At 70.6% G+C, this 56,586-nt stretch carries 50 protein-coding genes and 3 pseudogenes (1 of these 53 only partly in view); 28 read left to right on the top strand and 25 right to left on the bottom strand.

The features are described 5' to 3' along the window. Positions 1-672, bottom strand: the 5' portion of a protein-coding gene (locus ABEB28_RS08500; RefSeq protein ID WP_345727426.1) for an FAS1-like dehydratase domain-containing protein. The gene continues 471 nt to the left of window position 1, outside the view; 672 of the gene's 1,143 nt are visible here — the first part of the coding sequence; the start codon lies at positions 670-672; the stop codon falls past the left edge of the window. Between the two features lie 181 nt (positions 673-853). Here ABEB28_RS08500 and ABEB28_RS08495 point away from each other — a divergent pair, with 181 nt between their 5' ends. Both ABEB28_RS08495 and ABEB28_RS08490 read left to right on the top strand, forming a co-directional pair. Continuing rightward, on the top strand, positions 854-2,236 hold the full coding sequence (locus ABEB28_RS08495) for an aromatic ring-hydroxylating oxygenase subunit alpha (RefSeq protein ID WP_345727425.1): 1,383 nt from the start codon (positions 854-856) through the stop codon (positions 2,234-2,236). Between the two features lie 16 nt (positions 2,237-2,252). Further along, on the top strand, positions 2,253-4,076 hold the full coding sequence (locus tag ABEB28_RS08490) for a flavin-containing monooxygenase (protein ID WP_345727652.1): 1,824 nt from the start codon (positions 2,253-2,255) through the stop codon (positions 4,074-4,076). Here the strand turns inward: ABEB28_RS08490 and ABEB28_RS08485 are convergent. The 4 genes from ABEB28_RS08485 to ABEB28_RS08470 all read right to left on the bottom strand — a co-directional run bounded on the left by ABEB28_RS08485 (position 4,068) and on the right by ABEB28_RS08470 (position 8,284). Further along, entirely contained in the window at positions 4,068-5,381 is a 1,314-nt protein-coding gene (locus tag ABEB28_RS08485; RefSeq protein WP_345727424.1) for a TetR/AcrR family transcriptional regulator, read from the bottom strand. The genes ABEB28_RS08490 and ABEB28_RS08485 overlap by 9 nt on opposite strands. A 55-nt stretch (positions 5,382-5,436) precedes the next feature. Then, entirely contained in the window at positions 5,437-6,630 is a 1,194-nt protein-coding gene (locus ABEB28_RS08480; protein ID WP_345727423.1) for an Nramp family divalent metal transporter, read from the bottom strand. 173 nt (positions 6,631-6,803) lie between these two features. Next, on the bottom strand, positions 6,804-7,004 hold the full coding sequence (locus tag ABEB28_RS08475; protein WP_345727422.1) for a ferredoxin: 201 nt from the start codon (positions 7,002-7,004) through the stop codon (positions 6,804-6,806). After that, entirely contained in the window at positions 7,001-8,284 is a 1,284-nt protein-coding gene (locus ABEB28_RS08470; protein WP_345727421.1) for an NADH-ubiquinone oxidoreductase-F iron-sulfur binding region domain-containing protein, read from the bottom strand. Before ABEB28_RS08470 ends, ABEB28_RS08475 begins: the two co-directional genes overlap by 4 nt. Positions 8,285-8,339: 55 nt before the next feature. Between ABEB28_RS08470 and ABEB28_RS08465 the strand changes: the two genes are divergently transcribed. Then, positions 8,340-8,807 carry a hypothetical protein gene (locus ABEB28_RS08465; protein WP_345727420.1) on the top strand — a complete coding sequence of 156 codons (468 nt, stop codon included), beginning with the start codon at positions 8,340-8,342 and terminating at the stop codon, positions 8,805-8,807. Here the strand turns inward: ABEB28_RS08465 and ABEB28_RS08460 are convergent. The 8 genes from ABEB28_RS08460 to ABEB28_RS08425 all read right to left on the bottom strand — a co-directional run bounded on the left by ABEB28_RS08460 (position 8,791) and on the right by ABEB28_RS08425 (position 16,944). Next, a complete protein-coding gene (locus ABEB28_RS08460) occupies positions 8,791-9,657 on the bottom strand; it encodes an alpha/beta fold hydrolase (RefSeq protein WP_345727419.1) in 867 nt (288 codons plus the stop codon). The two genes, ABEB28_RS08465 and ABEB28_RS08460, sit on opposite strands and share 17 nt — an antisense overlap. Before the next feature lie 10 nt (positions 9,658-9,667). Further along, positions 9,668-10,084 (bottom strand): Rieske (2Fe-2S) protein, encoded by a 417-nt coding sequence (locus tag ABEB28_RS08455; RefSeq protein ID WP_345727651.1) that lies wholly within the window; start codon positions 10,082-10,084, stop codon positions 9,668-9,670. A gap of 10 nt (positions 10,085-10,094) precedes the next feature. Continuing rightward, complete coding sequence (locus ABEB28_RS08450; RefSeq protein ID WP_345727418.1) at positions 10,095-11,231, bottom strand: amidohydrolase family protein; 1,137 nt, start codon at positions 11,229-11,231, stop codon at positions 10,095-10,097. Beyond that, positions 11,228-12,346: an amidohydrolase family protein gene (locus tag ABEB28_RS08445; protein WP_345727417.1), complete on the bottom strand. Its 1,119-nt coding sequence runs from the start codon at positions 12,344-12,346 to the stop codon at positions 11,228-11,230. Before ABEB28_RS08445 ends, ABEB28_RS08450 begins: the two co-directional genes overlap by 4 nt. Before the next feature lie 104 nt (positions 12,347-12,450). After that, a complete protein-coding gene (locus ABEB28_RS08440; protein WP_345727416.1) occupies positions 12,451-12,768 on the bottom strand; it encodes a 2Fe-2S iron-sulfur cluster-binding protein in 318 nt (105 codons plus the stop codon). Positions 12,769-12,772: 4 nt separating this feature from the next. Beyond that, the gene (locus ABEB28_RS08435) at positions 12,773-14,182 is read right to left on the bottom strand and encodes an aromatic ring-hydroxylating oxygenase subunit alpha (RefSeq protein WP_345727415.1); all 1,410 of its coding nucleotides are present in this window, start codon (positions 14,180-14,182) and stop codon (positions 12,773-12,775) included. Between the two features lie 1,347 nt (positions 14,183-15,529). Then, positions 15,530-16,297, bottom strand: coding sequence for an SDR family NAD(P)-dependent oxidoreductase (locus tag ABEB28_RS08430; protein ID WP_345727414.1), 768 nt, complete (start codon positions 16,295-16,297; stop codon positions 15,530-15,532). Beyond that, positions 16,294-16,944 (bottom strand): TetR/AcrR family transcriptional regulator, encoded by a 651-nt coding sequence (locus tag ABEB28_RS08425; RefSeq protein ID WP_345727413.1) that lies wholly within the window; start codon positions 16,942-16,944, stop codon positions 16,294-16,296. The genes ABEB28_RS08430 and ABEB28_RS08425 overlap by 4 nt, the downstream gene beginning before the upstream one ends. Positions 16,945-16,994: 50 nt before the next feature. Between ABEB28_RS08425 and ABEB28_RS08420 the strand changes: the two genes are divergently transcribed. From ABEB28_RS08420 to ABEB28_RS08405, 4 genes are read left to right on the top strand one after another with little or no spacing between them, the layout of a single operon-like run. Beyond that, positions 16,995-18,299 carry an acyl-CoA dehydrogenase family protein gene (locus tag ABEB28_RS08420; RefSeq protein WP_345727412.1) on the top strand — a complete coding sequence of 435 codons (1,305 nt, stop codon included), beginning with the start codon at positions 16,995-16,997 and terminating at the stop codon, positions 18,297-18,299. Beyond that, positions 18,296-19,321 (top strand): phosphotransferase family protein, encoded by a 1,026-nt coding sequence (locus ABEB28_RS08415; RefSeq protein ID WP_345727411.1) that lies wholly within the window; start codon positions 18,296-18,298, stop codon positions 19,319-19,321. The genes ABEB28_RS08420 and ABEB28_RS08415 overlap by 4 nt, the downstream gene beginning before the upstream one ends. Further along, positions 19,318-19,761: a VOC family protein gene (locus ABEB28_RS08410; protein ID WP_345727410.1), complete on the top strand. Its 444-nt coding sequence runs from the start codon at positions 19,318-19,320 to the stop codon at positions 19,759-19,761. The genes ABEB28_RS08415 and ABEB28_RS08410 overlap by 4 nt, the downstream gene beginning before the upstream one ends. A 52-nt stretch (positions 19,762-19,813) precedes the next feature. Beyond that, positions 19,814-20,926, top strand: coding sequence for an NAD(P)H-dependent amine dehydrogenase family protein (locus tag ABEB28_RS08405; RefSeq protein ID WP_345727409.1), 1,113 nt, complete (start codon positions 19,814-19,816; stop codon positions 20,924-20,926). A 27-nt stretch (positions 20,927-20,953) separates the two neighbouring features. Here ABEB28_RS08405 and ABEB28_RS08400 read toward each other — a convergent pair whose 3' ends face one another. From ABEB28_RS08400 to ABEB28_RS43065, 3 genes and pseudogenes are all read right to left on the bottom strand, one after another. Next, entirely contained in the window at positions 20,954-21,226 is a 273-nt protein-coding gene (locus ABEB28_RS08400) for a hypothetical protein (protein WP_345727408.1), read from the bottom strand. 191 nt (positions 21,227-21,417) lie between these two features. Beyond that, positions 21,418-21,774, bottom strand: a pseudogene (locus ABEB28_RS08395) (SDR family NAD(P)-dependent oxidoreductase); the annotation flags it as partial. Continuing rightward, positions 21,771-22,956 (bottom strand): annotated as a pseudogene (locus ABEB28_RS43065) (thiolase C-terminal domain-containing protein). The pseudogenes ABEB28_RS43065 and ABEB28_RS08395, both read right to left, overlap by 4 nt. A 24-nt stretch (positions 22,957-22,980) precedes the next feature. Here ABEB28_RS43065 and ABEB28_RS08385 point away from each other — a divergent pair. Then, positions 22,981-23,778: a CoA transferase gene (locus ABEB28_RS08385; RefSeq protein ID WP_376981112.1), complete on the top strand. Its 798-nt coding sequence runs from the start codon at positions 22,981-22,983 to the stop codon at positions 23,776-23,778. An 8-nt stretch (positions 23,779-23,786) separates the two neighbouring features. Here the strand turns inward: ABEB28_RS08385 and ABEB28_RS08380 are convergent, their stop codons facing one another. Both ABEB28_RS08380 and ABEB28_RS08375 read right to left on the bottom strand, forming a co-directional pair. Then, a complete protein-coding gene (locus ABEB28_RS08380; RefSeq protein WP_345727405.1) occupies positions 23,787-26,141 on the bottom strand; it encodes a tetratricopeptide repeat protein in 2,355 nt (784 codons plus the stop codon). A gap of 60 nt (positions 26,142-26,201) precedes the next feature. Beyond that, a pseudogene (locus ABEB28_RS08375) lies at positions 26,202-26,482 on the bottom strand (aldehyde dehydrogenase family protein). On the opposite strand from ABEB28_RS08375, the gene ABEB28_RS08370 reads away from it, so the two are divergent. Further along, on the top strand, positions 26,400-26,828 hold the full coding sequence (locus ABEB28_RS08370) for a nuclear transport factor 2 family protein (RefSeq protein ID WP_345727650.1): 429 nt from the start codon (positions 26,400-26,402) through the stop codon (positions 26,826-26,828). The pseudogene ABEB28_RS08375 and the gene ABEB28_RS08370 overlap by 83 nt on opposite strands. Before the next feature lie 49 nt (positions 26,829-26,877). Here the strand turns inward: ABEB28_RS08370 and ABEB28_RS08365 are convergent, their stop codons facing one another. From ABEB28_RS08365 to acuI, 3 genes are read right to left on the bottom strand one after another with little or no spacing between them, the layout of a single operon-like run. Beyond that, positions 26,878-28,551 carry a class I adenylate-forming enzyme family protein gene (locus ABEB28_RS08365; protein ID WP_345727404.1) on the bottom strand — a complete coding sequence of 558 codons (1,674 nt, stop codon included), beginning with the start codon at positions 28,549-28,551 and terminating at the stop codon, positions 26,878-26,880. Next, complete coding sequence (locus ABEB28_RS08360) at positions 28,548-29,729, bottom strand: FAS1-like dehydratase domain-containing protein (protein ID WP_345727403.1); 1,182 nt, start codon at positions 29,727-29,729, stop codon at positions 28,548-28,550. Before ABEB28_RS08360 ends, ABEB28_RS08365 begins: the two co-directional genes overlap by 4 nt. A gap of 10 nt (positions 29,730-29,739) precedes the next feature. After that, positions 29,740-30,723 (bottom strand): acrylyl-CoA reductase (NADPH), encoded by a 984-nt coding sequence (gene acuI, locus ABEB28_RS08355; protein WP_345727402.1) that lies wholly within the window; start codon positions 30,721-30,723, stop codon positions 29,740-29,742. 135 nt (positions 30,724-30,858) lie between these two features. Between acuI and ABEB28_RS08350 the strand changes: the two genes are divergently transcribed. From ABEB28_RS08350 to ABEB28_RS08300, 11 genes are all read left to right on the top strand, one after another. Continuing rightward, positions 30,859-32,460, top strand: a complete 1,602-nt coding sequence (locus ABEB28_RS08350) for an SMP-30/gluconolactonase/LRE family protein (RefSeq protein WP_345727401.1) — start codon at positions 30,859-30,861, stop codon at positions 32,458-32,460. After that, complete coding sequence (locus ABEB28_RS08345) at positions 32,457-33,296, top strand: SDR family NAD(P)-dependent oxidoreductase (protein ID WP_345727400.1); 840 nt, start codon at positions 32,457-32,459, stop codon at positions 33,294-33,296. The genes ABEB28_RS08350 and ABEB28_RS08345 overlap by 4 nt, the downstream gene beginning before the upstream one ends. Positions 33,297-33,313: 17 nt before the next feature. Then, positions 33,314-34,675 carry an aromatic ring-hydroxylating oxygenase subunit alpha gene (locus ABEB28_RS08340; protein WP_345727399.1) on the top strand — a complete coding sequence of 454 codons (1,362 nt, stop codon included), beginning with the start codon at positions 33,314-33,316 and terminating at the stop codon, positions 34,673-34,675. Between the two features lie 106 nt (positions 34,676-34,781). Continuing rightward, the gene (locus tag ABEB28_RS08335; RefSeq protein WP_345727398.1) at positions 34,782-35,693 is read left to right on the top strand and encodes an SDR family NAD(P)-dependent oxidoreductase; all 912 of its coding nucleotides are present in this window, start codon (positions 34,782-34,784) and stop codon (positions 35,691-35,693) included. Continuing rightward, on the top strand, positions 35,690-37,396 hold the full coding sequence (locus ABEB28_RS08330) for a thiamine pyrophosphate-binding protein (RefSeq protein WP_345727397.1): 1,707 nt from the start codon (positions 35,690-35,692) through the stop codon (positions 37,394-37,396). Before ABEB28_RS08335 ends, ABEB28_RS08330 begins: the two co-directional genes overlap by 4 nt. Positions 37,397-37,403: 7 nt before the next feature. Continuing rightward, on the top strand, positions 37,404-38,819 hold the full coding sequence (locus ABEB28_RS08325) for an aldehyde dehydrogenase family protein (protein WP_345727396.1): 1,416 nt from the start codon (positions 37,404-37,406) through the stop codon (positions 38,817-38,819). 194 nt (positions 38,820-39,013) lie between these two features. Next, on the top strand, positions 39,014-40,306 hold the full coding sequence (locus ABEB28_RS08320; protein ID WP_345727395.1) for a cytochrome P450: 1,293 nt from the start codon (positions 39,014-39,016) through the stop codon (positions 40,304-40,306). Further along, positions 40,303-40,491, top strand: coding sequence for a ferredoxin (locus tag ABEB28_RS08315; protein WP_345727394.1), 189 nt, complete (start codon positions 40,303-40,305; stop codon positions 40,489-40,491). The genes ABEB28_RS08320 and ABEB28_RS08315 overlap by 4 nt, the downstream gene beginning before the upstream one ends. Positions 40,492-40,566: 75 nt before the next feature. Further along, positions 40,567-41,394, top strand: coding sequence for a TauD/TfdA dioxygenase family protein (locus tag ABEB28_RS08310; RefSeq protein WP_345727393.1), 828 nt, complete (start codon positions 40,567-40,569; stop codon positions 41,392-41,394). Continuing rightward, positions 41,391-42,134 carry an SDR family NAD(P)-dependent oxidoreductase gene (locus ABEB28_RS08305; RefSeq protein ID WP_345727392.1) on the top strand — a complete coding sequence of 248 codons (744 nt, stop codon included), beginning with the start codon at positions 41,391-41,393 and terminating at the stop codon, positions 42,132-42,134. The genes ABEB28_RS08310 and ABEB28_RS08305 overlap by 4 nt, the downstream gene beginning before the upstream one ends. Further along, a complete protein-coding gene (locus tag ABEB28_RS08300; RefSeq protein WP_345727391.1) occupies positions 42,131-42,721 on the top strand; it encodes a carboxymuconolactone decarboxylase family protein in 591 nt (196 codons plus the stop codon). Before ABEB28_RS08305 ends, ABEB28_RS08300 begins: the two co-directional genes overlap by 4 nt. 104 nt (positions 42,722-42,825) lie before the next feature. On the opposite strand, the gene ABEB28_RS08295 is transcribed toward ABEB28_RS08300, so the two are convergent. Genes ABEB28_RS08295 through ABEB28_RS08280 form a run of 4 tightly spaced genes read right to left on the bottom strand, consistent with a single transcriptional unit; the run spans position 42,826 to position 47,183 of the window. Next, positions 42,826-43,590: an enoyl-CoA hydratase/isomerase family protein gene (locus tag ABEB28_RS08295; RefSeq protein ID WP_345727390.1), complete on the bottom strand. Its 765-nt coding sequence runs from the start codon at positions 43,588-43,590 to the stop codon at positions 42,826-42,828. Continuing rightward, positions 43,590-44,840: an acetyl-CoA hydrolase/transferase family protein gene (locus ABEB28_RS08290; protein ID WP_345727389.1), complete on the bottom strand. Its 1,251-nt coding sequence runs from the start codon at positions 44,838-44,840 to the stop codon at positions 43,590-43,592. The genes ABEB28_RS08295 and ABEB28_RS08290 overlap by 1 nt, the downstream gene beginning before the upstream one ends. Next, positions 44,840-46,018: an acyl-CoA dehydrogenase family protein gene (locus tag ABEB28_RS08285; protein ID WP_345727388.1), complete on the bottom strand. Its 1,179-nt coding sequence runs from the start codon at positions 46,016-46,018 to the stop codon at positions 44,840-44,842. The genes ABEB28_RS08290 and ABEB28_RS08285 overlap by 1 nt, the downstream gene beginning before the upstream one ends. A gap of 4 nt (positions 46,019-46,022) precedes the next feature. Further along, positions 46,023-47,183 carry a CaiB/BaiF CoA transferase family protein gene (locus ABEB28_RS08280; RefSeq protein ID WP_345727649.1) on the bottom strand — a complete coding sequence of 387 codons (1,161 nt, stop codon included), beginning with the start codon at positions 47,181-47,183 and terminating at the stop codon, positions 46,023-46,025. Between the two features lie 87 nt (positions 47,184-47,270). Here ABEB28_RS08280 and ABEB28_RS08275 point away from each other — a divergent pair, with 87 nt between their 5' ends. From ABEB28_RS08275 to ABEB28_RS08240, 8 genes are all read left to right on the top strand, one after another. Next, a complete protein-coding gene (locus tag ABEB28_RS08275; protein WP_345727387.1) occupies positions 47,271-48,764 on the top strand; it encodes a class I adenylate-forming enzyme family protein in 1,494 nt (497 codons plus the stop codon). A gap of 78 nt (positions 48,765-48,842) precedes the next feature. Beyond that, complete coding sequence (locus tag ABEB28_RS08270) at positions 48,843-49,601, top strand: FadR/GntR family transcriptional regulator (protein ID WP_345727386.1); 759 nt, start codon at positions 48,843-48,845, stop codon at positions 49,599-49,601. 149 nt (positions 49,602-49,750) lie between these two features. Further along, positions 49,751-50,497 carry an SDR family NAD(P)-dependent oxidoreductase gene (locus ABEB28_RS08265; protein ID WP_345727648.1) on the top strand — a complete coding sequence of 249 codons (747 nt, stop codon included), beginning with the start codon at positions 49,751-49,753 and terminating at the stop codon, positions 50,495-50,497. A gap of 39 nt (positions 50,498-50,536) precedes the next feature. After that, a complete protein-coding gene (locus ABEB28_RS08260; RefSeq protein WP_345727385.1) occupies positions 50,537-51,685 on the top strand; it encodes an acyl-CoA dehydrogenase family protein in 1,149 nt (382 codons plus the stop codon). Continuing rightward, on the top strand, positions 51,682-52,653 hold the full coding sequence (locus ABEB28_RS08255) for an acyl-CoA dehydrogenase family protein (RefSeq protein ID WP_345727384.1): 972 nt from the start codon (positions 51,682-51,684) through the stop codon (positions 52,651-52,653). The genes ABEB28_RS08260 and ABEB28_RS08255 overlap by 4 nt, the downstream gene beginning before the upstream one ends. Positions 52,654-52,667: 14 nt before the next feature. Next, complete coding sequence (locus tag ABEB28_RS08250) at positions 52,668-53,450, top strand: enoyl-CoA hydratase/isomerase family protein (RefSeq protein WP_345727383.1); 783 nt, start codon at positions 52,668-52,670, stop codon at positions 53,448-53,450. Further along, on the top strand, positions 53,447-54,649 hold the full coding sequence (locus tag ABEB28_RS08245; RefSeq protein WP_345727382.1) for an acyl-CoA dehydrogenase family protein: 1,203 nt from the start codon (positions 53,447-53,449) through the stop codon (positions 54,647-54,649). Before ABEB28_RS08250 ends, ABEB28_RS08245 begins: the two co-directional genes overlap by 4 nt. After that, positions 54,646-55,773 carry an acyl-CoA dehydrogenase family protein gene (locus ABEB28_RS08240; RefSeq protein WP_345727381.1) on the top strand — a complete coding sequence of 376 codons (1,128 nt, stop codon included), beginning with the start codon at positions 54,646-54,648 and terminating at the stop codon, positions 55,771-55,773. Before ABEB28_RS08245 ends, ABEB28_RS08240 begins: the two co-directional genes overlap by 4 nt. The last annotated feature ends 813 nt before the right edge of the window (positions 55,774-56,586 follow it).

Raw genomic sequence — 56,586 nt, 5'->3', positions numbered from 1 at the left:
GTAGGGCCCCTTCGTCACCGGAGGGAGGGGGTCGCCCACCGAGACGTCCTCGACGTAGCGCGGGGTCGCGCCCCGGCGGCGTGCCTCCTCGTCGCGGTACCGCTGGGCGATCTCCGCGATTTGGTCCGGCGTCCACTCGACCCGGATCTCCTCGTACTTCTTGTTTTCTCTCGCGCTGTCCCGCTCGGTCCGGAAGCAGTAGGAGTGGCCGGTGCAGACCAGCTCGCCGTCCGGGTCACGGAACGGAACGCGGTAGATCTGCTGCCAGGAGCGCCCGGCGAACCGGCTCGGTCGTTCGATCAGCTCCGCGAGCGTCGCCTCACCGGTGAGCTGGTCGCCGACGCGGAGCGGCCGGGTGAATTCGAACGTGGCGCCGGCGTACATGGCATGGATGCCCGGCAGGCCGCTGACGTACCCGCTGAAGACCTTGTCCATGGCCAGCAGCGCCGACGGCGGAGCGAGCTGCGGTCGGTCGTGGGCCGCGGCGTAGGCGGGGTCCGTCCAGAGCGGATTGCGGTCGCCGATGCCCAGTGCGTAGTGCCGGATCGCGTCCGGGGTCAGCTGGCTGATGTGCGGCCGGTCGCTGCGGACCGGCTTGCCGATCATGTCGCGCAGGTCCTGCACCTGCTGGGCGTTGATGCTCGGGAACTCACGCGTGGTTTCAGTAGTCATCCTCGGTCCCGTCGTTCGCTTATACGAACGTCAGTTCGCGGATACGGACGTTAGGCAAGCCCGGCTCCGAGTGTCAAGGAGAGGTCTTCGGAATCGGTTCACCTCTTTCGCTATCAGGGCAATCCTTGCAATGATTGTAAATCCAGTGGATGTTCGCTCCCCGCACGGGTTGGAGAAAGTCATGACCGAGACCGTCGAAAACCCGACGGATACCGCCGCGCCGCTCCTCGACGAGCCGTACGTCATCCCGGTGGAGGCCTATTACTCCCGGGAGTACGCGCAAGCGGAGAAGGAGAGGCTCTGGTCGAAGGTGTGGCTGAACGTCGCCCGCGTCTCCGAGCTGCCGAAGTTCGGCGATTTCCTGACGTACGCCATCGCCGACGACGAGTTCATCGTCATCCGCACCGGTGAGGACACGTTCAAGGCCTACTCGAACGTGTGCTCGCACCGCGGGCGCCCGCTCATCGACACCGAGCCCGGCGAGCACGACGCCCGTGGCCGCCGTCGGCAGTTCGTCTGCGGGTTCCACGGGTGGCGGTACGACACCGAGGGTGCGTGCACGTACGTCACCGAAGCCGAGGACTGGGGGCCCGGCGGGCCGGATCTGGACTCGTACCGGCTGCCCCAGGTGCAGGTCGACACGTGGGGCGGCTGGATCTGGCTCACGATGAACCCGAACGCCGAGCCGTTACGCGAGTACCTCGAGCCGATGGCGAGCCTGCTCGAACCGTTCCAGCTGGAGAACATGCGGTGCCGGTGGCGCCGCTGGCTGGAGTTCGACTGCAACTGGAAAGTCGCGCTCGAGGCGTTCATGGAGACCTACCACGTGCCGGTGACGCACCCGGAGTTCCGCGTCTTCGGCAGCTTCCTCGGCTGGTCGCGGGCGATGGGCACGCACAGCCACATCGGGTACGACGCGCCCAAGGGCATGGAGGAGAACCAGGCCAAGGTCCGCATCGCCCAGGGCACCGAGGACCCGCGCATCTCCACCGCCAAGATGCAGAACTTCACCTGGGAAGCGGTGAACACCAACACCACGCAGACCCTGGTGGACGCCGCGAACCGGCTGGTCGACGAGCTGCCGGAGGGCACGCCGCCGGACGTCGTGCTCAAGCACTGGCTGTCCTCGGCCCGGCGCGACGACGAGGCGCGCGGCGTGATCTGGCCGTCGCCGACCCCGGAGCAGACCGCCGCGAGCGGCACCGCCTGGCAGGTGTTCCCGAACTTCCAGATCGGCCACGGGCTGAACAACGCGCTCTGCTACAGCGCCCGGCCGCTGGGTGACGACCCGAACAAGTGCATCTTCGAGGCGGCGGTCTACGAGATCTTCCCGCCCGGCGAGGACCCCCAGGCGCCGTGGATCCACACCCCGGTCGACGACGAGTACTGGGAGACGCACATCGTCCTGCCGCAGGACTTCTCCAACATGGCCGCGATCCAGAAGGGCATGAAGCGGCACGGGTTCCAGGGCAACAAGCCGAACCCGTATCGGGAGCGCGGCATCGTCAACTTCCACCGCAACCTCGCCCGGTACGTCGGCACCGGCGCTCCCAAGCCCCTCTGAGGACGGTATGCAGAACTTGCAGAATTGCGCACCTACGGCGACCCCCGAGGTCGATCACGACGCGTTGAGAGAGAAGTACCGCGTCGAACGGGACAAGCGCCTCCGCCCGGAGGGCGGCGAGCAGTACCTGGTGACCGAGGGAGAGTTCGCCGAGTTCTACGAGGCGGACCCCTACACGCCGGTCGTGCCGCGGCTGCCGATCCACGAGGACGTCGAGGTCGTCGTCCTCGGCGGTGGCTTCTCCGGGCTGCTGGCCGCCGGCCGGATCAAGCAGGCCGGCGTGTCCGACGTCCGGATCGTCGAACTCGGCGGTGACTTCGGCGGCGCCTGGTACTGGAACCGGTACCCGGGCATCCAGATCGACACCGACGCCACGGCCTACCTTCCGCTCCTGGAAGAGGTCGGGTACCTCCCGACGCAGAAGTACGCGCTCGGCGACGAGGTCTTCGAACACTGCCAGCGGCTCGGGAAACACTTCGGGCTGTACGACAACGCGATCTTCCACACGCTGGTGCGCTCGCTGCGGTGGGACGAGGAGATCGAACGCTGGCGGGTCGGCACGAACCGGGACGACGACATCCGGGCGCGGTTCGTCGTGATGTGCCAGGGGCCGTTCCATCGCCCGAAGCTCCCCGGCATCCCCGGCATCGCCGACTTCAAGGGACACACGTTCCACACCGCGCGCTGGGACTACGAGTACACCGGCGGTGACATCCGCGGCGGTCTCGACGAGCTCGGCGACAAGCGGGTGGCGATCATCGGCACCGGGGCGAGCGGCGCCCAGTCGATCCCGCACCTGGCGGCCGGCGCCGAGCACCTCTACGTCTTCCAGCGCACGCCCTCGTACATCAACGAGCGGGGCAACGTCACGGTCACCCCGGAGTGGGCGGCGACGCTCGAGCCGGGGTGGCAGGAGGTGCGCCGCCGCAACTTCCACACCGCGGCGTTCGAGGCGTTCGCCCCCGGTCAGGCCGACCTGATCTGTGACGGCTGGACCGAGATCGCCCGCAACCTGCAGGCGCACCTCGACGCCACGAACGGCTGGGGCGCGCTGGCCGACCCGGCGAAGTTCATGGCGCTGCGGGAAGAGATCGACCACCGCTACACGCAGCGGCTGCGCGACCGGATCGCGTCGATCGTCAAGGATCCGGTGACGGCCGAGACGCTCAAGCCGTACTACAACTACCTGTGCAAGCGGCCGGTCTTCAACGACGAGTACCTGCCGACGTTCAACCGCCCCAACGTGACGCTCGTCGACGTGTCGGACACCAAGGGCGTCGAGCGGATCACCGCGAAGGGTGTCGTCGCCCACGGCGTGGAGCACGAGGTCGACTGCATCGTCTTCGCCAGCGGATTCGAGGCCACCACCGACCTCGACCGCAAGATGGGCGTCAAGCCGTTCGCCGGCCGCGACGGGCTGTCGCTCTACGACCACTGGGCCGACGGCTTCCAGACGCTGCACGGCATGACGAGCCACGGATTCCCCAACGCGTTCTTCGTCGGGTTCATCCAGGGTGGCATCACCGCGGCCGTCACCGCGGTGTTCGAGCAGCAGGCAGAGCACATCTCCTACGTGATCCGGGAGGCCCTGGCGCGGGGTGCGAAGACGGTGGAACCGTCGCAAGAGGCTCAGGCCGCGTGGGTGACGACGGTCCGGGAGACCGCGTTCGACAACTCCGCCTTCTCGCGCGCCTGCACCCCGGGGTACTTCAACGGCGAGGGCGAACCACGGCTCCGGTCTCAGTTCGGCGAGCCGTACGGGCCGGGCTTCTACGCGATGGACGACCTGCTCAAGGCGTGGCGGGAGCGCGGCGACTTGGAGGGACTCTCCCTAGGCTGATCGAGCAGCAGGGGCGAGAGCCCCGCGGAGGACCGTGGCGCGGGCGTGTGCGAGCACACCCCGCGTCGTGGTCCGTCCGACGACGCTCGGCGGCACCCAGATCAGGTCGCGGACGCACGGCGTCAGCTCGTCCAACGAGGTGACGTGCCCCGCGATCTGGTCCGTGCGGATCTCCTCGCGGTCCAGGCCGATCCCGACGATGGCCCGGACGATGCGGGTGCGCTCCCGCAGCGAGTCCGAGAGCGTGCTCGTCTCCGGCGGGTACGACCGGAACCACGCCTGCTGGATCTCGAACTCCTGGCTGAACCGCTCCCGGGCGTTGATGTTGAGCCAGGTCAGCGCGTCCAGCCTCTCGATCGCCGTGGCAGGCGCCCCGGCCACGGCTTCGTAGCCGGCGGACAGCCGGGTGTAGAACGTGTTCATGATCGAGGCGAGCAGCGCCTCCTTGCCGTCGACCAGCCGGTACACGGTTCCGGTGCCCATGCCGGCGGCCGAGGCGATGTCCCGGATCGTCGTCGCCTCGTAACCCCGGCGGGCGAACTCCACGCGGGCTACCGCGCGCAGCGCGGCCCGCCGCTCGTCGACGTCGTCGTCTGCGGCGGCGGACCACTGTGCGATCGTCGCCGAGGCGGCGCCCATCGCGGCCGAGCGGTTCAGGGCCCGGTCGGCGGGCGGCTGGTTCGCCAGGCCCCGCAAGACCATCGCGCAGAGCAGCGTCGCGGTGCGCGCCGGTGAGCCGTCTTTGTGCAGCCGGCCCAGGCCCACGTGCAGCATCGTCTCGACGAGCTGATGAGTGAGCAGCGTGGGATCGACCCGCTCCACCAGGTCGCCGCGGGTCGCGGCGTCGTCCAGGATCCGCTGCATCGCCGCGGTGACCGCCTCCGGCTTCCGGCGCGCGAGCCCCACCAGGTCGGGGGACGCACCCGCGTGCGGCTCGTACGCGGCGAGATGCAGCGCGGCACCGTGGCGCACCGCGCACTCGGCGATCGCGATGCCGAGCGCCGTGATCCGGTCGGCGGTACGGGCGGCCGGCCCGAGCGGCGGGTCGTCGACCCAGCGACCGCCGATCTCGTCCAGCTCCGCGTAGTAGCGCTCCAGGAGTTCGGTCGCGATCGCCTGCTTGGAGTCGAAGTGGTGGTACAGGCTGCCGGGCAGGATCCCGCAGGCGTCCGCCACGTCCTTCAGTGACGTCCGGGTGTATCCGGACGCCGCGAACAGGTCGGAAGCGATGTGCAGAATCTCGGAGCGGCGGGCACCGTCCAGGGGCGGCGAGCCGGCCGCCACGGACCCGCGAGGTCGTGTCACCACTCCAGTATGGCGGCTGGTCAGAGTGTCTCTGCGGCGCGGCTTCCGGCTCACGTCACCCGCCGATCGTGTCGTAGATCAGGTACAGGTTGAGCCCGGTGATCACGGCCGAGATCGCGGCCATCGCGGCCGTGACGGCCCGGCGGTTGACCATCTCCCGCATCACGCGCCGGTCCCGGGTGACCAGCACGAGCGGCACCAACGCGAACGGGATGCCGAACGAGAGCACGATCTGGGAGACGACGAGGGCCTGGGTCGGGTCGACGGCCGCGCCGAGGACGATCAGCGACGGCAGCATCGTCAGACCGCGCCGCAGGAACAGCGGGATTTGCCGGTTGAGGAACCCCGCCATCACGACCTGCCCGGCGTACGTGCCGACGCTGGCCGACGCGAACCCGGACGCGATCAGCGCCGCGCCGAACGCCAGCGCCGCACCGGCGCCGGCCGTAGCCCCGAGCGTGGCATGGATCGAGTCCAAATCGGCGGCGCTGTCGGCGCCGGCCGGTAGTGCCGCGGCGACGCAGAGCATCGCCAGGTTGATCGCCCCGGCGGTGCTCAGACCGATGATGCAGTCCCACCGGTTCAGACGGAGCCGGCGCCCGCGCTCGACGACGTCGTTCGCGATGTACGCCGGCTTCTGGAGTGCGGAGTGCGCGTAGATGACGTGCGGCATGACCGTAGCCCCGACGATGCCGACGATCAGCGGCAGCGCGCCGTCGCCGGGCAGCTGGGGCACGAGCCCGGCGGCCAGGTCGCCGTAGTGCTGGGTACCGGCGGCGAACAGCAGGTACCCGAACCCACCGGCGACGACGAGCAACAACGCCACGACCGCGATCACGAACCGCCGCTGCTTCCGCTGCTCCAGCGCGAGGATCGTGAACGCGACCACCGCGGTCAGCAGTCCCGCCGGCAGCAGCGGCATCCCGAACACCAGGTGGAGGCCGACCGCCGCACCGACGAACTCGGCCAGGTCGGTGGCCATCGCGACCACCTCGGCCTGGAGCCAGAGCGCCAGGTTCGTGCGCCGGCCGAAGCGCTCCCGGCACAGCTCCGGAAGGCTCCGGCCGGTCGCCAGCCCGGCCTTCGACGTCACGTACTGCACCAGCGTCGCCACCAGGTTCGCGAGCACGATGACCCAGGCGAGCTGGTAGCCGAACTCGACGCCGCCGGCGAAGTTCGTCGCGAAGTTCCCCGGGTCGACGTACGCGACGGCGGCGACGAACGCCGGCCCCATCGCGGCGAGTACCACTCGTCCGCGAGAGGGCCCGGGCCCGTCGCGACGAACGCCGGTCAGGCGCCGCAGCGCTGCGACGACGACCCGGGGGCCGCTCGGCGCCCGAATCGTTGTCGTCGATGAATTCTTTTCAACCTCACCTGACCTCGCAGGCTGAACGCCGCCCGCAGGGGTCGGCCGAAAAGAATTCACTCCGGTGGCAGCTCGATGATCGCGTGGACCGGGCAGTCCAGCAGCGCGCGGCGCACGTCGTCCTCCTCCGCGGGTGGAACGGCGCCGGTGCCGATCAGCGACGCGTAACCCCAGTCGTCCAGGGAGAAGTGGTCCGGGGCGTGTTTGGCGCAGACCCCGAAGCCGTCGCAGAGCGTGCGGTCGAGCTTGATCCTCACGGCAGCCTCACCTCGAACGGACGCTCGGCCCGGAACGGCTGGTCAGCGCAGGTGGAGCAGGCCCCGCCCAGGTGCTGTTCGACGTCGGACGGGAACTCCCGCAGCAGCGACGCGGCGACGTTCGTGGCGCCGTCGAGCGTGCCGCAGGCTCCGCGTCCGCGGAGCACCACCGACCAGCGGGTCAGCCGGTCGAGATCGGCCTGCTCGGCCCGGAAGTCCCGCAGCGCGGCGGTCACCGCGCTCATCGCCGCCGTGCCGTTGAAGCACGAGCCGCACTGCCCGGCGTTCTCCCGGTCGAAGTACGCCATCACCGACGCGGCCACGGCGATCGGGCACGTGTCGGCGCCGAGCAGTGCGATCGCACCGCAGCCCAGGCCGGTGTCGAACCGGCGGGCGGTCTCGTGGTCGAGCGTCAGGTCGAGGACTTGCCGATTGACGACGCCGGCGAAGTACCCGCCCATCAGCGCGCCGTGCACGGTGTCCGGGTCGACGCCGTGCCGCTCCAGCAGGTCGGTGAACGGGAGGCCGTGGGGGAGTTCGTACAGGGCAGGGGCGCGGCCAGCACCGCCGATCGTGGCCAGGAACGTCCCGGGTGAGCCCGGGGTGCCCTGCGCCCGGAACGCGTCCGCGCCGTGCCGGGCGACGTAGGGCAGGTTGGCGAGCGTCTCGACGTTGCTCACCAGCGTCGGTCGGCCGGCCACGCCCTCCTGGTACGGCCGGGGCGGCTTGTCGGTCGGGAGGGGCGGGCCGCCGTTCAGCGCGTGCACGGCGGCGGTCTCCTCGCCGGCGACGTACCCCGGAGCGACCGTCACCACGTTCCCACCGGCCCTCCGTACCGCCTCGGCGGCCACCGGGTCGGAGACGTAGACGTAGGTGGTGTCCGCGCCGACCGCGTGGGCGGCCAGCCGCAGCCCGTCGAGCACGAGGTGCGGGCGGTTGCGGAGCAGCCACCGGTCCTTCACCGACGCCGGTTCGCCCTCCTCGCCGTTCGCGACGACCACCGGGCGTACGTCCGCCCGGCACGCGTCCCGTACCGAGCGGAGCTTGATCCCGAGCGGGAAGGCTGCACCGCCGCGGCCGAGGAGGCCGGACTTGTCCACCTCGTCGACGAGCGTGGCCGGGTCGGGGAGCGCGGCGTAGCCACCGGAGGCCCGGTAGGCCGCGGCGTCCTCCGGGCCGTCCCCGGTCCGGAGCAGGCGGGCGTCCGCCGGCGGTGCGGCGATCCGAACCGTCGGCGCCGGGGGCGCTGGAGGTCCAGCCGTCAACAACGACTTATCCATTCCCGTCCTCAGGTTTTCCTCGAACGAATTGCGGGGCCGTGTATACGATCCCGCCATGAGAACAGCGGTTGTCCGGATCAATGTCGACCCCCGCGGCGAACTCACCGAATCGACGTTGCGGAGTCGAATGGCGACACTCACCGCAGACGTCGAGGGAGCGGGCCTAAAATTGGTACGGAGCGACGTCGATCCGCACCGGCCGGAATTACAGTTCCTGATGGCGGGCGACGATCCCGCGGTATTGCGGGACACCGCCGCCGCGATGTGTGCGAAGGCGTTCGGGGTCGAGCCGGCCGCCGGTGCCGTGACCTATCTCAGTCGCGGCACCGACGACGACGCGCTCGGTGTGCTCGCCGGTTTCGGTCTGACCGGTCAGGTGTTCCGGCACCTCGACGACGACGGGCTGGACGTCGTCGAGGTCCGGTTGGCCAAGGCCGATCTCGCGCGGATACCGGAGAGTCGCATTCAGACGGCTCTCGAGGCCGCGCTCAACGCCGAGGTCCGGCTCATCCTAGAAATTTGAGGATTTCCGGGGCGGCCTGGACCCAGGTGTCGAACATGTTGTACCCGTCGACCTTGCCGGCTGCTCGATCCTCCGTGGCCCGCTCCCAGGCGTCTTCCGGCCACGGCGGATCGATCAGCACGCTGTCCTCGATCAGGCAGCTGACTTCCAGCGACGTTCGCTTGGGGTGGTACCAGTCGTCCTTGCCGCCGCGGATGATCAGCGTCGGGATCCGGATGCCCGCGAAGTCGAGGTCGTCGACGCCCGGGATCGTCTGGCCCGGTTTCGACACGTACGCGTTGAGCCAGCGCAGCATCTGCTGGAGGAACTCGTCGCGGTCGAGCGCGCGGAGCCGGTCGGCGTTGGTCGGGTTCGCCGCGATGCGCTCCTGCCACTCCGGCAGGTCGAACAACCCCTCGATGCCCTTGGCCTGTACCACCTGGATGCTCGGGATCGCGTAGTAGGCGCCCAGCGCGAACGAGCCGAACACCCCACCGACGATGTTCCAGACGACCAGCTTCGTGGCCAGCTCGGGGTGAAGAATCGTGGTGAGGATCGAGTCCCGGGCGCCGCCGGAGCCACCCGCGAGGACGCACGGGCCCTCGCCCAGGGCGGTCAGCAGGCCCTTGAGCGTAGAAGCCCGCATGTGCGATTCGGTCTGGCCGTAGAACTGGACGTCGGACGCACCGGTGTTCGGCCGGTCCCAGAGCAGGACCCGCTTGCCGCCGTCGACCAGCGCCTCGGCGAGTGGCCGCAATCCCGGGATGTCTTTGCTGAATCGGCCGCCCGGCGTCAGCACGATCAATTCGTCGCCTTGGTTGCCGAGTATTTCGTAGACGACGTTCCCGCCGTTGATTTCGATCGAAGACATAAATGTCCCTTCACGCAGTGACGAGGACGTCGTTCCCGACGACCCGAACCGGATAGGTGCGGATGCTCCATTCCGGCTTGACCGCGGTCGTCCCGGTGGCGAGCTCGAATCCCCATTGGTGCCAGGGGCAGTAGATGAATTCCAGATCCCGCACCATCACCGCGTCGCCGGGCACGCTTTCGTCGACGACGGTGCGGCCGCGGGCCCGCCCCTTGCAGAGCGGGCCGCCCTCGTGCGGGCAGTAGTTCGCGATCGCGTAGAACGTGCCGTTGACGTTGTAGACGCCGACGCCGTGCCGCCCGATCGGGACCACCTTGAAGCTGCCCGGCGGGATCTCGTCGAGCGTCGCCACGACGTGTTCACGGCCCTGAGCCAGCCTCGGCGTTTGCGTCGAGTCGACGTGTTGTCGGGCTTGCGCGTCAGCCAGCCTCGGAGCGTCACCAGACACGCGTCTGGCTCTCGACGGCGGGAACCGTGGTCGGCAGCTTGTAGGTGTTGATCCCGTTCTTGAACATGACCGCCTCGCGCGCGTGCTCGGGCAGGTGTTTGAGCAGCCACTTCGGGTCGTCGAACGTCCAGTGCGGGTAGTCGGACGAGAACAGCAGGATCTTCTCGGCCTCCATCCACTCCAGCGCCCGGGACAGCTCGGTCTTGTCCTCCGGGTAGTCCAGCGGCTGGGTGGTGAACTTGATGTGCTGCTTGACGTACTCCGACGGCTTCCGCTTGATCGTCATCCACGACTTACGGGCCGCGTAGATCGCGTCCATCCGCCACATCAGCGGCAGGATCCAGGTGAACGCGTGCTCGACCAGGACGATCCGCAGCGTCGGGAACCGGTCGAAGACGCCGTCGAAGATCAGGCTCATCACCTGGTTCGCGGCGAGCAGCGAGTACGTGACCATGAAGTCGTGGTTGTAGCTGGGGAATCCGACCGGCGGCATCGGCATCGTCTCGTAGTTGCCGCGCGAGAGGTGGCAGCTGACCGTGATGTCGTGCTTGGTCGCGGCCGCCCAGATCGGGTCGTACATCGGATCGCCCCAGGAGGGCCGCGGCTCCGCCTTGATCAGGATCTGCGCCATGTAGGGATGGCCGGCCCACTTCTCGATCTCGGCGACAGCGGCCTGCGGATCCTCGATCGCCGCGCAGATCGAACCGCGCCAGCGCTGGTGCCAGTTGTTCCGGCTGTCGAGCCAGTGGTTGGCGAGCCACTCGTTCGTCGCGGTGGCCATCGCGGCGGTGGCCTCCGGGAGCCGGGTCTGGCGCGAGGACGGCTCGAGGATCGCGATGTCCGAGCCGGCCTCGATGATCAGCTGCTTGAACATCATGTCCGGGTCGCTGCCCGGGAAGCCGCCGTCGGCCGGGAACGTGTCGACGCGCATGGCGTACGCGTGCGCGTAGTCCGGGGCGTCGTAGTTGATCGTGTCGCCGACCTTGTGCGACAGCAGGAACTTGCGCCACTTCTCCGGGATGTACTCCAGGACGGCGCCCGCACGGGGGACCGGGTGGACGTCCGAGTCGACGACCCGGACCGGCACCTCGGTGGTGCTGGGTAAGCGCTCCTTGGTTCGGGTCACGGCGTCACTCCTTCGGACTGAGGCTCTGCGCTGCACGCGGCTGGGTAGATTCCGTACAGGTCGGCGGCGTTGCGCCAGCAGACGCGGTCGCGCTGCTCGGCGCTCAACGCGCTCGGCAGGGCGTCCACCGTGTTGTGCTGCCAGTGCGGGTAGCTGGAGCCGAACAGGACCATCTCGTCCTTGCCGGTGAACGACAGCCACTCGCCGGCGAACTCTGCGTCACCGGGGCCGTCGAGGCTGCCCTGGACGAAGTAGACGTGGCCGGGGAGGTAGTCGCTGGGCATCCGGGGCGCCCACGGCGTCTGCTCCAGGTGGGGGCGACCGAACGTGTCCATCCGCCAGATGAACGGGGTCAGGAGGTCGGCGGCGCCGTCGGCCCAGACCATCTTGAGCCCGTCGAAGCGCTCGAAGACGCCCTCCGCGATCATGTTCATCAGGTGGTAGAGGTAGTTGAGCGCGTCGAAGCCGAGGTACTGCTCGTAGGTGCGCGGGTGGCCGGACGGGGTGGGCGGGTAGCCGATGCCCTGGCCGGTCTCGATGTGGACCGCGACCGGCAGCCCGGCGTCGGCCGCGGCCTCCCAGAGCGGCCAGAACTGCGGCTTGCCGTAGAGCTCCCGGGACTGCAGCGGGATGCCTACTCCGACGACGAGCGGGTGGTCTTTGTACCGCTCGATCTCGCGGAGCGCGCCCGGGATGTCCTCCGGGTTCACGCGGATCGTGCCCCGGTAGCGGCTGTCCTTCTCGAGCCACCGGCTGACGAGCATCTGGTTGTGCGCGGCGAGCACCGCGGACGTCAGGTGCCGGTCGGGGAGGGTGCCGCGGGACATCGGATGCAGCACCGCCACGTCGACACCGCTCGTGCCGAACAGATGGTCGCCGACGAAGTCCGGGTCCGAGCCGGGGTAGGTGCTGCCGGAGTCTGGACCGTTCGGACCCTCGGCCTCCACGAGGTACTCCCCGCCGGGGGCGCCGTACCAGTCCATCTCGTAGTCGGGGATGCCGCGGCTCGCGTACGGCTCACGGAGGAAGCTCCGGAAGTCCTTGTTGTCGCGGAAGAAGACGTGGACGCTCGCGTCGATCAGCGGCGTGGTTCCGCCGTCGCGGTGGACCTTCACAGGTCGCCTCTCTCGTGTCGGTGGAGCCGAACCTAACATTTGTTCCGCTCGAGCCGCGTGGAATTCCCGTGCGTCCCCCGCGCCGGAGCGCGGGGGACGCACGGTCAGGCCGGCGGCGCCTGCACGCCCCTTTTTTCCAGGACGACGCCCGCGCCGGTGACGCGTAGACGGCAGGCGAGGCGGGTCAGCGGGGTGCGGAGCCGCCGGGGCATGCGGGTGCGCATCTCGAACAGTTCGTCGTCCTCGGGTGGCACGGTCTGCAGCTCGCCGTCGACGACCTTGACGAAACAGACCATGCACTCCGCCTGGCCGAAGCACTTCGTCGGCCAGACGACGTCCTGCCGCCAGGCGGCTTCGGCGACGGACTCCTTCGGCCCGACGTCGAACTCCACCCCGGACGGCTCGACCCGCACGATCGCCATCCGGTTACTCCACCCGGCTCGCGATGACCCGGTCGAGCTCCTCGTGCATGTTGCTGATCGACAGCTCGTAGGCGCTGGACAGCCGGCTCTCGGTGAAGCCGGGGGAGTGCAGGCCGCGCTGCTGCCGCTCGATGTTGCTGAAGTCCTGCCGCGGGATCAGGCCCCAGTTCTCGGTGTCGTCCTTGTCGAAGATGCCCTTGAGCTCCGCGCGCTCCGGCTCCTGCCCCACCGGGTAGGTGGTCAGCGACCAGACGTCGAAGATGCACCACTCCGGGTCGTCCTTGTACGGCCGCGACCGGTACGCGAGGCAGTTCCCGTACATCGGTAGCATCAGGTAGTTCGGGAACATGTAGATGTCGCCGCCCCAGAGCTGCATCGCCGGGCCCATCGGCGCCATCGGGATGCCGGCGCCCTGCGCGTAGTCGTAGAGCGCGGCGATCGCGTGCTGGGTGAACTTCGGGTCGTCCTGGGGGATCTTGTTCCGCAGTCCCTCGAAGATCCGGACGTCCTGCTCCAGAGTCATCGCGTCCTGGCCGGTAGCGAGCAGCCGGCCGGCCTCGATGAACTCCTCCGAGTCGAAGACCGGCTCGTACTCCTTCTCGCCCTTGCTCGCGCTCTGGAAGCGGGCGTGCCCGTTCTTGAACGTCGTGTACGCGACCTGCTCGGCCTTCTTCTCGCCGTACTCCTCGTCGTTGCCCATCAACAGCTGCGGGTGGGTCTGGGTGACGTGGTAACCCTCGAAGAACGCCTCCTGCGCCATCTTCCAGTTGGCGTTGAGGACGACCTGCTTCCACCACTTGACCCGCATGTTGCCGATGCCGAGCGGGTCGAGCAGCTGCTGAACCGGCGAGAGGTGCTCGGCCAGCGGCCGGGCGCCGAGGTCCATGTTGATCCAGACCATGCCCGCCCAGGTCTCGACCAGGCACTCGCGCAGCGCCAGGTCGTCCTTGTTCAGGCAGGCCGGTTCGAACGCCTTCTCGCCGAAGACGAACGACGACGAGCCGTCGAGGTTCCACCGCCAACCGTGGAAGGGGCAGACCAGCTGGCCGCCCGGGAGGCGTCCCTGGCCCTTCACCAGCTCGGTGGCGCGGTGCCGGCAGGCGTTGTGCAGCGCCTTGATCGAGTGGTCGCGCTGGCGGACGAGCAGGACCGACGTGCCGGCGATCTCGTACTCGACGTAGTCACCCGGGTTGGGTAGCTCTTCCTCGCGGGCGGCCATCAGCCAGGTGTGCGGCCAGAGGTGCTTCTTCTCCAGCTCGAAGACCTCGCGGGAGTAGTACCGCTCCTTCGGCACGAACCGCGAGTCGCGCATCGGGTGCGGCACCTTGGCCTGGATCTCCGGCGGGTTGGTGCCGAGCGGTGCATCGTCCCCCTCGGCCCAGGTGTACTTCGGGTTGAGATCAGCGACGGTCATGGGAGCTCTGATCCTTCCGGGGGCTCGCCGCCGACGGTCCACTCAGCCATGCGTGGGTCCCTCGACGGCGGTGTCGGTCGGGCACTATCGATCGGAAAGCGGGATGGTGAGCGCTACGGGCTCGAACCAAACACTTGTTCCGCGACTGTAAGCGTGTGAGGTGGGCCACGCAAGAGGGTGGTTCCCGGTGCAGCCGTCCAGGAAAGCCACCCACCGCGCCGTGCCCGTGGCGGGGTGGTTTTTCGGGAAGACCACCTCTGAGGGCGGGCGGTGCGGCGGCTTTCGGGAAGGCCACCTCACTAAGCCGCTTGCGGGGTGGCTTTTCGCGATGACCACGCCTCCGCGTCGCCCCGCGGACGCGGTTTCGGGGAGGTCACCCCTCGCGGCGGGCCGCGGGTGCTTTTCGGGATGACCACCTCACCGAGCCGCCCGTGAGGTGGCTTTTCGGGAAGGCCACCTCACCGGCAGCGCTGAGGCATGGTTTTTCGGGAAGATCACTCCTCGCGGCCGGCGGTGCGGTGGTGGCCGGCTGTTGGCGGGTTGGTTGTCGTCGTTTCCGGGTGTCGTCGAGATGGGTGTCGTGGTTTCCGTGCCATGGCACGGACGGCGCGACAACCACCTCGTGTGTCGCCCGGAGAGCGCGACAACCACGCCGGGTGCTACCCGGGGAAAGCGACAACCACCTCGTGTGTCGCCCGGAGAGCGCGACAACCACGCCGGGTGCTACCCGGGGAAAGCGACAACCACCTCGTGTGTCGTCGGGAGGAGGCGACAACCAAGCCGGGCGCTGCCCGGAGAGGGCGACAACCACCCTGGACACTGCCCGGGAGACGCGACAACCACGCCGGGCGCGACGCGGGGTGCGCGACAACCACCCTGGACACTGCCCGGGAGACGCGACAACCACGCCGGGCGCGACGCGGGGTGCGCGACAACCACCCTGGACACTGCCCGGGAGACGCGACAACCACGCCGGGCGCGACGCGGGGTGCGCGACAACCACCCTGGACACTGCCCGGGAGACGCGACAACCACGCCGGGCGCGACGCGGGGTGCGCGACAACCACCCTGGACACTGCCCGGGAGACGCGACAACCACGCCGGGCGCGACGCGGGGTGCGCGACAACCACCCTGGACACTGCCCGGGAGACGCGACAACCACGCCGGGCGCGACGCGGGGTGCGCGACAACCACCCCCGGGCGCTACCCGGAGAGGGCGACAGCCATTGGCCAGCGCCGCCCCGGTGACCACCTCTGTCGAGCGGTGGCCGCCACGAGCCCTTGGCGAACGGTACGCCTCAGAGGTGGTCTTCCTGAAAAGCCGCAAAACCCGCCCGCCCGCGGCGTCACACCTTCTTCGTGACGCCGCCGTCGACGCGGATGATCGCCCCGGTGGTGAAGCTCGACGCGGCGCTCGCCAGGTGGACGACGAGCGGGGAGACCTCCTCCGGCCGGCCCATCCGGCCCAGCGGCACGAACGGCACGTCCTCGCCCTCCGGCGGTGCCCAGCCCTTGCTGGAGTCGGTGCGGAACGGGCCGGGCAGGATCGCATTCACCCGCACGGCCGGCGCGAACGCGTCGGCGAGCGAGACCGTCAGCGCGTTGAGCCCGGCCTTCGCGCAGACGTACGGCAGCTGCGCGGGCCCCGCGACCAGCGAGCCCGCGGTGCCGATGTTGATGATCGACCCGCCACCGTTCGCGACCATGTGGGTGCCTGCGTGCACCGCGAGGCGGAACGGGCCCTTGAGGTTGACGCCGAACGTCTTGTCGTAGAGCTCCTCGGTGATCGCGTCCAAGCTCTCGTAGAGCGGGGACATGCCCGCGTTGTTCACCAGGACGTCCAGACGCCCGAACCGCTCCAGGGTCGCGGCGACGAGCCGGTCGCAGTCGTCCCAGTTCGCGACGTGGCACGGGATCCCGACCGCCTTGGTACCGGTCGACGCCCGCAGCTCCGCGGCCACCGCCTCGACGGCCTCGGGCTTGCGCGAGGCGACGACGACGTCGGCGCCGGCCTCGGCGAGACCCTGGACGATCGCCCGGCCCAGGCCCCGGGTCCCCCCGGTCACCACCGCGACCTTGCCGGTGAGGTCGTGTAACTCCGCGAGGGTGTTCATCGGGCTCCTCCGGTGATCGCTCTCAGGCAGAACGTGGTCATGCGGTCGATGTCGGACGACGTCGGCTGGATCTGTTGCCACAGGTAGTCCGACAGCCGGCCGAAGATCGCGTGCGACGCCAGGGCGGCGTCGAACTCGGGCTGGGTGCTGCCGAGCGCGGCGAACGGCTCGTGCAGCAGCGTCCCGAGCGGGCCGCTGGCGAAGTGGCGTCCCGAGGCGAGGCCCTTCCCGGCGGTCCCGCCGTTCCACAGCACGGCGAGCGTGGTCGCGGCGACGTCCTCGTTGGCCTGCGTCATCACGCCCTCGATCCACCGCCGCACCTGCGCCGCGGGGTCGGTCTCCTTCGCCATCTGGTGCGCCAGGTAGCTGCGCAGCTGCTGGGCACCGTCCTCGAGCAACGCCGCGACCAGGGCTTCCTTCGACGAGAAGTGCCGGTAGAAGGCGTCGTTGGACAGGCCGGCGCGGGCGACGATGTCGGCGACCCGGGGACGCGACGTCGTCCCGCATCTGCGCATCACCTCGAGCGCCGCGGCGAGGAGTCGTCGCACCTCGTCGGTGTAGTCGGGAGCCCGCCGGTCCCGCGTCCCGGCGGCGATCCGCGCGGCGACGTCTTGCGGATCGCCGTCCTCAAGAATTACGTTCTGCATGGCCAGAATCATATTCTTCGACCGGCCGACAGCAAAGAGGGAGGGCCACGATGGCGTGGGATTTCGAGACCGACCCGGAGTATCAAGCGAAGCTGGACTGGGCGGACGCGTACGTCCGTGAGGAGGTCGAGCCGCTGGACCTGCAGTGGCCCGGCCTGCAGTTCACGCCGCTGTCGGGTGCTCGGAAAGCGGCGATCGAGCCGCTGAAGGGGGAGGTCCGGCGCCAGGGCCTGTGGGCCACGCACCTCACCCCGGAACTCGGCGGCCAGGGCTTCGGACAGGTCAAGCTCGCGCTGCTCAACGAGATCCTCGGCCGGGCGTCCTGGGCGCCGATCGTGTTCGGCTGCCAGGCGCCGGACACCGGCAACGCCGAGATCATCGCCCACTACGGCACGCCCGAGCAGAAGGAGCGGTACCTGAAGCCGCTGCTCAACGGCGAGATCTTCTCCTGCTACTCGATGACGGAGGCCGAGGGCGGCGCCGACCCGACGCAGTTCACCACCACCGCGGTCCGTGACGGCGACGAGTGGGTGCTCAACGGGCTGAAGTACTTCTCGTCCAACGCCCGCACCGCGACGTTCCTCATCGTGATGGCGGTGACGAACCCGGACATCAGCCCGTACCAGGGCATGTCGATGTTCCTGGTCCCGGCGGACACGCCGGGCGTCAACATCATCCGCAACACCGGCCTCGCGATGGAGCAGGGCGAGGAGGAGGGCACCCACGCGCTCATCCGCTACGAGGACGTCCGCGTCCCCGCGGACGCGGTCCTCGGCGGAGAGGGGCAGGCCTTCGCGATCGCGCAGACCCGCCTGGGTGGTGGCCGGATCCACCACGCCATGCGGACGATCGGCCAGGCGCAAAAGGCGCTGGACATGCTGTGCGAGCGGGCACTGAGCCGCCGGACCCAGGGCTCGCTGCTCGCCGAGAAGCAGTTCGTGCAGGGCTACATCGCCGACTCCTACGCCCAGCTGCTGCAGTTCCGGCTGATGGTGCTCTACACCGCGTGGACGATCGACAAGTACAACGACTACCGCAAGGTGCGGAAGGACATCGCCGCGGTGAAGGCGACGATGCCGACCGTCCTGCACGACATCGCCTGGCGCGCGGTCCAGGTGCACGGCGCCCTCGGCATCAGCGACGAGATGCCGCTCTTCGGGCACATGCTCGGCGCGAGCATCATGGGGCTGGCCGACGGCCCGACCGAGGTGCACAAGGTCACCGTCGCCCGGCAGGTGCTGCGCAATTACAAGCCCAGCGACGACCTCTGGCCCACCCAGCACCTACCGAAGCGCCGGGAGGCGGCCCGCGCGAAGTACGCCGCGTTACTGGAGCACGAGGTGGGCAACGCATGAGCGACCTCGACGTCGACCGGCTCGCCACCTGGCTGGACGGCACCGACCTGCCGGGCAAGGGCGCCCCCATCGAGCACCGGTTCGTCACCGGCGGCGCGCAGAACCAGATCTTCGAGATCCGCCGCGGTGACCTGCACGCCGCCCTCCGCATCCCGCCGCCGTCCGCACCGCCCAACCGGGACGCCGGCATCCTCCGCGAGTGGCGGATCATCGAGGCCCTCGACGGAACCGAGGTCCCGTGCACTGCCGCGTACGCGGTCTGCGCCGACACGTCGGTGCTCGGCCGCGCGTTCTACCTGATGGGCTTCGTCGACGGCTGGTCACCGATGGCCACCCGCGGGAAGTGGCCGGAGCCGTTCGACGACGACCTGGCCGCCCGCCGCGGGCTGGCGATCGAGCTGATCGACGGCATCGCGCTGCTGTCGAAGGTGGACTGGCGGGCGCAGGGCCTGGACGGCCTGGGCAAGCCGGACGGGTTCCACGAGCGGCAGGTCGACCGCTGGACCGCGCTCTACCAGAAGATCAAGAAGCGCGACCTGGCCGGCTTCGAGGAGGCGGCCGCCTGGCTGCGCGCACATCAGCCGCTGGACTACGTTCCCGGCTTGCTGCACGGCGACTACCAGTTCGCGAACGTGATGTTCCGGCACGGTGCCCCGGCCCGGCTCGCGGCGATCGTCGACTGGGAGATGGGGACGATCGGCGACCCGAAGCTCGACCTGGCTTGGCTGATCGACCGTTGGCCGGAGGATCCGTCGGCGGACGCGGGCGGCCCCAGCTACGTGGACATGCACGGCATGCCGGGCCGGGCGGAGCTGCTCGCGCGGTACGCGGAGGTGTCCGGCCGCCAGCTGGACGACCTCGACTACTACCTGATCCTGTCCCGGTTCAAGATGGGCGTCGTCATCGAACAGGGCTTCCAGCGGGCCGGCGACAACACCACGCTGCAGGCGTTCGGTCCGATCGCGGTCGACCTGATGAGCCGCGCCGCCGGCCTGGCCGAGACCACGGACTACGCGGGATGAGGGCGGCCGACCAGTTCCACACAGGCATCGTCGTCGACGACCTCGAGGGCACGCTGGCGCAGCTGACCGCGCTGTTCGGCTACGAGTGGGCGCCCGAGATCGGCGGGCCGACGTCGGTCGTGCTGCCGACCGGTCCGGCCGAGCCCGAACTCCGGTTCGCGTACTCGCGGACGGTGCCGCGGCTAGAGGTGATCCGGAGCGTTCCGGGTCATCCGATCTGGCAGCCGTCGACGTCCGGCATCCACCACCTCGGCTACTGGTCCGACGACGTCGCAGCGGACTCCGCCGCGTTGGTGGCCCGGGGTTACGCGCTGGAGGTGACCGGCGCGCGGCCCGACGGCACACCGTACTGGGCGTACCACCGCCCGGCGCACGGCCCGCGGATCGAGCTCGTCAGCCGCGAGGTCCAGTCGGGGCTGGAACGCCTCTGGTCATCATAGAAAGTTTTACAACCATCTACATGATCACGTCGACAGGCATTACCGTCGGGCCATGCCTGCCGCACCGCCGTATCGCGTCGTCCAGTGGGCCACCGGCAACATCGGTGCCCGCACCCTCCGAGGAGTGATCGAACATCCCGGGCTGGAGCTCGTCGGGGTCTACGCGCACAGCGTGGCCAAGGCCGGCCGGGACGCCGGCGAGCTCTGCGGACTCGGCCCCACCGGGATCCGCGCGACCTCCGAGATCGACGAAATCCTCGCGCTCGACGCCGACTGCGTCCTGTACACGCCGCTCGCGTGCGACTTCGACGACGTCTGCCGGGTACTCGAATCCGGCGCGAACGTCGTCTCGACGCGCGGCGAGTTCGTCCGACCCGCGAACCTCGACCCGGACGTCCGGAAGCGGGTCGAGGAGGCGTGCGCCCGCGGCGGGACCACGATCCACAGCACGGGTAGCAGCCCGGGTTTCATCACCGAGGCGTTACCGCTGGTGGTCACGTCGATCCAGCGGCGCCTCGACGGTCTGCGGATCGACGAGTTCGCCGACCTGTCGCAGCGGAACTCCCCGGCACTGCTCTTCGACGTGATGGGCTTCGGAAAGCCGCCGGGGGAGTTCGGCGAGCGGCGGCTCGCCGCCTTGCGGGGCAGCTTCGGCCCTTCCTTGGAGGTGCTGGCCGACGCGCTCGGCACGCCGCTGGAGAGCGTCGACGCCACCGGCGAGTTCGCGGTGACCCCGCGCCCGCTGACGATCGCGGCCGGGACCCTGGAGCCGGGAACGGTCGCGGCGCAGCGGATCACGGTGACCGGCCGGCGCGGCGGCCAAGCTGTGAACTCTTTTCAACCCCCGGCCTCCTCCGAGGTGAACCGACCTCAGCAGACGCCGGTCGAACAGAGTTCACTCCTGACGTTCTGCGCCACCTGGTACTGCCACGCCGACCTGGAGACCGAGTGGGACCTGCGGGCCACCGGCTGGCGGCTCACGGTCGACGGTGACGCTCCGCTGCACGTCGACCTGTTCTTCCCGTTCGCGCTGGAGCACATGGCCGAGAGGTCGCCCGGGTACACGGCCAACCGCGCGGTCAACGCGGTGCCGGTCGTCTGCGCGGCGCCGCCTGGCATCCGGACGACGGTGGACCTGCCGCAGATCGTCGCGGCGCTGGGCTGAGGCGAGGAGGGTCGGCGGGGCCGACCCTCAGGGGATAGTCGCGGCGGCCTTCAACGTGGCGATCTCCTCCCAGGTCAGGCCCGCTTCGAGGAGCACGGCCTCGGTGTGTTCGCCGTGCTCCGCTGCGCGGCTCGGCTGCCCCGGACGCTCGTCGAACTGCACCGGGACGGTGACCAGCGGGAGGGCGTGCCCGTTGCCCAGGTCGACGTCGGCGAGGTAGCCGTTCGCCACCGTCTGCGGGTCGGTCGCCAGCTCGTCGAGGCGCTGGCTGGTCGTCCAGCCACCGGTGCAGTCCGCCAACGCACTTCCCCACGACTCGAGCGTCCGCCGGGCGAAGACGCCGGCGCGACCGCGTTGACGCGGGTGCCCTGCCGGCCGTGCGAGTACGCCATGTCGACGGTCAGCGCGAGCAAACCGCCCTTCGCCGCGAAGTTCGACGCCAGGAACGCGCTGCGCAGGTTGAGGTCGAGTGCCCGATCCCAGGCTTCTTCGGTGGTGCCGACGACCGTGCCGAGCGAGGCCAGGCCGACGTTGTTCACCAGGACGTCGAGCGTGCCGAACGCCTCGACCGCGGCGCGCACCATCGACTCGCAGCCGCTGGACGTCGTCACGTCGGCCGTGAAGACCTCGGCGACGCCGCCTTCCTCGGTGATCATCCGCTTGGTCTCCTCGGCCCGGTCCGCGTGCAGGTCGACGAGCAGGACGCTCGCGCCCTCGCGGGCGAGGACGACCGCGGTCGCCTTCCCGGTGCCGATGTCCGGCCCGGGTGTCGACCCGCACCGGTCACGATCGCGACCTTGTTCTCGACTCGTCCTGGACGCTCCACGGTTGTGCCTCCCTGTGGTCAACGGCGGGTCAGCAGGGCCGCGCCGGCCTCGTACCCGCCGACGTTCGTCACCGCGGCGACCTCGGCACCCGCCACCTGGCGGTTCCCGGCCTCGCCGCGGAGCTGGCGCACCGCCTCGACGGTGTGGCCGAACGCGGCGTGCAGCCGTCCGCCGGACAGCTGCCCGCCCCAGGTGTTCAGCGGCAACTCGCCGCCGAGCGCGATTCGTTCTCCGCCGTCGACGTAGTCGCCGGCCTCGCCGGTGCCGCAGAAGCCGAGCGCCTCCAACCACCAGACGACCTCGATCGTGAAGCCGTCGTAGAGCTGTGCGGTGTCCACGTCGGCCGGGCGCAGATCGGTGCGGGCCCACATCGCCGCCGCGGTGCCGTGCCCGACCCGCGTCAGGTCGCGCCACTGCTCCCAGGACGGACGGTCCTCGACGACGCCGGCCATCGCCTCGATCCGCACCGGAGCGCGCAGGTCCGGGACGGTCTCGGCCGCCGACACCACGATCGCGGTCGCCCCGTCGACCGGGACCTCGCAGTCGTAGAGGCAGATCGGCGAGGAGATCATCCGGGCCGCCAGGTAGTCCTCGACGCTCAGCGGTGACCGGTACACCGCGGCCGGGTTGAGCGCGGCCGACGCCCGTTGGGTCACCGGGATCCAGGCGAGCTGCTCCCGGCGGACGCCGTACTCGTGCAGGTAGCGGGTCGCGTAGGGGGCCCACCTGGCAGACCGGGGAGAGCATGCCCACCGGCAACAGCCAGGCCAGCGGCCCCTCCGCGACGGGCTTGGTGGAGCCGTAGGCCGGGCGACCGCCGCCGCTGCGGGCGGCGCTGCCTTCCTTCACGGTCCGCCAGACGACGACGTGCCGGGCCTGACCGGTGGCCACCGCGAGCGCGGGCCCGTAGAACGGCAGCGCCATGCCCTCGACGACGCCCTGCCGCCAGCGGGTCGCCAGCCCGAGCGCGTCCTGGACCTCGCAGAGATTGCCGTTCGCGTAACCGGGCACGTTCGCCGCGCCGCCGCCGGGAAACATCGCGAGCCCGTCGATGTCGTCGATCGTCAGCCCGGCGTCCGCCACCGCGGCGAGGACGGCGTCGAGCGTGAGCTGGAGGCCGGAGCGCTCCACCTGCCTGCCGATCGCGGACTGGCCGACGCCGGAGATCACCGCTCGGCGTTCGAGCACGTCGGTCCGGCTCACGGAGCTACGACCAGGAAGCTGGGGATGCTGACCCCGCCGGGGCCGGGCTCGAAGCCGATCTCGACGATCGCCCCGATCGTCACCGCCTCGGGAGATACGTGGGTGACGAGCCTGCTGGGCGCCGGTTGCCTGCTGCACAGTGGAGTGTTCCACCGGGACGATCGGCTGGTACGCGGCCCGGAGCTCGACGCCGAGCAGACCGGGTACGGGCCGGGCTACCGGCTCTACCGAGGCGGTGACGGGGCCTGGTTCGCGCTGGTCATCCCGGACCGGGAGTCGTGGGGGCGGCTCGCCTCGCTGCCCGAGGTAGACGGACTCCCCACGTCCTACGTGCCGCTACGCGCCGGCGCGAGGCGGACCGACGGCCGTGACGCGGACGCGCGCCGCGACGATGGCCACGCGGACGCTGGGCGGGGCCACGGCGGTGACGAGGCTCGGCGGGCGGAGGCGGTGCCCGCTGCGGCGTTCGCGACTGCATCGGCCGACACCTGGGTGGAGCGCCTGCGAACTCTCGGCGCAGTCGCCGAGCCGGTCGCGCCGCTGGACCGCGACGGATTCCGGCGCGGTGTCCTCGACGACCCGGTCAACCGTCAGCTCGGCCGGGCGATCAGCTACGCCACGCCGGACTGGGGCCACTTCGAGCAGGTCGGCCCGCTGGTGCGGTACGGACCGGACGCCGGTGCCGGGCCGCGCCTGCTGCTGCCCGGCGTCGGCGAGCACACCGTGGAGATCCTCCGCGAGCTGGGAACCCCCGATTCCGACATCCCCGCGCTACTCGACGCGAAGATCGCCGCTGCCCCGCGCTGTGAGTCCGAGAGCTGACCAGGCGATCAGGGGTCCGCCAAACCGTCAAAGAGGCGCTGGACCCAGGATGCGTCGGGATGTCCCGCGCCGAGGGCCGACACGAAGATCGAGAGGGCCTGCTCGAAACTGCTGTGGGCGGCGTCGAGATCGCCGCGAGCCTGCTGGACGCAGCCGAGATTAGCCAGGGCCCGGGCGACGTCGGGGTGGTCGTGCCCGTAAACCGTTTCCTGGATCGTGAGGGCGCTTTGGAGGTTGGTGAGGGCGGCATCGAGCTGGCCGAGGTCGCGTTGGACGTTGCCGATGTTGCCGAGGGTGCGTGCGACTTCGGGGTGGTCGGGTCCGTAGGCGTTCTCCTCGATGGCGAGGGCGCGTTGGAGGTTGGTGAGGGCGGCATCGAGATCGCCCAGCTCGCGTTGGACATTGCCCAGGTTGTTCAGCGTGCGAGCGACTCGAGGATGGTCCGACCCGTCCACGGCTTCGAAGATCGCGAGCACCCGCTCCAGACTGGCGCGAGCTGCCTCGTGCTCACCGAGTGCCTTCTGGACGAGAGCGAGGTTGCCGAGAGTGCGGGCAACTTCCGGATGCTCGGGCCCATGGGTGGCTTCGGTCAGCGCGAACGCCCGGCTGAGCACAGCCGACGCCGTGGAATAGTCCGCGCGTTCCCCGAGGTAGGCGCCGAGAAGACTCAACACCGCGCCGGCCTCGTCCGGCGGTGCCTGGCCTGCGGCTGTCGCCGTTCGCGCTGCGTGCGCGGCTGCCGCGGTGGCGTGCGCGGCGAGCCGGGCGACGGTGTGCCAATGGGGGTGGTCCCAGGGCTGATCGGGGAAGAGCACGTGAATCAGCCGAGCAGCGTGCGAGGCCCATGCCGCCTCAGCCCGGTCTGCGGCGAGTTGGTGTCGGGTGACCAGGGCGATCAGCCGGTGCAAGCGAAGCCGCGTGTCGTCCAGCCGAGTCACTAACCCGGTCTTCGTCAGCGCACCGATCACGGCCTCGATGCTCGCCGGATCTCCGGCTGCGTCCGCCAGCGCCGAGGTAAGATCTCCGGCCAACTGTTCCCGGCGGGAGAGCAGAAGGCCAAGGTCGATCTCGTCAGGATCGAGGAACGCGCACAGCCGCAAAAGCTGTAACGCCGCCGGATCCGCGGCAGCGAGGGCGGTGTGCTGGATCAGCCACGTTGTCGCAACGCCGGCCGGATAGTCCTCCAGCGGCTCCGCGAGCCACCGACCAGCCTCCGCCTGCCATCGATAGAGCGCGAAGTAGCCCCCGATCGACAGTCGGTGACGGTCCATGTAGGCCGCTGCCTGCGCGAGCGCTAACGGCAGGTCGCCGAGCTCGTCGGCGAGCGCGTCCACGGTAGTGCCGGTGGCCGAGTTGCCGGTCGCCGCTTGCAGATAGGCGATCGACTCTCCTCGGGTGAATGGCTCTACCTCAATCGGCTCTGCGACGCGACGCCAACCCCGGTCACGGGAGGTGATCAGTACATGGCCGGGTCCGTCCGGCAGCCATCGTCGGAGCGCGACGGCGTCCGGAGCGTTGTCGAACACCATCAGCCACGCATCCTGGGCCCCGAGCGCTGCGCGGACCGCAGCGACCGTCTCGTCCAGGTCCGCCGTCACCGGCACGCCCAGCGCGGGCGCGAGCCCGGCCAGGTCCTCGACCAGCGTCAGCTGGGATTCAGAGCGAATCCAGCCGACAAAGCCGTACTTGGCGGAAGCCACCCCCCGGTGGGCGTACTCCAACGCGATCTGAGTCTTTCCGACCCCACCCATGCCTTGGACAGCGACCACGGCGACTGGCCCGGTCTCCAGCGCACCGCCGACCCTCTCCAAGACTGCTTCGCGTCCGGTGTGCAATCGGTTCCGCGGCGGCAGGCCCCGAACGACCGCGACCGACCGTGCGCGCTTGGGAGGGACCGCGCTCCCAAGCCCCAGCTTGGAGAGCTTGTCCACGACCAGGTCGGCGAACTCCTCCGGAGAGCGACTGCGGAGGTCGACCGTCACCAAGTCGGACAGTATTCCGGGTAGCTGGGTGTCGTCGAAACGCGCCGGCAGCACGTACTCCGATTGCTCCCGGGCCGCGCGAACGAGCGCGGAGCGACGCTCCAAGCGCGTCCATTGCCTCGCCGCGTACTCCGCCGAGATGAAGAGCACAACGGCCCGTGCTCGCTCGGCATAGATCGCCGGAAGCACCTCGGCCAGGTGTTCACCCCAGAGCGCGACTTGCTCGTCGACATCGTAAAAACACCGCACTCCCGCCGCGCGCAACGCAGCCGCTACCCGTTCTACATAGGCACGCTGCGCGCCGGCGAACGACAGCGCCACGTCCCACTCGAACCGGTTGCCCCCACCCGCTGCCGCGGTCGCATCATTCCTCGCGACCATGCACGCAGGGTAAGGGCAGTGAGCCACAGGCGACAGGTGCTGGCTGCCGCAGGTGGGTACTCAGGCGAGATCGACCCAGACGGACTTGACGTTCCGGTACTCCTCGACGCCTGGCCCGCCCATCTCGCGTCCCCACCCGCTGGCCTTGTAGCCGCCGAACGGGACCGCCGGGTCGAACAGCAGCATCGTGTTCACCCACACCGTGCCGACCTGCAGCATCCCGGCCAGCCGGTGGGCGGTGCCGAGGTCGCAGTCCAGATCCCGCCGGAGAGTCCGTACGGGCTGTCGTTCGACCGTGCCGCGACCTCGTCCAACGAGTCGAACGGCAGGACGCAGGCCACCGGCCCGAAGATCCCGGAGATCCGGATCCAGCAACCGGCCTCGTTACCGCACGGCGGTGAGCACTCCGGTCTGGACGGTGTCCGCCGGATGGGCTCGCTCTTCGCCGAGCACTGGGACCGGACGATCGACGAGCCCCGGATCCACGGGTGCGGCGGCACCGTCGTCCAGGTGACCACCCAGACTTGGACCGCGAAGCAGTCCGGCCGGGTGGCGACCGTGGACGTCGTCGAGCTGTTCGGCTTCACCGACGGGCTGATCAGCGAGATCCGCGTGTTCCCACAGGACACCCATGCGCTGCTGAGCACGCTCGGGTCGCCGAACGAGGTGGCGGAAGGCTCGTCATAGCGAGCCCGACGCCACATCGTTCCGTCGTCGACCGCTAGGGGTTCAGGCGCTAGGCGTTCAGGCGTTTGGCGGCCAGCTCGCGCAGATCCCCGGACTTGATCTTCGCGCTGCCGGTGAGCGCGATCTCGTCCTCGCGGAAGTACAGCACGTGCCGCGGCACCTTGTAGCTCGCCAGCTCTTCCCGCAGGTAGGCGATGAGGCCATCGGCGTCCTCCGCCGCGCCCTCGTGCAGCACCACGCAGGCGACGACCACCTCGCCGAGCGTGTCGTGCGGGACGCCGACCGTGTACGCGACCTTGACGCCCGGGTGCCGCGCGAGGACCTCGTTCACCTCCAGCGGCGAGACGTTCGCCCCGCCGGTCTTGATGATGTCGGTGAGCCGTCCCTCCCAGAACAGCCGGCCACGGTCGTCCAGCCGGCCGCCGTCGCCGGTCCGGAAGTACCCCTCGGCGTCGAGCGTCTCGTCGAGCGGCGTGCCGACGTAGCCGAGCATCAACGTCGGGCCCTTGACGCAGATCTCCCCGTGTTCGCCGCGGGGTACCACCGCGCCGGTCAGCGGGTCGACGATCTTCACCGTGACGCCCGGCAGCGGCTCTCCGCTGCTTCCGGCGCCCACCTCCTCCGGAGTGTTGGCCGGGAAGCAGGTGGTGAGCGTGAACGTCTCGGTGTTGCCGTAGGCGTGGCCGGGCTCGAACCAGTTGCTCGACACCGTGGGGTGCTTCGCCAGCGCGAACTTCCCGTCGACGAACCGCATGCTGCTCAGGTCCACCTCGGACCAGTTCGGTGCCGCTTCGAGCTGGGGCCACTGGTGCGGCCAGGCCAACGGCATCGTCACCCGCTCGGCCTGCATGAGGTCGAGGGCTTCGGCGGGATCGAAGCCGCGCTGCAGGACCAGCGCGCCGCCGGTGCAGAGCGTCGCGCCGAGCGCCATCGCGAAGTTGCCCGACCAGAACAACCCGTTGGCCGGCCAGCACCGTACGTAATCCTCGGGCCGCACTCCGAACAGCCGGGCGAACCGCCAGCACTGGATCGACGCCGCCCGATGGGCACTGAGAATGCCCTTGGGCTTGCTGGTGGAGCCGGACGAGAACAGCAGCAGCGCGGCGTCGCTCGGGTTGGTCGTGGCGGCGGTCGCCTCCACGAGCTCCACTGGCTCGGAAGTGCCCCGCTCCAGGAACTCGTCCCAGGACTCGACGGCCCCGCCCGCGCCGGAGCCGAGCACCGCCAGGCCGCGGAGGAACGGGTACGTCGTTGAGCGCAGCGCCCCCGGTGCGGCGGTGGTGATCGCCGGTTCGAGCGTGGTCAGCGCGTCGAGGAAGTCCTTGCGTGGTGCCTCGCGCTCGAACAAGAGCCAGGAGATGCCCGACGTCCGGAGCAGGTAGTCGAGCTCCGACGGCGTCGAGAACGTGCTCAGCGGCACCGCGACGCCGCCGGCCAGCGAGATGCCGAACACCGCTGCGACCCACTCCGGCCGGTTGGTCATCAGGACGCCGACCCGGCTGTCCTTGCCCAGGCCGGACGCGCGCACCGCGCGGGCCACCGAGACCGCCCGGTCCCACAGCTCCGCGTAGGTCCAGCGGATCTCGCCGTCCGCCTCGCGCAGCACCAGCGCCTCGCGGTCGGCGTAGCGGGCGGTCGTCTCGCGCAGCAGACCGGGGAGCGTCAGCGTGCCGAGCCCCGGCTCGTCGGCCAGCGGCGGCCCGGAGGTCATGGAGAGACTCATCGCGGCACCTCGACCTCGGCCGTGCAGTCCACCAGCACCGTGCCGTCCTGGTTCGTCAGGCGCAGCTTCACCTGGACGAGCGGCACGCCCCACGACGACTCGGCTTCCTTGCCGACGACCTCGGCGTCGAAGTACGTGACGTCACCCTCGTAAGCCGGGCCGCGGAAGTTGGCCTTCGAGTGGCGCACCATGCCCTCGTGCCCGGCCCAGTAGGAGAGGTAGTCGGTGCACCAGGCGCCCATCGTCGCGCCGTAGCCGTAGGCGCGCGTCATCCCGACCTCGCTGGCCTTCTCGCTGTCGATGTGGCCGCGCGAGGGGCCGACGTACAAGCCGTCGCGCTTGCGCGGGTCGATCTTCGCGCCCTCCTCGTCGAACGCGAAACCCTCCACCCAGCCCGGGTCCTGGTAGACCCAGGGGTCCTCGACGCCGGCCGGGGTGACCCAGTGGAAGGTGCCCCAGATGTTGAACAGGAACGCGCGGTACTCGGTCGTGAAGCTGGCGATGCTGTGCGGGCCGATCACCCGCCGGGGCAGCCGGTCGCCGACGTTCACCTCGTCGAAGTGGGGGGAGACCCCGTCGCGGTTCGAGAGGAGCCACTCATGGCGCACCTTCTCGATCTCGTTCAGCTCGGTGCCCGTCCAGGTCCGCACGGTGCCGAACTGGGCGTCGTAGAGCCCGCGCTTCTCGGCCTCGGCGGCGAGGTAGCGGATCGCCGTGGAGCGCTCCTTCGCGACGAGCGTCCCGTGCTGGTTGGTGTGGGTGGTGTCGCCGCGGGAGAACATCGTCGGCCCGGCGAACTTGGTGTCCACGACCTTGTAGTCGTGGAACCGGCGCTGCTGGAACAGCTGGTCGCCCGGGCGGACCGGGCAGCCGTAGAACCACCACTCCTCGCCGCCGAAGATCAGGTGGCTACCGGGGATGTAGCCGACGCAGGCGGGCTGGGCGCCGTGCCCGTAGTCCAGCGCGACCGCGATCGACTGCGGTGCGATCAGGCCGCCGAACTTCGACTCCCGGGCGAACTCCTGGTCCCAGTGGATCGGGTTGGGATAGTCCATCGCCATCACCCAGCGCCGGACATCCGACGAGCTGCAGGGATCCCACAGCTGGCCGCCCCCGACCGGCTGGCCGACCCGGTGGTCGACGTCGGTGAGATCCAGCTCCGGTGCCTTCTCACTCATGTAGAACTCCTCAGCGGTTGACGTCGACGACGACGCGGCCACGGATCGCGCCGTCCAGCAGGGAACCGGCGGTGGCGATCGCGTCGGAGAGCGGGATCTCGGAGGCGATCACCTCGATCGCGGCCGGGTCCAGGTCCCGGGAGAGCCGGTCCCAGGCCGCGCGCCGACGGTCGAGCGGTGCCATCACGCTGTCGACGCCGAGCAGGGACACGCCCCGCAGGATGAACGGCGCCACCGTGGCCGGAAGATCCATCCCCTGGGCCAGGCCGCAGGCAGCGACCGCGCCGCCGTACCGGGTCTGCGCGCAGGCGTTGACGAGCGTGTGGCTGCCGACCGAGTCGACGACGCCGGCCCACCGCTCCTTCTGCAGCGGCTTGCCCGGGCCGGACAGCTCCGCGCGGTCGAGCACGGACGTGGCCCCCAGCCCTTGGAGGTACTCCGCCTCGGCGGTCGTGCCGGTGGACGCGGCGACGGTGTAGCCGGCTCGGGCCAGGAGGGCGACCGCCACGCTGCCCACCCCGCCGGTCGCTCCGGTGACCAGTACTTCGCCCTGGTCCGGCCGCACGCCGGAGGCGAGCAGCGCCTCCACGCACAGGCTCGCGGTGTAGCCCGCAGTGCCCAGCGCCATCGCCTGCCGGGTCGTGAGCTCGGCGGGCAGCGGGATCAGCCAGTCCCCGTCGAGGCGGGCACGCTGGGCCAGGCCGCCCCAGTGCCGTTCCCCGACGCCCCAGCCGTTGAGGACGACGCGGTCACCCGGTTTCCACGCGGAGTGGGAGCTGTCGGTGACGACCCCGGCCAGGTCGATGCCGGGCACCATCGGGAACGAGCGCACGATCGGGGAGCGCCCGGTGATGGCCAGCGCGTCCTTGTAGTTGAGCGTCGAGTACTCGACGGCGACCCCGACGTTGCCGGCCGGGAGCGCGTCCTCGGCCAGCTCGGTGACGCTGACGGACTGCTCGGTCTGGTCCTTGGTGATGAGTAACGCCGAGAACATCGGTGAGCGGGTCCCTTCTGGGTCTGCCTCCCGGGGGCCGGGATCGGCCTGAGCCTATCTAATGAATCCTTGCAATGATTGTGATATCAAGAGGGCGCCCCATGCTAACGACGACGTTGCCGGGAGTCCGTCACCATGGTTTTGCAGCGGTCACGATTCACCGGCGCGACGCCGGCCGGCCTCGCCGATGGGTGGAGCCTGGAACGCCTCACCCCACCGAGCCGGCTGTTCGGCGCCAACGGCTTACGCACCGGCGTGGACGGCCGGATCTACATCGCCCAGGTATCCGGTAGCTCGATCAGCGCGCTGGACCTCGAGACCGGGCAACTGGAAACCATCAGCGCGAAGGGCAGCGAGATCGTCGCGCCCGACGACCTGGCCTTCGACGCGAACGGCGATCTCTACATCACCGAGTACTACGACGGGCGGGTGAGCGTCCGCAGCGACGACGGCCGCACCCGGGTCTTACGCGACGACCTGCCCGGCGCGAACGGCATCACGTTCCACCAAGGTCGGCTGTTCGTCGACGAATGCCGGATCGGCGGGCGCCTGCTGGAGCTTCCGCTCGACGGCGGCACTCCTCGAGTCCTGCTCGAGGGGCTAATGATGCCCAACGCGCTGGAAGCCGGCCCGGACGGGAAGCTCTACTACCCGCTGCTGGGCACGAACGAGATCTGGAAGGTCGATCCGGAGGGCGGCGAGCCCGAGCGGGTCGCGGGCGATCTGGGCGGTCCCTCCGCGGTGAAGTTCGACCCCGCGGGCTACATCGTCTCCACGCAGTGCGGTAGCGGTCAGGTCCTGCGCATCGACCCGCGCTCCGGCGAGAGCACGGTGCTGGCCACGCTCGCACCCGGCATCGACAATCTGACATTCGTCGGCGACCGGCTGTTCGTCTCGAGCTTCAGCGGTGCGATCACCGAGATCCTCGGTGACGGAACCACCCGGCCGACTCTTCCCGCCGGCCTGAACGGGCCGCTCGACCTGACGGTGGGCGCCGACGGCCGGCTCTACGTCGCCGACGGGGCGAACTTCTACGAGTTGCGTGCCGGCGCCGCGCCGGAGACGGTGGGCATGCTCTTCAGCCCCGGCTACCCCGGCTACGTCCGCGGGGTGACGGCGTCCGGCGACGGCGAGTTCCTCGTCACCACGTCCCTGGGTCAGATCACCCGCTACCGGCCGGCGAGCAGCGAGAGCGACGTGCTGGCCGAGGGGCTCGACCAGCTCTACGGAGTTGCGGTCGGACCGGGAGGGGACGTCGTCGCGGCCGAGTTCGGCGCGGGCCGGGTGGTTGCGGTCCGGTCCGGCAACTTCGAGGAGCTGGCCGCCGGACTGGATCAGCCGGTCGGGGTCGCGTTCGCCGAGGACGGGACCTGCTTGATCGCCGAGTCCGGTGCGGGCCGGATCGTCGCGGTCACCGCTTCCGGCGTCGACACCGTCGTCGACGGCTTGGAGCGGCCGCAGGGAATCGTGGTCCAGGGCAGCCGCCTCTTCGTGCTCGACGTCGGAGCGAAGACGCTGATCAGCGTCGATCTCGGGAGCAAGGCGCAGCAGACGATCGCGCGAGACCTCCCGGTGGGGGCACCGCCCGGCGTCACGCCGAAGCCGCTGCTCGGGCTCCAACCCTTCTCCGGGCCTGAGGGGCCGTTCGCCGGGATCGCCGCGGGGCCGGACGGGACGCTCTACGTCTCCGCGGACGGCGACGGCAGCGTCCTGGCACTGAAGGAGGGGACGCGATGAGCATCCTCGGACTGGACGGGCGCGTCGTCGTCGTCTCCGGTGCCGGCGGTGGCGGGATCGGCACCACGGTGACGCGGATGGTCGCCGAGGCCGGGGCGACCGCGATCGCGGTCAGCCGCTCGCCGGAGAACCTCGACAAGCACATCGCGCCACTGGCGGCCGAAGGGCTGTCGGTGGTGCCGGTCGCCGCCGACGCGTCCACCGACGACGGCGTCGCCACCGTGCTGGAGGCCGCGACCAAAGCGGATGGCACGCTGTACGGGCTGGTCAACGTCGCGGGCGGAGCCGCGCCGGCAACCTGGATGCCCGCCACCCGCGTGACCCGCACCGACTGGCGCGCGCTGTTCCAGCAGAACCTCGAGACGATGTTCTTCATGAGCCAGGCGGTCGCCGCCGAACTCAAGGCCCAGGGCCGCCCGGGGTCCCTGGTCTCGATCTCGTCGATCAGCGGGATGAACACCGCGCCGCTGCACATCGCCTACGGCACCGCGAAGGCCGCCGTGGTCGCGGCGACCCGCACGATGGCGGTCGAACTGGCGCCGTACGCGATCCGGGTGAACGCGGTCGCGCCCGGCGTGACCGAGACCCCCGCGTCCGGCGCCTACGTCGACCACGACGCCGAGCGTGATCAGCGTGCGATCGCGATGGGTCGCCGTGGCCGCCCGGAGGAACAGGCTGGGCCGATCCTGTTCCTGCTCTCCGACCTGTCGAGCTACCTCACCGGACAAACGCTCCTGGTCGACGGCGGTCTCAACCTCAAGTGGACGCACCTGGGCGCCGACAACACATCCCTCTTCCTCAAAGACGAGGGATTCCGCGCAGCGATCACGCGCTGACTTCTTCGGGAGACTGGATGACCGAGACGGTTGAGAAGACCACCGAGGCGCTGTCCCAGCCGGTCACGATCGGCGTGGAGGCGTACATCTCCACCGAGTACGCCCGGGCCGAGCGCGACAAGCTGTGGGCCAAGGTCTGGCAGCAGGTCGGGCGGGTGGAGGAGCTCCCGCAGGTCGGGAGCTACCTCACCTACGACATCCTGGACGACTCGATCATCGTCGTCCGGAGCGGGCCGAACACGTTCCGGGCGTACTACAACGTGTGCTCCCACCGGGGCCGTCGGCTGCTCGACACCCCGCCCGGCAAGCACGACGCCCGGGGGCGCGGCCGAGGGTTCGTCTGCGGGTACCACGGGTGGCGGTACAACCTCGACGGCGAGAACACGTTCGTCGCCGAGAAGCAGGACTGGCCGTGCGGGCTGACCGACGACAAGATCCGGCTCACGAACGTGAAGGTCGACACCTGGGGCGGCTGGATCTGGATCAACCTGGACCCGGAGTGCGAGCCGCTGCGGGACTACCTGGAGCCGGCGGCCGGCCTGCTCGAGCCATACCAGCTGGAGAACTTCCGGTACCGGTGGCGTCGATGGTTGGTCTTCGACTGCAACTGGAAGGTCGCACTCGAGGCCTTCATGGAGATCTACCACGTGCCCTACACCCACCCCGAGTTCAACCAGTTCGGGGCGAACCTCGGCTGGGCGAAGGCGCAGGGCAAGCACAGCAACATCGGCTTCGAGGCTCCGAAGGGCCTGGAGGGCAACCAGGGGAAGGTGCGGATCGCCGGCGGGGCGGACGCCCGGGTGTCCACCGCTGTGATGCAGAACTTCATCTGGCAGAACGCGAACACCAACACCACCGAGACGCTCGTCGAGGTCGCCAACCGGCTGGAGCAGGAGCTTCCGGAGGGGACGCCCCCGCCCGAGGTTCTGCAGTACTGGATGGCGACCGCCCGGCGGGAGGACGCCGAGCGAGGCGTGGTCTGGCCGACGATCCCGCCGGAGGTGGCCGCCAAGTCCGGCACGGCCTTCCAGATCTTCCCGAACTTCCAGATCGGGCACGGGCAGAACAACATGCTCTGCTACAGCGCCCGGCCCTACGGCTACGACCCCGACAAATGCATCTTCGAGGTCGCGGTGTACCAGCTCTACCCGGCTGGCCAGGAGCCGGCCACCGAGTGGGAGTACACCCCGGAGGACGACCCGAACTGGCGGACGGTGCTGCCGCAGGACTTCTCCAACATGGCGGCCGTCCAGAAGGGCATGAAGTCGCGGGGTTTCTCCGGGCCGAAGCCCAACCCGTACAGCGAGCGCAGCGTGGCGAATCTCCACCACAACCTCGCGAAGTACATGGGCACCGGCGCACCGACCGACCTGACCTGAGGAACCCGATGCACAACTGCGCACCGACCGAGACGCCCGAGATCGACCGCGACGACGCCCTGAGAGCGAAGTGCCTCGACGTCCTCGACGCTCTGGAGCTGCGCTCATGAGCGAACTGCGCTTTGACGACCGGGTCGCCGTCGTCACTGGCGCCGGACGTGGCCTGGGGCGGGCCTATGCCCTGCTGCTCGCCGCGAAGGGCGCGAAGGTCGTCGTCAACGACCCGGGCGTCAGCATCAGCGGCGACGGGGCCGACGACGGCCCGGCCACCGAGGTCGTCCGGGAGATCGACAAGGCCGGCGGGCAGGCCGTGGCCTGCACGGAGTCGGTGGCGACGCCCGAGGGCGGTCAGGCGATCGTCGCCGCGGCCATCGAGCACTTCGGCCGGATCGACGTCCTCGTCCACAACGCGGGCAACAACCGGCGGGCGCCGCTGACGGAGATGACCTACGAGGACTTCGACGCCGTGCTCGACGTCCATCTCCGCGGTGCGTTCCACGTCGTCCGGCCGGCGTTCCCGGTGATGGCCGCGGCCGGGTACGGCCGAATCGTGCTGACCTCCTCGATCGGCGGCCTCTACGGCAACCACCAGGTCGCGAACTACAGCGCGGCGAAGGCGGGCGTGATCGGGCTCTCCCACGTGGCCGCGCTCGAGGGGGCGGCCTCCGGCGTGAAGTCCAACGTCATCGCCCCCGGCGCGCTGACCAGGCTCGCCGAAGGGCTCGACACGTCGGCGTACCCGCCGATGGACCCGGAGCTGACGGCTCCGGTCGTCGGCTGGCTCGCACACGAGTCCTGTTCGATCAGCGGCGAGGTGCTGGTGACGATGGCCGGCCGGGTCGCGCGGGCCTGGGTCGCCGAGAGCCGGGGTGTGTACCGGCCCTCCTGGTCGATCGAGCAGGTCGCCGACGAAATCTCCACGATCCGCGACACCAGCGACCCGTGGACCCTGCCGGTCGTCCCGTCGGCGTTCGTCGACCACATCCAGCGTAGTTTCGAAATGGCGAGGACCTCATGACGGTCAAGGTTTACGAACGCATCCTGGACTTGCTCGAAGCCGAGGGCGTGAACACGCTCTTCGGCATCCCCGACCCGAACTTCGTGCACATGTTCCACCTCGCCGACGAGCGGGGCTGGAGCGTCGTCGCGCCGCACCACGAAGCGTCCGCCGGCTTCATGGCCGAGGCGGTCTCCCGGATGACCGGGGGACCCGCGGTCTGCATCGGCACGCTCGGGCCCGGCATCGCGAACCTGGCGCCGGCGATCATGTGCGCGAAGGTGGAGAACTCGCCGGTGATCTTCCTCGGCGGCCAGCGCGCCCGGATCACCGAGCAGCGGGTGCGGCGCGGACGGATCCAGTTCGTGAAGCAGGCCGAGCTGGTCGAGCCGTCGGTCAAGTACTCCGCCAGCATCGAGTACCCGGACCAGACCGACGAGGTCCTCCGCCAAGCCTTACGGGCGGCGCTGTCCGGAACACCGGGCCCGGCGTACGTCGAGTACCCGTCGCACGTCATCCAGGCCGAGCTCGACGTGCCCCCGGCCCTGCCGCCGTCCGCGTACCGGCTGGTGAACCAGACCGCCGGGCCGGAGCGGATCGCCGAGGCGGTCGAGTTGATCCGGGCGGCGAAGCATCCGATCCTGCTGGTCGGGCACGGTGTGCACACCGCACGAGTGGGGGAGTCGGTCCGCGCGCTCGCCGACGCGATGGCCTGCCCGATCATCCAGACGTCCGGCGGCACCTCGTACCTCAAGGGGTGCGAGGACCGCACGTTCCCGTACGGGTTCTCGCCGTCGGCGGTCGATGCGGTCGTGCAGTCCGACCTCTGCCTGGCGCTCGGCACCGAGCTCGGCGAGCCGGTGCACTACGGCCGGGGCCGGCACTGGATCCCGAACGAGGCGAACCGGAAGTGGATCCTCGTCGAGCAGGACCCGCAGGCCGTCGGCGTGAACCGACCGATCGACGTTCCGCTCGTCGGCGACCTGCGCGCGATCGTCCCGCAGCTCGTCGACGCGTTGGCGGACTCGCCGCGCACGGCGGCACCGGCGCTGGCCGACTGGATCGCGAAGGACGCGGAGCGCCTCGCCGAGCTGGCCGAGAGCGCGCCGTCCGGCCGCTCGCCGGTGCACCCCGCCCGAATGATCGTCGAGGCGACGAAGGTGTTCCCGGCGGACGGGATCATGGTGCGCGACGGCGGCGCGACGACGATCTTCGGCTGGACGTACTCCCAGGCCAAGCCGAACGACGTCATCTGGAACCAGAACTTCGGGCACCTGGGCACCGGCCTGCCCTACGCGGTGGGCGCCGGGGTGGCCGACGGTGGGCGGCGTCCGCTGATGCTGATCACCGGCGACTCGTCGTTCCTGTTCCACGTCGCGGAGCTCGAGACCGCCGCCCGGCTGAACCTGCCTCTTGTGTGCGTCGTCGGCGTGGACTACTCCTGGGGACTCGAAGTCGGCGTCTACAAGAGGACCTTCGGCCAGGGTTCCCGGGAGACCGGCACCCACTGGAGCACGAACACCCGCCTGGACAAGGTTGCCGAGGGTTTCGGTTGCCACGGCGAGTACGTGGAGCGCGACGAGGACATCGCCCCGGCGATCAAGCGCGCCTACGCCAGCGGCAAGACCGCCGTCGTCCACGTGGTGATCGACCCGAAGGCGAACTCGGAAGAGATGCCGAGCTACGACGAGTTCCGGACCTGGTACGCCGAAGGGACACAGTGACGTGACCATGCGTGAATATTCGAAGTTCTACATCGGTGGCCAGTGGGTCGACCCGGCCACACCCGCGACGATCGACGTGGTCAACCCGGCGACCGAGCAGGTGTGCGGGCGGGTAGCGGCGGGGTCGGCCGCCGACGTCGACCGGGCGGTCGCCGCCGCCAAGGCTGCGTTCCCGGCCTGGTCGGCGACGAGCAAGGACGAGCGGCTCGAGCTGCTCCGCACGATCCTCGACGTCTACCAGAAGCGCAGCGAGGACCTCGCCGCCGCACTGACCGAGGAGATGGGCGCACCGGCGGCTCTGGCCGGCGGCTTCCAACTGGGGCTCGGCGCCGGACACCTCACCACCGCGATCGAGCTGCTGGAGAACTTCGTCTTCGAGGAGCAGCGCGGGGTGACCCGCGTGGTCAAGGAGCCGATCGGCGTCTGCGGGCTGATCACGCCGTGGAACTGGCCGCTGAACCAGATCGCGGTCAAGGTGTTCCCGGCGCTGGCGACCGGCTGCACGACGGTTCTCAAGCCGTCCGAGCAGGTGCCGGGCGTCGGCCAGATTTTCGCCGAGATCCTGGACACCGCCGGGGTACCGGCCGGTGTGTTCAACCTCGTCCAGGGCGACGGACCGGGCGTCGGTGTCCCGCTCTCGGCCCACCCGGACGTGGATCTGATCTCGTTCACCGGGTCGACGCGCGCCGGGATCGAGGTCGCGAAGAACGCCGCGCCCACCGTGAAGCGAGTCGTCCAGGAGCTGGGCGGCAAGGGCCCGCACGTCATCCTCGACGACGACGCGTTAGCGGGGAACGTCGCCACCGGCGTCGGCGGCGTGATGATGAACTCGGGACAGACCTGCAGCGCCGCCACCCGCATGCTGGTGCCCAGCGCGCGGATGGACGAGGCCGTCGCCGCCGCCCGGGAGGCCGCGGCCGCCACCACGGTCGGCGACCCGACCGGTGAGGTCGCGATCGGTCCGGTGGTGTCGGAGGCGCAGTTCGCGAAGGTTCAGGCCCTGATCCAGAAGGGGACCGACGAAGGCGCCACGCTGGTGGCCGGCGGGCCGGGCCGTCCGGACGGGCTGGAGGCCGGCTTCTACGTCAAGCCCACGGTCTTCGCGAACGTCACGAACGACATGACGATCGCCCGCGAGGAGATCTTCGGCCCGGTGCTCGTCATCATCGGCTACGACGACGTCGACCAGGCCGTGGAGATCGCGAACGACACCGAGTACGGGCTGGCGGCCAACGTCTCCGGCACCGACCAGGAACTCGCCAGGTCCGTCGCGAGGCGGATCCGGGCCGGCGCGGTGTACGTCAACAACGCGTTCGACTTCTGCAGCCCGTTCGGCGGCTACAAGAAGAGCGGCAACGGACGCGAGTGGGGCGAGTTCGGCTTCACCGACTACCTCGAGATCAAGGGCATCCTCGGCTACTGAGTCTTCGTCGGAGCCGCCTCCGGCGGAGCCGTCCTCGTCGGGATCGCCCCCGTCGGGGCGGCTCGCGCCGGGGCCGTCGCTGGCCGGCGCGGTCGCGAAGCACTGAGGGCCCCTCCTACCAGCGACGTTGATCAACAAGCGGCCACCCCACCTGCCCTGAGGCAGCAGGCTCCGCAGAGACGAGAGAAGGATCGATGGACGACCGTGCCGATAGCGCAGAGGTGAACTTCTTCCGGGACGACCAGGTGGCGGCCGATCCGTACCCGTACCTCGAGGCCCTCCGCGCCCAGAGCCCGGTGCGGCGCGAGCCGCACCACGACGTCTTCATGGTGACCGGCTACGACGAGGCCGTGCAGGTGTTCAACGACGCGGTGACGTTCTCCTCCTGCACGGCGGTGACCGGCCCGTTCCCCGGCTTCCCGGTCCCGCTCACCGGTGACGACGTCTCCACGCTGATCGAGGAGCACCGGGCCGAGCTCCCGATGAGCGACCAGCTCCCGTGCATGGACCCGCCCGTCCACACCGACCACCGCGCGCTGCTGATGCGCCTGATCACCCCCAAGCGCCTCAAGGAGAACGAGGCGGTGATGTGGCAGCTGGCCGACCAGCTGCTCGACGCCTTCCTCGCGCCGGGCGAGGGCGAGTTCATCAGCGGGTTCGCGGCGCCGTACACGATGCTCGTCATCGCCGACCTGCTCGGGGTCCCGGAGGCCGACCGGGACGAGATCGCCGCGGGACTCCGGCGTCCCCGATCCGGCGCCGGTATCGGAGGAACCGGGGACAAGCCGCTGGAGCACAACCCGCTGGGGTTCCTCTACGACCGCTTCTCCGCCTACATCGACGACCGCCGCCGGAACCCGCGCGAGGACGTCCTCACCGGTATGGCGTCGGCGACGTTCCCGGACGGTTCGATGCCGACCGTCTCCGACGTCGCGAAGGTGGCGTGCAACGTCTACTCGGCGGGCCAGGAGACCACGGTCCGGCTGCTGAGCTCGGCGTTCCAGATCCTGGGCGAGAACCCCGAGCTCCAGGCGCTGCTGCGGCGCGAGCGGGACCGGATCCCGCAGTTCATCGAGGAGACCCTGCGGCTGGAGAGCCCGATCAAGGGTGACTTCCGGCTCTCCCGGGTGCCGACGACCGTGGGTGGCGTCGACGTTCCGGCCGGCACCACGCTCATGCTGCTCAACGGCGCCGCGAACCGCGATCCGCGTCGCTTCGAGAACCCGGCCGTGTTCGACATCGACCGTCGGAACGCCCGGCAGCACATCGCGTTCGGGCGCGGCATCCACTCGTGCCCCGGAGCGCCGCTGGCCCGGGCGGAGACGCGCGCCACGATCGAGCGGTTCCTGGACCGGACCGAGGACATCCGGATCTCCGAGGCCCACCACGGGCCGGCGGGCGACCGGAAGTTCAGTTATCTCCCGACGTACATCCTGCGCGGCCTGACCCAGCTGCACCTCGAGTTCACGCCGGGTGCGGTGCGGTGAAGGCGCTGGTCGACGAGGATCGCTGTCGCGGACACGGCGTCTGCGTCTCGGTCTGCCCGGAGGTGTTCGACCTCAGCGACGACGGTTTCGCGGTGGTGCGCGTGGCGGAGATCGACCCGGCGTTCGAAACGGCGGCGCAGGAGGCCGAGCGCACCTGCCCGGAGCGGGCGATCCGCCTGGAGTGACGGGCACGCGCCGGTTCGTTTCCCGCGTGAACGAGCCGGCGTTGCCCAATCCTGATCAGTGAGAGGAGGGGTGCGATGGCGGCCATCGCCTTCGCGAAGCTCGGCGACACGGTGGGGGTCGAGGCGCTCGCGGTCGACGTCGACCGCCTGCTGAACGACGCGGACGTACCCGGCCAGTGCTGGGACGCGCTCGAGGAGCACGGCGTCCTGCTGTTCCGGGAACTCGGGATCGACGACGACGCCCAGGTGGCGTTCTGCCGCACGCTCGGCGACCTCGTGCAGTTCCGGGGTTACTCGAATCCCGAGGTCATGGAGATCAGCTTCGACCCGGCCAATCCGAACGCCGAGTATTTCGCGAGCAACGACCACTGGCACCTCGACGGCGCCCTGGACGCGGTACCGGCGAAGGCGTCGATCCTGACCGCCCACGTCACCGCGGACGAGGGCGGCGAGACGGAGTTCGCGAGTACCTACGCGGCGTACGACGCCCTCTCCGACGCGGAGAAGGACCGTTACGCCGGGCTGCGCGTGGTCCACACGTTCGAGGCCATCCAGCGTCGGACGTATCCGGACCCGACGCCGGAACAGCAAGCGGAGTGGGATTCCCGGGCGGGGCGGGAACATCCGCTCGTCTGGGCGCACCGGTCCGGGCGTCGCTCGCTGGTGTTCGGGGGCACGGCGTCGCACGTCGTCGGTATGGACGTGGACGAAGGGCGCGCTCTGCTGGCGGACCTCGAACGGCGAGCCACCGCACCGGACCGCGTGCTGCGCCACCACTGGTCGGTGGGCGACATGGTGATGTGGGACAACCGGGGTCTCGTTCACCGCGCCTGTCCGTTCGACCGCGCGCAGCCGCGCCGGATGCACCGCACCACTGTCGTCGGAGATGAGGCCATCACATGAGCACACGGGTTGCTGTCGTCACGGGCGGCGGATCGGGGATCGGCGAGGCGATCAGCCGACGCCTCGCCGCGGACGGCGCACTCGTCGCGGTCCTCGACCGGGACGGCGACGCGGCCACGGCCGCCGCCGCGTCGATCGAGGAGGACGGTGGCAAGTCCGTCGGCCTGGCCGTCGACGTGACCGACCGGGCCGCCGTCGACGCGGCCCTCGGCGAGGTCGGTGCCCGGCTGGGGCGGCCGACGATCCTGGTGAACAACGCCGGGGTGAGCGTCGTCGGCCCGTTCCTCGAGGTCACGCTCGAGACCTGGAACCGGATGCTGGCGGTCAACCTGACCGGCACGTTCCACTGCTGCCAGGCGGCGTTACCGGGAATGGTCGAGGAAGGCTGGGGACGCATCGTCAACATCTCCTCGTCGAGCATCCACAGTGGCTCGGCCGGGATGTCCGGCTACGTCGCCGCGAAGTCGGGCGTCGTCGGCCTCACGAAGGTGCTGGCGCTGGAGTTCTCCCGGTACGGGGTCACGGTCAACACGATCCCGCCCGGCTTCATCGACACGCCGATGCTCCGCCAGACCGTGGAGCAGGGATACGTCGACCTCGCGGCGCAGACCGCCAAGACCCCGGTGGGACGGGTCGGCCGGCCCGAGGACATCGCGGCGGCCACCGCGTTCCTGGTGAGCGAGGAGGCCGGCTACATCACCGGACAGATCCTCGGCGTCAACGGCGGGCGCAACACGTGAGCCGCATTCCGCCGATTCCGCCCGCCGAGTGGTCGCCGGAACTCCGGACGTTCATCACCGAATTCCGGGACACGGTCCGGGCGGGCAAGCCCTCCGAGGGGCGCCCGAACGGCGCGAACCTGCTCGGCGTGCTGGCCAACCACCCCGCGCTCACCACCGCGTTCCTCCAGTTCAACGGACACCTCCTGTACGGGTCTCCGCTGCCCGGCCGGTATCGCGAGCTGCTGGTGCTGCGGGTGGCGTGGCTCCGGCGGTGCGACTACGAGTGGGCTCAGCACGTCGTCCAGGCCGACGGCGTCGGCCTGGACGACGCGGAGATCGACCGGGTGGGCGAGGGGCCGGACGCACCGGGCTGGACCCCGGTGGAGCGCGCGCTGCTGTCCGCGGCCGACGAGCTGCTCAGCGACGGGACGATCGGCGACGACACCTGGCGGGCCCTGTCCGGCGAGTTCGACGAGCGGCAGCTCATCGACCTGGTGTTCGCGGTCGGTACCTACGACATGCTGGCCAAGGCCATGCGGACGTTCGGCGTCGAGTTGGACGCCGACCTGGAGCCGTACCTCCGCGGCATCCGCGCGGTCCGCTGACGTTGCGGGCGGCGGCCGGTGGCGGCCGGCGGACGGTTTCCCGAAAGACCACCCGTCTGCGGCCGCTGACGGGTGGTCTTCGAAAATCCGCCGGCCGCTGCGGCTCAGCGGCCCGTCCAGCGGGGGGCGCGCTTCTCGGCGAACGCGCGGGGGCCTTCCTGGGCGTCGTCACTGCGGTAGCAGGTCTCCGAGGCGTGCCTCGCCGCCTGTAGCGCGGCGGACCGTCCCATCTCGGTGGAGAGCATCACGGTCTCCCGGGCGGCCCGGACGGAGAGCGGAGCGCCGGCGAGGATCTCGCGGGCCAGGTCCAGCGCGACGGTGAGCACGTCGCCGGACTCGGCCAGGCGGTTGACCAGCCCGATCTCGTATGCTCGCGCGGCGGTGATCGGGTTGCCGGTCAGCAGGATCTCCATCATGATCCGCTGCGGGATCATGTGGATCAGCGGTGCCGCCCACGGCGAGCTCCGCCCGACCTTCACCTCGGTCACCGCGAATCGCGCGGTCGTGCTGGCCACGCACAGGTCGCAGGCTTGCGCGAGCATCCACCCGCCGGCGAACGCGACGCCGTTGACCGCGGCGATCGTGGGTTTGGACAGTTCGACGGTGTCGTACGGCAGCGGGAACAGGTCTCGGGGCGGAACGCCCATGCCGGTCTCCACCATCTCCTTCAGGTCACCGCCGGCGCAGAACGCCTTGTCCCCGGCCCCGGTCAGCACGGCGACGCGCAGTGCGGGGTCCCGCTCGAACCGGTCCCAGGCTGCGGCCAGTCCTTCGCGGACGTCCCGGGCCAGGCAGTTCCGCGTCTCCGGGCGGTTGAGCGTGATCACCGCGATGCCGTCGTCGCGGGCGTCGAACAGGACAGCGTCCATCAGTAACCTCTCCGTGCGATCGCGTGGGCCTCGCGATCCAGGTCCTCCCGGAAGTCCGGGTGGGCGATCGCGACCAGGCGGCGTGCGCGCTCGGCCAGCGTCCGGCCGCGCAGCTGCGCGGCGCCGAACTCGGTGACGACGACGTCCACGTCGCTGCGTGCGGTGGTGACCGGGCCGGACAGCTGGGCGGTGATCCGGCTGACCGTGCCGCGCTTGGCGGTCGCGGGCAGAACGATCAGCGCGTGACCCCCCGGCGAGCGCGCACCGGCCCGGACGAAGTCCACCTGGCCGCCGGTACCGCCGAGGTAGGCCGAGCCGCTCTGCTCCGCGTTCACCGCCCCGGTGAGGTCGACCTCCAGCGCCGAGTTGAGCGTCACCAGCTTCGGTAGCTGCCCGAGCACGGCCGCGTCGTGGGTGTACGACGCGGAACACATCCGGATCGCGGGGTTGCGGTGCGCGAAGTCGTACAGGCGCCGGGTGCCGATCAGCGCGCCGGTGATCGAGACGCCGCGGTCGATCGGCTTCCGGGCGTTGGTGACGACGCCCGCCTCGACGAGGTCGACCAGGCCGTCGCCGAGCATTCCCGAGTGGACTCCGAGGTCGCGGCGGTCGCCCACGAGGCGCAGCAGGGCGTCGGGCACCGCGCCGATGCCGACCTGGAGCACCGAGCCGTCCTCGACGAAGTCCGCGGCATGCGCGGCGATCGCCCGATCGGTCGCGGTGACCGTCGCGGGCGGCACCTCGACCGGCGGCCGGGAGACCGGGACGACGTGGTCGATGGCCGATGCCGGTACCACCTCCCCGCAGGTGAACGGCGTCCGGTCGTTCACCTCGGCGACGACCACGCGGGCCTTCGCGACCGCGGCGCCGATGTGGTCGCTGATCAGCCCACAGCTGTGGTCGCCGTTGGCGTCGGCGGGGCTGACCTGGAGGAACACCGCGTCGCAGCCGATGATCCCGTCCTCGATCAGCGAGCCGACCCGGCCGACGTGGCAGGGGACGACGTTCAGCCGGTGTTGGGCGGCCCGCGCGCGGAGTGCCCCGATCGCCCCCATGCTCTGCAGCGCGAACGCGTCCGGGGAGGCGTCGGTGAACAGCCCGGAGAAGCTGGTGGCGACGAAGACCGTCAGGCCGCCGATCTCTGGTCCCTGCTCGATCAGCGCCTCGACCAGCGTCGTCGGCTCGCCGCAGGCCTGACCGACGACGACGTGGTCCCCGGCGCGCAGTATCCGGCGCAGGTCCACGCTCATCAGTACGACTTCGGCAGGTCGAAAACCTTCTCGGCCAGGTAGTTCAGGATCATGTGCGGGCTGATCGGTGCGGTCCGGGGGATGAGGATCTCCCGCAGGTACCGCTCGACGTGGTACTCCTGCGCGTACCCCATGCCGCCCAGCGTCAGCATCGCGGTGTGGCACGCTTCGAACCCGGCCTCGGCGGCGAGGTACTTGCCCGCGTTCGCCGGAACACCGCACTCCTGACCCCGGTCGAACCGGGTGGCGGCCTGCATCACCATGAGGTTGGCGGCCTCCAGCTGGGCCCAGCAGCGGGCGAGCGGGTGCTGGATACCCTGGTTCATGCCGATCGGCCGGCCGAAGACGACTCGTTCCCGGGCGTAGCGCGCCGCACGCTGCAGCGCGGCACGGCCCAGCCCCACCGCCTCCGCGCCGAGCAGGATCCGCTCCGGGTTGAGACCGTGCAGGATGATCCGGAACCCGTCGCCTTCCGCGCCGATCCGGTCGGACTCCGGGATCCACAGGTCGTTGAGGAACAGCAGGTTGGAGTCGACGGCGTGCCGGCCCATCTTCGGGATCGCGCGCACCTCCACCCGGGACCGATCGAGGTCGGTGAAGAACAGCGACAGCCCGTCGGTCCGTCGCTTCACCTGGTCGAGTGGGGTGGTGCGGGCGAGCAGCATCATCGAGTGCGCTTCCTGCGCGACCGAGATCCAGATCTTCTCGCCGTTGACCAGGTAACCGCCGTCGCGGCGTTCGGCTCGGGTACGCAGTGCGGTCGTGTCCAGCCCGGCGTCGGGCTCCGTCACGGCGAAGCAGATCAGCTTCTCGCCGCTGAGCACCGGCGGGATCATCCGCTGCCGTTGCTCCGGGGTGCCGAACTGCGCGACCGGCTGCATGCTGAACACCGGGCCGTGGATGCTGGACGCGGCGGTCATCCCGCCGCCGGCCTCGGCGACGGCCTGCATCATCACGGCCGCCTCGGAGATGCCGAGCCCGGCGCCGCCGCAGGCTTCCGGCATCGCGATGCCGAGCCAGCCCGACTTCGCCATCGACGCGTGGAAGTCGTGCGGGAACGTGCCGTCCCGGTCCCGATCGAGCCAGTACTGGTCGGAGAAGCGCGCGCAGTGCTCCAACACCCCGTCGCGGATGCCCCGCTGGTCGTCGGTGAGCGAGTCGGTGAAAGAGAACGTCATGCCGTCACTTCCCGCCCCGGTCGGATGCTTCCCGGCTGGGTGTGCCGCGGCCGAGTTCGTCGAAGATCTCCTCGGTGTGGGCGCCGAGCCGGGGTGCCGGACCGGCGACCCGGCCCGGCGTGCGGGAGAACCAGGTCGGCACCCCGGGGAAACGCACCGGGCCGTTCGGCGTGTCCACCGTCTCGAACAGGCCGACGGCGTTCAGGTGCCGATCGTCGAGCAATTCGTCGAGGGCGCGGACCGGTGCGGCCGGGATCTCGAGGGATCGGAGCAGGTCGAGCCAGTCCTGCGTGGTGCGCTCCCGGAACGTCTCGGCCAGCAGCGCGTAGACGGTCTCCACCTGCTGCGCGCGTTGTGCGAGCGTCGCGAACTCGGGGCGGGCCCACGGCGGTTTCACCGCGTCGACGAACGCGGACCACTGTTTGTCGTTGTAGACCAGCGCGGAGATCAGGCCGTCCTTGGTGCGGTACGGAGCGCGGTTGGGGGCCAGCGCGCGCGGGTACCCCGGCGGGCCGAGCGGCGGGGTGAACATCGCGACGTTGGCGTGCTCCACCAGCATGAACGCGGCCATCGTCTCGAACATGGCGACCTCGACCTCCTGGCCTTCGCCGGTGCGCTCGCGGTGGAACAGCGCCATCGTGGTGGCGTAGAGCGCGGTCATTCCGGCCACCTTGTCGGCGAGGATCGTGCCCACGTAGCTGGGTGTCCCGGTCAGTTGCTGCTGGACGTACGGCAGCCCGCACTCGGCCTGGATCGTGTCGTCGTACGCGGTCCGGTTCGCGTCCGGACCGCGGCGGCCGTAGCCGTAGCAGTTCGTGTAGACGATCGTCGGGTTGATCGCCGCGACCTCCGGATAGCCGAACCCGAGGGCGTTGATGGCCTTGCCGCGCATCGAGTGGATGAAGACGTCGCCGCCCTCGATCAGCGCGGACAGCCCGTCCTTGCCCTCGGCCGTCCGGAGGTCGAGCACCACGCTGCGCTTGCCCCGGTTGATGTTGGTGAACACGCCGCCCATGCCCGGTTCGGGGCCGGCCGAGATGTACCGGGTGTTGTCGCCGCTGGGGGGCTCGATCTTGATCACGTCCGCGCCCAGGTCAGCCATGATCTGGGTGCAGTAGGGGCCCATCACCATCGCCGTGAGGTCGATGACGCGGACGCCGGACAGCGGACCGGGATGACTCGTTCTCACGTCTCGTTACCTCCGCGTCGGACCTTAATCAGTCAATCATTGCAAGGATTGTGATATCAAGAAATGGTGCGCAGCAAGGACACGGGAAACGCGGTGGCAGGAGTCCTGGACGCCGCGGTGGCCCGGTATCCGGACCGTCCGGCGGTCGAAGCGGCGTCGGGCGTCTGGTCCTATGCGGAGCTGGACGATCAGGCGCGGCGGGCCGCCGGAGCCCTGTGGGCGCTCGGTGTCCGCCCGGGCGACCGGGTGGCCGCCTGCCTCCCCAACGACCTGCAGATCGTCGCGGCCTTCCACGGCGCGCAGCGGATCGGCGCGATCTGGGCCGGGATCGGCGAGGCGCTGGCCCCGGGTGAGCAGGAGGCGCTCCGGGACCTCTGCGAGCCCACCGTCGTGCTCGCCGGGCCGCGGTGCCGGGTGGATGGTGTGCACTCCGATCGATGGGCGGAGCTGCTCGACCGGGACCTCACCGCGCCCACCGTCGATCACGACGTCGACGCGCCGGCCGGGATCGCGTTCACCAGCGGAACGTCCGGTGCGCCGAAGGCCGTCGTGCACAGCCAGCGGAACCTGCTGCTGCCCGGGGCGGTGCTCGTCGCGACCCGGGGCTGGGGGCCGGAGCTGCGCAAGGGCGACAGCTTCCCGCTCACGATCCTCAACCTCATCGTCCTCTCGACGCTGCTGACCGCGCAGGCCGGTGGCTGCTGTGTCCTGATGGACCGGCGGGACGCCGACGGCGTCGCCGAGTGGATCGCCACCCGGCGCGTCACCGTGTGGAACGGGGCCCCTGCCCAGCTCTACGACCTGGCCCGACGCCCCGGCGCCGACCTGAGCTCGCTGCGGGAGGTGTGGAGCGGCGGCAGCGACACTCCCGACGCCGTGCGCCGCGCGTTCGCCGCCGCCCACGGGGTGGCGCCGCGGGCCACCTACGGCCTGACCGAGGCGCCGACCGTGGTGGCGATCGATCCACCGGGGAGCGACTGGCGCCCGGCCGCCAGCGGGCAGGTGTTGCCACAGTTCGACGTCGCGGCGTACGACGACGCGGGGCGGCGGCTGCCGGTGGGGGAGCCGGGTGAGCTGCGGCTGGCGGCGGCGGCAGGCGGTCGGTGGGCGGGGCGGTGGACCCCCCTGCTCGGTTACTGGGAGGACGGTGGTGTCCGCCAGTCGTCGCCGGGCCCGTTCCCGACCGGCGACGTCGGAGCCGTCGACGGCGACGGATGGCTGACGGTCCTGGACCGGAAGAAGCTGGTGATCATCCGAGGTGGAGCGAACGTCTACCCGCTGGAGGTGGAGCGGGTGATCGCCGGGCACCCGGACGTCGTCCGGGTCGCGGTCTGCGGGGTGCCGGACGAGCGTCTGGGCCAGCGCGTGGCGGCCGTCGTCCAGAGCGCGGGCGGAACGCTCGATCTGGACGCACTGGCCGAGCGGTGCCGACGCGAACTGGCCCCGTACAAGGTGCCCGAGCTGTGGACACAGGTCGACGCCCTGCCGGTGAACGCGATGGGTAAGGTCCAGCGCACCGGGCTGTCCCAACTCGTTGGCACGCCGGAACGGTCATGAACCGCCACCGGCATCACTGCTAAACTTATAATTATGGCGATTGCGGGCTCCGAACACACCAAAATAGGCCAATTGCGTATGGCGGAGCAGGTCGCCTCTGTCCTCCGGGACCGGATCCTCGCGGGCGGCATCGTCGACGGGACGTCGCTGCCGAAGCAGGACGAGCTCGTCGCCGAGTTCGGAGTGAGCTACCCCTCGGTGCGCGAGGCGTTGCGCATTCTGGAGACCGAAGGATTCATCACCGTCCGCCGGGGCAATCGCGGCGGTGCGATCGTGCACGCACCGGACATCGGAACCGCGGGGTACGCGCTCGGTCTGACGCTGCAGGCGATGCAGGTCAAGGCCACCGACCTCGGAGAGGCGCTGGCGGTGCTCGAACCGCTGTGCGTGGCCCGCCTGGCGCAGCGGGCCGATCGCAGCCGGGTCGTGGTGCCCCGGCTGCGAGAACTGCTGGTGGTCGGCGAGAACTGCATCGACGACGGGGCCGTCTTCACGACGGCGTCGCGCGAGTTCCACGACGCGCTGGTCGGTTTCGAGACCAACGCCACGCTGCGGGTCGTCGTGAAGAGCCTGACGTCGCTCTGGTCGGTGCAGGAGGAGGCGTGGGCGGAGGCGCAAGCGTCCCGGGGCGCCTACCCCTCGCGCGGGGACTGCGCCGCCGCGCACCGCGCACACGAGCGCCTGGTGGAGTGCATCGAAGACGGCGACGCGGACGAGGCCGCACGGATCGCGCGGGACCACCTCGCGGCGGCGCAGCACTGGGTGGGCCGATCGCTGAAGGGCGGCGTCATCGACGCGGCGTCCGACCGGAGCCGGAAGCGGTTCCGGCGCGGCTGACTCGCCGGGCCTTATCCTTGTAAGGATTGAAAGTTCTCCCTACGATCGGGCGAAGCGGCCGACGGTCGCTCCTCGCGGGGCGGTGGCTGCGCGAGGCCTGCGTGTGAGGGGAGACCCGCGTGGCCTTCGACCGCGACGTCGCGGCGCGAATGCTCGATCTCGACGGTCGGGTGGCGATCGTGACCGGTGCCTCGTCCGGCCTGGGTGCGGCGGTGGCCGAGGCGATGGCGTCGCTCGGCGCGCGGGTCGCCGTGGTGGCGCGCCGGCACGATCGGCTGGCCGAACTGGCCGAGCGTTTCGACGGTCTCGCCGTCGCCTGCGACCTGTCCGATCCCGACCGGGTCGGCGAGGTGGTGCCGGCCGTCGCGGAGGCGCTCGGGCCACCGGAGATCCTCGTCAACGCCGCCGGCAGCATGTTCACCGAGGCGCGCGGCGAGTCCGAACCCGTCGACGCGATCCGCCGGACTCTCGACCTGAACCTGGTCGCGCCGTTCCTGCTCGCGCAGGGCGTCTTCCCGCACATGCGCACGGTCGGGCGGGGTGCGATCGTCAACATCTCGTCGATCAGCGGCCGGGTCGGCATCCCGGGTATCCCACAGGCGTCCTACGCGGCGAGCAAAGCGGGCCTGAGTGGTCTCACCGCCGAGCTCGCGGTGCAGTGGGCGCGGCACTCGATCCGGGTGAACACGGTGGCGCCCGGCTTCTTCCGCAGCGAGATCACCGGCCCGCTCTACGACGCGGAGAAGGCGCGGGAGTACCTCCGCCGGAACACGCCGCTGCCCAAGGAGGGCTCCGCTGAGGACATCGTCGGTGCGGTCCTGTGGCTCGTCGGCGACGGCGGGGGCTACGTGACCGGCCAGACGATCGTTGTCGATGGCGGCTGGACTGCGCGCTAAACTCATTATCATTGTAAGGATTGAGCTATCGTGGTCCGCATGGACTACACGATGGGCGAGCGCGCCACGGTCCTCCGCGCCGAGCTGCGTCGTCTCGTGGCGGAGCACGTCCCCGACGACTACCTCGGCGCGTTCACCGATGACCCGGCGGACCTGGCGGTGGCCCAGGAGTTCTGCCGGCTCCTCGCCGACCGCGGCCTGCTCTGCATCGCCTGGCCGGAGGAGTTCGGCGGCGGCGGTGGCTCGGCCTGGGAACAGACGGTGGTCCGCGAGGAGATGTGGGCACACCACGAACCCCGCGGCGCCCAGTACATGGGCGTCAACTGGGTCGGGCCGACGATCATGCGCCACGGGACACCGGACCAGCAGCGTCTCCACCTGCCCTCGATCGCGCGGGGCGAGGTGATCTGGTGTCAGGGCTTCAGCGAGCCCGAAGCCGGCTCCGATCTCGCGTCGCTGCGGACGGCCGCCCGCCCGGACGGTGACGGCTGGCGCATCTCCGGCCAGAAGATCTGGACCTCCTACGCGACGATGGCGCAGTGGTGCTTCCTGCTGGCCAGGACCGCCACCGGCGCGAAGAAGCAGGACGGGCTGACGATCTTCCTGGTGCCGATGAGCACGCCGGGGATCGAGGTCCGGCCCATCCGCAGCCTGATGGGCCCGCACCACCTCAACGAGGTCTTCTTCGACGACGTCCGGGTCGAGCCCACCGACGTGCTCGGCACCGTGGGCGACGGCTGGCGGGTGGTCCAGGAGGTGCTGTCGTTCGAGCGCGTCGGCATCGCGCGCTACGCCCGGTGCGAGCGCCTGCTGCTGGCCGCACCGGGCGTCCTGGGTGACCAGTGGGACGGCCTTCCGCCGGAGCTGCGGGCGCGCTGGTCCCGGATGCTCGTCCACTGCCGACGGGCCCGGCTGCTCGCCTACCGGGTCGTCGCATTGCAGAACGACGGCCAGGTGACCCCGGGGGACGCCGCGGCCTACCGCATCGCGGTGACCAGGCTCGACCAGGACAGCGCGGAGGTGCTGATGGAGATCGCGGGTGCGGCGTCGCTGACCGGGCCGGACGGCGTCCGATTCCGCCGCGAGGTGGAGGACCACTGGCGGTACGCCCAGGCGTCCACCGTGGCGTCGGGCAGCATCGAGATCCAGCGCATGCTGCTCTCCCGCGCCCTGCTGGCGGCGTCGTGAACCTGGATCTGAGCGACGAGGCGATCGAGTACGCGCGGCAGGCATCGCGTGCCCTCGCCGCGGCGGGCGGGGACCAGCTGGCGCAGCTCGCCGAGGACGAACCGGACCGGCGGGCCGGTCTCGCCGAGCCCGTCCTGGAGAACCTCGGCGCCTGGGAACTGGAGCCCCGCACCAGCGCCCTGGAGCTGGAGGCCGCCGCGGCGCTGTGCCGGAGCGCGGGGTACTGGGCGCTGGCCTACCCGGTGGCCGAGCGGCTGGCCCGCCCGGTCGATCTCGCCGCCGACGGCCTGGTCGTCGTCGCCGGGCCGGTGCCCGCCGCGGCCATCGCCCACCTGGATCTGCGCTGGGTCGCCGTCACCCTGGACGGGCAGCGCAGCAGCGCGATCGCGAAGCCCGGGAGCGAGCCGACGCGTACCTCGCTGTTCGTCAGTGAGCTGGAGCTGTCCGCGATCGACGACGACGGCGCGAAAGACGTCGCGCTCGGGCTGGTGCTGCCGAGCTGGACGCTGCTCGGGATGCTGGACCGCGCGATCGACCTCGCCCGGGCGCACGTCGGTGTACGCACGCAGTTCGGCCGGCCGCTCTCGGCGTTCCAGGCGGTGCAGTTCCAGCTCGCCGACGCCGAGGTCGAGCGGATGGGGGTCGAGGTGCTGGCCAAGTACGCGCTGTGGAGCGTCCGGAACGGCGGCGACGACGCGCTCGCGGACGCGCTCGCGCTGCGGGTCGCGGCCGCCGAGGCGGCCGACACCGTGTTCCGCGCCGCACACCAGCTGCACGGCGCGGTCGGCTTCTGCGACGAGACCGCGCTCTCCTGGCTGTCCCGGTACAGCCAGCCGCTCCGACGACTGCCGCTGGGCCTGTCGGCGGCGCGCGAGCGGTTGACGGAGCTGCTCGGACGGCGTGGACTGACCGGCCTGTACTGCGAGCCACTGGGCGCCGAGCAACCGCTCGACGCCAGCCCGGTGTGAGAGGACGGCCAGCCGTGACGTACGACCTGCCCGCCGAGCTGCGCGTCGAGGCCGACGGGCCGGTACGGACCGTCGTGCTGAACCGGCCCGACGCCCTCAACGCGGTCGACGAATCGCTCCACTCCGCGCTCGCCGACGTCTGGCAGCAGCTCGCCGCCGACGAGGAGGCGCGGGTGGTGATCCTCACCGGCGCCGGGCGGGCGTTCTGCTCCGGCGGCGACCTCGACTGGATCACGTCCTTCCTCGACGACCCGGAAGCCCGGGACGCGAGCCTGCGGTCCGGCGCCCGGATCGTCGAGGAGATGCTCCGCTTCCCGCTGCCGGTGATCGCCGCGGTCAACGGGCCGGCCGTCGGCCTGGGCTGCACGCTGGCCGTGCTGTCGGACATCGTGCTGCTCTCGGAGACCACGTACCTGGCCGATCCGCACGTCACGGTAGGCCTGGTCGCCGGGGACGGCGGCGCGGCGTTCTGGTCGCTGATCACCCCGATCCTGCGGTCCCGGGAGTACCTCTACACCGGCGACCGGATCCCGGCGGCGACCGCGGTCGAGCTGGGCCTGGCCACCCGCACGGTCGCGCCGGAGGCCGTCCTCGCCGAGGCCCGACGCTGCGCGGAGCGGCTCGCGGCCCAGCCGCCGGAGGCGCTGCGCGGCACCAAGCTGCTGCTCAACGGCGTCCTGTCCCGCGCGTTGGCCGAGGCGCTGCCGGCGGGGTTCGCCGCGGAGGGCGCCACGATGCGCTCAGCCGACCACCGCGACCGGCTGCGGGCACTCCGGCGTCCGGCGAGCACACCGTGAGCGCCTGGCCTACCGACCCCGCGGAGTTCCGGAGCGCCGTGCGGGAGTGGTGCCGGACGCACGTGCCCCGCGACTGGCGGCGCGCGCAGACCGGCGTGCCGGAGAAGGAGTACGTCGCGTTCCAGCACGACTGGTTCCAGGAGCTGCGTCGAGCGGACCTCGCCGTGCCGCACTGGCCGGCCGAGTGGGGCGGCGGGATGTCCGCGGCGGCGCAGACGGTGCTCTACCAGGAGCTCGCTGCCGCCGACGCGCCCCGGCTCGTGCTCGCGTTCGTCGCGATCCACCACGCCGCCTCCACGCTTATGGTCGCCGGTACCGACGAGCAGCGTGCGCGGCACCTGCCCGCGATCCTCGACGGGGAGATCTGGGTCCAGGGGTTCTCCGAGCCCGGCGCGGGGTCCGATCTGGCCAGTCTGCGGACCACCGCTCGCCGGCACGGCGACCGCTACGTCGTCAACGGGCACAAGATCTGGGCGAGCGGTGCGGTGCACGCGGACTGGTGCCTGCTGCTGGCCCGCACGGACCCGCAGGCGCCCAAGCGGCGCGGGATCTCCTACCTGCTGCTGGACATGCGCTCGCCCGGCGTCGACGTGCGTCCGATCCGGCAAGCCACCGGCGACTCGCACTTCGCCGAGATCTTCTTGGACGACGTGACGGTCCCGGCGGCGAACCTCGTCGGGAACGAGAACGAGGGCTGGCGGGTGGCACAGGCGACGCTGGGCGCGGAGCGCGGCGTGACGATGCTCGAACTCGCGGAGCGGCTGGGTAACGCGGGCTTCCGGTGGCTGGTGGAGGCGTGCGGTGCCCGCCGCTCCGACGGCACGCGCCCGCTCGACGACCCCCGGGTGCAGGAGCGGCTCGGCGCTTTCGAGACGGAGATCGCGGCCCTCCGTGCGCTGTGCCGGGCGCACGTCGAGCGGGCCGCGGCGGGGACGACCGGGCCGGCCGATGCGTCGGTGGTCAAGCTCTGTTACAGCGAGTTGCTCCAGCGCGTCACGGACTTCGGCGTGGAGATCAGCGGCCCGGCGGCGCACACCGTGCTCCGGAAGCCGCTCTCCAGCGGGTGGGAGTCCGGCGCGTGGATGCTCGACTTCGTCAGCTCGTGGGAGTGGACGATTCCGGGCGGTTCGAGCGAGATCCAGCGGACGATCATCGGCGAGCGAGGCCTCGGGCTGCCGCGGGAACCGGGCGCCGCATGACGATCAGCGAACCCCAGGGAGCCACTGAGTTGGTGGATTCGGCGGAGTTGGCCGAGCTGCACGACGAGCTGCGTGCGGTCGCCCGTGATCTGCTGGGCGCGCACCCGCCGGAGAACCCGGTCGAGTGGCGCACGCTCGCCGAAGCGGGGTGGACGGGCCTCGAGGTGTCCGACGCGCTCGGCGGGGCGGGCGCCACGTTCGCCGAGGCCGCGGTCGTCCTCGAGGAGCTGGGCCGGGCGGCGGCCCACAGCCGGTACCTCGGTGCGGTCCTCGCCGTCGGGACGCTCGGTCTGCTCGCGCCGTCGCCCGACCGCCACGCGTTACTCGACGGCGTCGCGCGCGGCGCCGTGGCCCCGACCGCCGCGGTGCTGGACGCCGGAGTGGACAGCCTGCGGGGCGACGTCCCGTTCCGGCTGGAGCGGGGCCTCCGCCTGTCCGGGCGGGCCACGTTCGTGCCGGACGCGGTCGGCGCCGACCGGCTCCTGCTGCTGGCCCGCGAACCCGGCGGCACCCCCGTCGTCGTGCTGCTGGATCCCGGTGCGGTGCCGCTCGGCGTCGTCGAGCAGGAGGTTCTCGACCCGACCCGCCGGTTCGGGATCGTCGAGGCGGACGCCGTGCCGCTGCCGTCCGCCGCGGTGCTGCCGTTCACGGCCGACCCGGACGCGGCCGTGCGTCGGCTCGTCGACCGGGCGGCCGCCGCGCTGGCCTGCGACAGCCTCGGCATCAGCGAAGCGGTGCTCGCCGCCACCGTGGCCTACGCCCGGACGCGCGAACAGTTCGGCCGCCCGATCGGCTCGTTCCAGGCGGTCAAACATGCCTGCGCGGACCTCTTCGTGCAGGCGTCGCTCTCCCGCCGGCTGGTGTCCGAGGCCGCGCGCTCGCTCGCCGTGGACGCTTCGGGGGCCTCGGATGCGACGGAGACGGCCCTGGCGGTCTCGAGGGCGAAGTCCTACGCGTGCGCGGCCGCGGTCGACGCCGCCGGCACCGCGATGCAGCTGCACGGCGCGATCGGGTACGCCTGGGAGAGCGGGCTCCACGCGTATCTCAAGCGGGCGGCGCTGAACCGCTCGTTGTTCGGCTCACCCGCCGAGCACCGCCAACGCCTAGCCGCCCGCTACCGCTGACCGCCGCGCGCGCGGTGTGGCGTGCGCGGGGCGCGGGCGGCGTGCGCGCGGGCGTCGTGCGCGAGGCGCGGGTGCTTTTCCCGAAAATCAACCTCTCCGGACGCGCGGTGAGGTGGTTTTCCCGAAAGGCAACCTCTCGCACCCCGTGGTGAGGTGCTCTTCCCGAAAAGCCACCCCTCGCGACGATGCATGGTCGTGCCACCGGGAGTGGCTGACTGCTCGACAGAGGCGGCCGTCGGGGTGGCGCCGCTCATGGTTGGCGCGTTCTCCGGGCGCCGTGCGGGGTGGTTGGTGCGGTTTCCGGGTGGCGCACCCAGTGGTTGTCGTGCTTTCGGGGCGCTGCCCAGGGTGGTTGTCGTGCATTCCGGACCATGGCACGGAAAGCGCAGCACCCATTCGGCGTGCACCCGGAAACGCCGACAACCACCCTCCGACGTCGTGTCAGCCAGGGCTCGTGTCCAGCACCGGTGTCGGTCGGGCGGGTGCCTCCCGCCGGTGCAGCGACGTCACCCGCCGTTGCACTGCCGGGCACTCTGCGCTGGGAGGCGTTACCACGACCGCTTGACGGTGCAGCGCGTCGTGACGTGCTCGCCGGAAGATCGGCCCGTCCGCCCGGGCGGCGCTACGCCGAGGCGCCGCGGAGCGGGCGTGCGCCGGGCGCGGGCGCGCGGCTTTCCCGAAAATCAACCTCTCCGGACGCGCGGTGAGGTGGTTTTCCCGAAAGGCAACCTCTCGCGCCCCGCGGTGAGGTGCCCTTCCCGAAAATGCGCCCGCCAGCGGCCCGCCCGCGTCGGCCGGCCAGCGCCCCGCGCC

The organism is Cryptosporangium minutisporangium, assembly GCF_039536245.1.
Lineage (GTDB): Bacteria > Actinomycetota > Actinomycetes > Mycobacteriales > Cryptosporangiaceae > Cryptosporangium > Cryptosporangium minutisporangium.
Note: the sequence above shows the minus strand (reverse complement) of the source record. Positions and strands in the feature narration are given on the sequence as shown.

What these genes read in the sequence shown, in the direction of transcription:
- ABEB28_RS08495 (WP_345727425.1), top strand. Translation starts at nt 854, where the DNA reads ATGACCGAGACCGTCGAAAACCCGACGGATACCGCCGCGCCGCTCCTC.
- ABEB28_RS08470 (WP_345727421.1), bottom strand. Translation starts at nt 8,284, where the DNA reads ATGGATAAGTCGTTGTTGACGGCTGGACCTCCAGCGCCCCCGGCGCCG.
- ABEB28_RS08465 (WP_345727420.1), top strand. Translation starts at nt 8,340, where the DNA reads ATGAGAACAGCGGTTGTCCGGATCAATGTCGACCCCCGCGGCGAACTC.
- ABEB28_RS08460 (WP_345727419.1), bottom strand. Translation starts at nt 9,657, where the DNA reads ATGTCTTCGATCGAAATCAACGGCGGGAACGTCGTCTACGAAATACTC.
- ABEB28_RS08440 (WP_345727416.1), bottom strand. Translation starts at nt 12,768, where the DNA reads ATGGCGATCGTGCGGGTCGAGCCGTCCGGGGTGGAGTTCGACGTCGGG.
- ABEB28_RS08435 (WP_345727415.1), bottom strand. Translation starts at nt 14,182, where the DNA reads ATGACCGTCGCTGATCTCAACCCGAAGTACACCTGGGCCGAGGGGGAC.
- ABEB28_RS08430 (WP_345727414.1), bottom strand. Translation starts at nt 16,297, where the DNA reads ATGAACACCCTCGCGGAGTTACACGACCTCACCGGCAAGGTCGCGGTG.
- ABEB28_RS08425 (WP_345727413.1), bottom strand. Translation starts at nt 16,944, where the DNA reads ATGCAGAACGTAATTCTTGAGGACGGCGATCCGCAAGACGTCGCCGCG.
- ABEB28_RS08420 (WP_345727412.1), top strand. Translation starts at nt 16,995, where the DNA reads ATGGCGTGGGATTTCGAGACCGACCCGGAGTATCAAGCGAAGCTGGAC.
- ABEB28_RS08415 (WP_345727411.1), top strand. Translation starts at nt 18,296, where the DNA reads ATGAGCGACCTCGACGTCGACCGGCTCGCCACCTGGCTGGACGGCACC.
- ABEB28_RS08410 (WP_345727410.1), top strand. Translation starts at nt 19,318, where the DNA reads ATGAGGGCGGCCGACCAGTTCCACACAGGCATCGTCGTCGACGACCTC.
- ABEB28_RS08405 (WP_345727409.1), top strand. Translation starts at nt 19,814, where the DNA reads ATGCCTGCCGCACCGCCGTATCGCGTCGTCCAGTGGGCCACCGGCAAC.
- ABEB28_RS08385 (WP_376981112.1), top strand. Translation starts at nt 22,981, where the DNA reads ATGCTGACCCCGCCGGGGCCGGGCTCGAAGCCGATCTCGACGATCGCC.
- ABEB28_RS08380 (WP_345727405.1), bottom strand. Translation starts at nt 26,141, where the DNA reads ATGGTCGCGAGGAATGATGCGACCGCGGCAGCGGGTGGGGGCAACCGG.
- ABEB28_RS08365 (WP_345727404.1), bottom strand. Translation starts at nt 28,551, where the DNA reads ATGAGTCTCTCCATGACCTCCGGGCCGCCGCTGGCCGACGAGCCGGGG.
- ABEB28_RS08360 (WP_345727403.1), bottom strand. Translation starts at nt 29,729, where the DNA reads ATGAGTGAGAAGGCACCGGAGCTGGATCTCACCGACGTCGACCACCGG.
- acuI (WP_345727402.1), bottom strand. Translation starts at nt 30,723, where the DNA reads ATGTTCTCGGCGTTACTCATCACCAAGGACCAGACCGAGCAGTCCGTC.
- ABEB28_RS08350 (WP_345727401.1), top strand. Translation starts at nt 30,859, where the DNA reads ATGGTTTTGCAGCGGTCACGATTCACCGGCGCGACGCCGGCCGGCCTC.
- ABEB28_RS08345 (WP_345727400.1), top strand. Translation starts at nt 32,457, where the DNA reads ATGAGCATCCTCGGACTGGACGGGCGCGTCGTCGTCGTCTCCGGTGCC.
- ABEB28_RS08340 (WP_345727399.1), top strand. Translation starts at nt 33,314, where the DNA reads ATGACCGAGACGGTTGAGAAGACCACCGAGGCGCTGTCCCAGCCGGTC.
- ABEB28_RS08335 (WP_345727398.1), top strand. Translation starts at nt 34,782, where the DNA reads ATGAGCGAACTGCGCTTTGACGACCGGGTCGCCGTCGTCACTGGCGCC.
- ABEB28_RS08330 (WP_345727397.1), top strand. Translation starts at nt 35,690, where the DNA reads ATGACGGTCAAGGTTTACGAACGCATCCTGGACTTGCTCGAAGCCGAG.
- ABEB28_RS08325 (WP_345727396.1), top strand. Translation starts at nt 37,404, where the DNA reads ATGCGTGAATATTCGAAGTTCTACATCGGTGGCCAGTGGGTCGACCCG.
- ABEB28_RS08320 (WP_345727395.1), top strand. Translation starts at nt 39,014, where the DNA reads ATGGACGACCGTGCCGATAGCGCAGAGGTGAACTTCTTCCGGGACGAC.
- ABEB28_RS08310 (WP_345727393.1), top strand. Translation starts at nt 40,567, where the DNA reads ATGGCGGCCATCGCCTTCGCGAAGCTCGGCGACACGGTGGGGGTCGAG.
- ABEB28_RS08305 (WP_345727392.1), top strand. Translation starts at nt 41,391, where the DNA reads ATGAGCACACGGGTTGCTGTCGTCACGGGCGGCGGATCGGGGATCGGC.
- ABEB28_RS08295 (WP_345727390.1), bottom strand. Translation starts at nt 43,590, where the DNA reads ATGGACGCTGTCCTGTTCGACGCCCGCGACGACGGCATCGCGGTGATC.
- ABEB28_RS08290 (WP_345727389.1), bottom strand. Translation starts at nt 44,840, where the DNA reads ATGAGCGTGGACCTGCGCCGGATACTGCGCGCCGGGGACCACGTCGTC.
- ABEB28_RS08285 (WP_345727388.1), bottom strand. Translation starts at nt 46,018, where the DNA reads ATGACGTTCTCTTTCACCGACTCGCTCACCGACGACCAGCGGGGCATC.
- ABEB28_RS08275 (WP_345727387.1), top strand. Translation starts at nt 47,271, where the DNA reads ATGGTGCGCAGCAAGGACACGGGAAACGCGGTGGCAGGAGTCCTGGAC.
- ABEB28_RS08270 (WP_345727386.1), top strand. Translation starts at nt 48,843, where the DNA reads ATGGCGGAGCAGGTCGCCTCTGTCCTCCGGGACCGGATCCTCGCGGGC.
- ABEB28_RS08265 (WP_345727648.1), top strand. Translation starts at nt 49,751, where the DNA reads ATGCTCGATCTCGACGGTCGGGTGGCGATCGTGACCGGTGCCTCGTCC.
- ABEB28_RS08260 (WP_345727385.1), top strand. Translation starts at nt 50,537, where the DNA reads ATGGACTACACGATGGGCGAGCGCGCCACGGTCCTCCGCGCCGAGCTG.
- ABEB28_RS08240 (WP_345727381.1), top strand. Translation starts at nt 54,646, where the DNA reads ATGACGATCAGCGAACCCCAGGGAGCCACTGAGTTGGTGGATTCGGCG.